This window comes from Geobacter sp. OR-1 (assembly GCF_000813145.1).
Lineage (GTDB): Bacteria > Desulfobacterota > Desulfuromonadia > Geobacterales > DSM-12255 > Geoanaerobacter.
In genome coordinates, this window is record NZ_BAZF01000025.1 from 1 (window position 1) to 53,788 (window position 53,788).

Sequence of the window (53,788 nt, forward strand, 5' to 3'; positions counted from 1 at the left end):
CAAGGTTGCCGGCACCTGCAACACCAGGTGTCACGGCACCGGCAACACGGTCAACTGGACCCAGACTGCCACCCTAAACTGCGGCAGCTGCCACGGCAACCCGCCGGCCACCTCGGATCATGACGGCAAGGCGGCCACGGTTTCATGTTACGAATGTCACAAGCATTTCAACAACGACGGTTCGCTCAATGACCCGTCGCAGCATATGAACGGAACCATTGATGCAACCGGCGGCAGCTGCCTCGGTTGCCACGCAACAGTAAAAGGCAACCGTGCCGACGTGGTCAACCACTTCAAAGGTAAATCGCACCATATCCAGGGTGTGGCCATCACCAACGCGCTCTGCTACCAGTGCCACTGGGAGGCCAACAGTGACGGCAGCATGAACGCCACCTATCACATGGGTATCCCGGGCGGGTCCGTCAGCCTCGTAGTCTATGGCGCCGGGACCGGCAGGCCGGCCAGTTATACAACCGGCACATACGTTTCCTACACCGCCAACGGCGCGAGAAGCTCCGTAGAAAAACTGAACAGCCACTGCCTCGGCTGCCACCGCAGCGCCAACGCCACTGCCAAACCGTTCAGCGACGGCAAGACCCCGCAGCAGTATGCCTGGGATTCCCGCAGCATCGAAGAGCGTTACGCCAACAGCGGCGCCACCAGGTGGAGCCAGTACTCCACCGCCAACACCAACAGGAAGAAGCATTTGACCAAGGCCTACTCCGCCCACGGCAATGCCGCCAACAACCAGATGGGCTGGAACACCGTGACCGGCGTCGATGGCGACATCACCGATATCTCCGGCAACCGGATCGTAGCCTGTTACGACTGTCACAACTCCCACGGCTCCTATGCCGCCGGCACTACCGTCAGCTACGCCACCATGTCCTCAGCCAAATACAACGGCGGCCTCTTCAAAAACACCACCTCCGGCAAAGGCGGCTACAGCATGAGCTACAAACCGCTGGCAGGCGGCAGTTCCGCCACCAGGAACGCCTACAACGCCGGCGCCGGCCTCTGCTTCGACTGCCACAACAACCGGACTTCCACCGCCGGCAAAATGCCGTGGGGCTACAACGACACCTTCAACGCCGGCCAGGCATTGAACGGCTACTGGGATACCCCGTACTTCGGCGCCTACACAACCCCGTCCGCAAAACGGTATCCGTACAAAGGGATGGTATCCAGCCGTTACGCCAAGTCCATGGCCAAGCCGGCCGGCGGCCACTTCGGTATCAGCGACACCATGGGGACAACGGTTAACGGCTCCATCAACGGCCTCTGCACCCCGTGCCACGATCCGCACGGCGTCTCGCAGAACAGTGCCAAGGTCGCCAACCCGGTCTACGGCGTACCATTGCTCAAAGGCACCTGGCTCACCTCGCCTTACTCCGAGGACGTAGCACCGGCCAACACCAACCGGAGCCGCGGGGGCGGTTCGCGTGAGAACTCCCTGCCCGGCGTCGGCGGCGGCAGCGACCCGCTGTATTACATCGACCAGAACACCTTCCAGGCCGACCGGACCCATCTGCCGGCAACAGTACCGAGCCGGACCTTCGGCCTGTTCGGAACCTCCGCAGTTACCCTGCAGACCCAGACAGCAGCAACCTCCGGCGGGCTCTGCCTGACCTGCCACAGCCAAAGCGCGATAGCACCGAACGCGGGCGGCACAGCACCGGCCTGGAAGACCAGGTCCAGGGTCCACAACTCCGTAACCGGGTGGGGCTCCTCCGGCACCGGCAATGCCGGCAACGTGGTCCATTCGTACACCTGCTCCAAGTGCCATGCGCCGCACATATCAAGGATGCCAAAACTACTCGTCACCAACTGCCTCGACGTCAAGCACCGCGGCCGGGTAGCTAGCGGCGGCACCATTGCCGCAACCGCTGGGAACAACCCGACCACCAACAACGGCAACATGATGACCGCAACTGCAGTCACCACCGGCAAGGGTGCGGGCCGGTTCCCGGCGGGCGGCGCCCGTTACAGCGGTACGCCGGGCACAGCAAGGTATCCGGGACCATGGGCCTTCGGTGCCACCACAACAACGGGCACTACGCCGTCAGCGGCCTACACCACCAACTGCCACAACAGTGCGACAGCCGGCGGCTCGGCCTGGGTACCGTCCAACCAGCTCTGGAACACCAGGTCCAACTGGTAAGCGAAAAAAAGGCGGGATACTGCTGAGGTATCCCGCCTTTGCCTGATGATCCTGTTATTTTTCAACAGATCCTCTGCCCTCATCGCTTTCCTTGATCTTCGCCGTATTCGGCGATCCGCTCCAGCATGAAATCGACAAATGCCCGGTTGGCGCGGGAGAGATACGCTCCCCGTTTCCAGGCGATGAGCAGATCGATATAAAGCGGCGGATCGAATGAAACCGCCACCAGGTCATTGTCTCCGGCCACCACCACCCGGAGAAAGGTGGAAATGCCTAGCCCGTTTTTCACCAGAGGCTTGACGAGCGAAAAGAGATTTGTCTCGAACACGATCCGGAGCTCTGCTCCCGCGCCCTTCACCATCTCCTGCATAAGCTCGCGCAGGTAATAGCCTTCCTTGAAGAAAAGCAGCGGCTGCTGTATGAACTCGCTGAACGGGACGCCGCTCCGTCCGGCAAAGGGGTGGCCGGGCGGAATGCAGATAACGACCTCCTCCCGCACGAACTGGCGCGTATCAAGGGCGTCCGGAACATTGCGTCCGGCGATGATCCCCATATCCAGCTCTCCCTGGACAATCATCTTCTGTATCCGCCACCCACCTTCGCCATAGACCGACAGGGTAAGCTGCGGATATCGCTGTTTGAAATCGCGGATAATGTCCGGGAAAAAATAGGCGCTCATGGGGGGAATGCCGATCCGCACCTCCCCTTTTTCCAGCCCCCGCAGGTCCGCCATCTCCTGCTCGGCCGTTTTTACGTCCCCTAACAGGCGCAGGGCATGCTCCAGAAAGATCTCCCCCTCTGCCGTCAGTGTGACCCGCTTGTCCTGACGGTTGAGAAGCGGGAGTTCCAATTCATCCTCCAGCCGCCTGACCGCCATGCTGATCGCCGGCTGGGCGATCCGGAGCTGTTCGGCGGCCCGGGTAAAACTCCCCAGCCTGGCCGTTGCCACGAAATACCTGATCTGACGCAGATCCATCCCCTGCCCTGCTCCTGAACCGGGGCAAACCAGTTCATAAATATTATTTATCACCACAATAAAAATTATATAGTTTTTTTATCTTCAAGCAACTGCTACGGTGATTACAACAGGAATGATCAGTGTGCAAGGAGACGGGATGAACATGAAAACGACGTTCAAAGACCATTTTTCCGGCCGAGCCGCCGACTACACCCGCTACCGCCCCGGTTATCCGCCGGCACTGTTTGCCTGGCTCGCCGGGCAGACGGAACACCACGACCTGGCCTGGGACTGCGGCTGCGGCAACGGCCAGGCCGCCATCGAGCTGGTCTCACTCTACAAGCGGGTAGTGGCGACCGATCCCAGTGCCAGCCAGATCGAGAACGCCTTCCCCCACGACCGGATCAGCTATAGCGTTGCCCCGGCCGAAGCGTCCGGTCTGGCCGCTGCCAGTATCGACCTGATAACGGTGGCCCAGGCGCTCCACTGGTTCGACTTCGACCGTTTCTACGCCGAGGTGCGGCGGGTGGCCAGGCCGGGCGGCGTCCTGGCCGCCATCTCCTACGGCGAGGTCAGGGTGGAAGGGGCTCCGGATCGGGTGGTCTCCGGTTTCTACCACGACCTGATCGGCCCGTACTGGCCGCCTGAGCGGCGCTACGTGGACGAACATTACACCACCATTCCGTTCCCCTTTGCCGAGATCGAGGCGCCGTTGTTTGCCATGGAATCGTCGTGGAACCTGGAGCAGCTGACCGGATACCTGAAAACCTGGTCGGCTGTGAAGGAGTACGAGCGTCACAATGGGCATGACCAGCTCGCGTTGATCGCCGAGGAACTGGTCAAGGCATGGGGCGATCCGTACCGGCCGCGCATTATCAGCTGGCCGCTTTCCCTGCGGGTCGGGCGCGTGGAGGGGTAATGCAGCTGGGCTCGGCCATAAGAGAGGGGATACCGGTCACAGAAGGGGTCCGGACCGGCACTGCCGCCTTCCGGCGGATCAATCTGGCCCTGTTCTGCGCCGGATTCGTGACCTTCGTGACCCTGTACGACGTCCAGCCGCTTCTGCCGCTGTTCGCGCAGGAGTTCGGCGTATCGCCGGCAACTGCCAGCCTGCCGCTGTCGATCGCCACCGCCAGCCTGGCGATCGGCATGCTGCTGGCCGGCAGCATCTCCGAGACGCTGGGCCGCCGTACGGTAATCGGGACCGCCCTGGTTCTTACCTCGCTGCTGGCGATGGCTACCTGGCTCTGCCACTCCTTCACCTCGCTGCTGGCGCTCCGTCTGTTCCAGGGGATGGCGCTGGCCGGCGTACCGTCGGTGGCCATGGCTTACCTGGGTGAGGAGATGGATTCCCGTGCCATCGGCAGCGCCATGGGGCTCTACATCAGCGGCAACGCCATGGGCGGCATGACCGGCAGGATCGGTTCGGCGCTGTTGTGCGATTATCTCCCCTGGCACGCGGCTGTCGCCCTGATCGGCGTCGTCAGCCTGGGGCTGAGCCTGGTCTTTATCCGGAGCCTCCCCCCTGCGACGAATTTCCAACGCCGCCCGTTCAGTATTGGATACCTGTTCAGCTCCCTTGCCGGACAGCTGCGCGATCCCGGGCTCCTCTGCCTGTACAGCCTTGCCTTTCTCTGCATGGGCGGGTTCGTATCCATCTATAACTATATCGGCTTTCGCCTGCTGGCCCCTCCCTACAACCTTAGCCAATCCGGCGTCAGCCTGATCTTCCTGGTCTACCTGCTCGGCTCCTTAAGCTCCGGAGTGGTCGGCAGCCTGCTCAACCGTTTCGGCAGACCGCTCATGATCCGCCTGACCCTGGCGACCATGCTGGCCGGAACCCTGATCACCCTGGCCGCGCCGCTACCGGTGATCGTAGCCGGAGTCGGCGTCTTCACCTGCGGCTTTTTCTGCGCCCATGCCATCGCCTCCAGCTGGGTCGGACGCCGGGCAAAGACCGGCAAGGCGCAGGCCTCGTCACTCTACCTGTTCTGTTACTACCTGGGATCGAGTATTTCCGGGACAATAGGCGGAATGTTCTGGCAGCGGCTCGGCTGGCCCGGGGTGGCGGCAATGATCGCCCTGCTGACCCTGGCCGCATTGGGCGTGGCAACCCTGCTGCTGAGGCTTACTGTAACGGATCGGGAGGGGTAGCGCCCCCGGCAGGCCGGGGGAGAGTTTGTTCAGAGATCAACCTGGGTTGGTTATCACGGTAGCGATAGCAATCCGCTATCCGGCCAGAAAGCGCTTCATGATGAAATCGGCCACAACCGCGGCATCGTTCAGGTCCAGTACCGGCACATCCAGCTCCAGCGGCGCATCGCTGGCAACGGCCAGCAGGGTCGGGTCATGCTGCTCCCCCCGGCAGAGGAGCGTGTCGCTCCGTTCGCTGCGATGCACCTCGATCTTAGGCAGGTCGCTCTGCTTGAACCCCTCGGTCAGCACGATATCCACATCCCGGAAATAGGTGGCGATCAGCTCCCTGATCGGCGGCGAGGCCTGGTGCCGCTTAACCAGGGCGAGTTTCTCCGGCGACGAGATCAGCATGGTGTCGGCCCCGGCAGCTGTCAGACGGTAGCTGTCCTTGCCCGGATGATCGATATCGAACCGGTGGGCATCGTGCTTGATGACGCCGACCCGCACCCCCTTCCCCTTCAGTTCGGAGATCACCTTTTCCAGCAAAGTGGTCTTGCCGGTCCCTGACTTGGCCACGAACGAGACCGCCTTCATCACTGCGACTGCTGTCCGGGGCTGGCCGCACTCCTCCGGGTCCCCCTGGATCTTGGCCACGCAGTGGGGCACTGCCTGCCAGACCGCCTCCAGGTTCTCGATCGCGCCTTTCGGGCTTCCGGGCAGGTTGATGATCAGGCTCCGGCCGCGAATTCCGGCCACGGCACGGGAGATCATGGCATGCGGAGTTTTTTGCAGGCTGCTGGCGCGCATCGCCTCGCCGAAGCCGGGAATCACACGCTCCAGCACCGGCAGGGTCGCGTCCGGCGTGACATCGCGGGGCGAGACCCCGGTGCCGCCGCAGGTGAGGATCAGATCAAATTCATCGCTGTCGGCCCAATCGGTCAGCCGGGCCGTGATCAGGGTTGCCTCGTCAGGAATCACCTCGCAACGGGCAGTCGCCACCCCCTGGAGCTTCAGCCATTGCTCCAGCGCCGGGCCACTGGCATCGGCCCGTTCGCCCCGCGCCCCCCGGTCGCTCAGAATCAGCAGTGCCGCTTTCATTATTCCCCCTCCCGGCGGTAGACGCCGCTCTTGCCGCCCTCTTTGTAGAGCAGCGCCACTTCGCCGATGGTTATCCCCTTGTCGCTCCCCTTGCACATGTCGTAGACGGTCAGGGCCGCTATTGACGCCGACACCATCGCCTCCATCTCCACCCCGGTCCGCTCGAAGGCCCGGACAGTGGCAGTCACGACCACCTCGCCGGTCTCCGGCTCGGGCATGAAATCGATGGCAGCATGATGGATCGCCAGAGGGTGTGAGAGCGGGATCAGGTCCGGGGTCTTCTTGGCCGCCGCGATCCCGGCCAGGCGGGCCACGCCAAGAACATCCCCCTTGGCCGTCCGGCCGGCCAGCACAGCCTGCAGGGTTTCCGGCCGCAGCCTGACCACGGCCCTGGCCTGCGCGGTACGCAGGGTCGGCACCTTGGCGCTGACATCGACCATGATCGCCTGCCCCTGTTCGTCAAAATGATTGAAAGACATTCGAACTCCTCTCTAAAAAACGCAATTTTTTCTCAAGGTCAAGGCAGACAAGGATTTGCGCAGAGGCGTACACGAAGTACGTCGCACAAGCAAAGCCGAAGGCTAACGCCGAGATTGGGACAAATCGCTTGCGATTTGGACAGCGGAGGCTGCCCAAAGGGCGAGGCCACCAGGCCGAGTCAAAAAGGTGCGTTATTTATCCTTCGAGCATGGCGGCGTCGCTGCGGAGCAGATGCACATCCACCTCTTCGCCGGCTGCCACCACGGTCCGGTCCTTGGGGAGCACGGCAATGGCGTTCGCCCTGACCATGGTCCGGAGGATGCCGGTGTTCTGGTCGCCGGAGGTGGTCGCCCAGTAACGGCCATCCTCAACCTCGATCCTGACCCGCAGGAAGTGAACCTTGCCCGGCTTTTTGCGCGCCTCTTCCCGCAAGAACGCCTTGACATAGGGCTTGATGACCCGTTGATGCCCCATCATTTTCAGGAGCGCGGGCCGGACAAACTCCTCGAAGGTGATCATGGTCGAGACCGGATTACCAGGGAGGGAAAAGACCGGCGTGCCGTCCTTCACCCCGAAGGCGGTCGGCCCGCCCGGCTTGATATCCACCTTCCAGAAGATCTGCCTTACCCCGAGTTCGGCCAGCACATCCCGGACAAAATCCTTGTCACCGGCAGAGACCCCGGCGGAGGTGATCAGAACGTCGGCCTTAAACCCTTCCAGCATCTTCTCCCGGTGACTCTCCCGGTTGTCGCGGGCAATGCCGATTATCACCGGCTCGGCGCCGGTCTCGCGGATGGCCGCAGCCAGCGACAGGGCATTGCTGTTGATGATCCGCCCCGGTGCCGGCGGCTCGCCCAGCTCGATCAGCTCGTCCCCGGTTGAAATGATGGCAACCCGCGCCTTGCGGTAGACCGGCACCACCGCCTTGCCGAAAGAGGCGAGCATGCTGATCTCCGGCGACTGGATCACTGTCCCGGCGAGCAGAAAGGTGTCGCCGCTGGCAACGTCCTCGCCATGGAACCGGATATGCTGCTGAGGGCGCACCTCCCCCCTGATCCGGACCATCCCGTCCGCCTCTTCGGTCTCCTCTACCGGCACCACGGCATCGCAGTTGAGTGGTATCGGCGCCCCGGTCATGATCCGGACGGCACAGCCGGCCAGGATCGGACCGGTAACGCTCCCCCCTGCCGGAATATAGCCGGTGATCCGGAGTAAGGGCTTCCCTTCCCCGCAATCGGCAACCCGAACAGCAAAACCGTCCATGGCCGAGTTGTCGTAGAGCGGCATGTCCCAGGGGGCAACCATATCCTCGGCCAGGACCCGGCCCAGGCTGGCCAGCAGTTCGACCCGTTCAACCCCCAACGGTGCGGCATGGTCAAGTATGGTTGTTCGCGCCTCTTCGTAACTTGGCATATCTCAAATCCTTGTCAAACAGTTTCAATGTTAGTATTTGCCCCCGTCCCGCCTGGCGGAACGGATCAGGTGAACTGCAGTGGCCTTGAACGAGGCATAGACCCCCTTACCCTCGGCGAGGTTCAGGTTGGCGATCGACTGGCCGGTCAAATATGCCACCAGCGGGAAGCCGCAATCAAGGTGAATCTTGTGAAACATGCCGTTAGGGATCACCCTGCGGATGCCTGCGGCAAAGACATTCCGGGCGCTGGTCTCGCCGGACGGATCGACAATGTCGATGGTAACATTTTCGGGGCGTATGCAGAACAGTGCCGTCTCCCCCGGATCGGCGCTGCCGGCAATCTCCACCTGACGCTCTCCCAGAGTCAGCCGGACCACCCCTCCCCCGCTGCTGATGACCGTACCGGTAAGTACGTTTTCCATGCCGACAAAGGAGGCGACGAATTCGTTGACCGGCCGGCTGATCACCTCTTCCGGCGGACCGCTCTGCACCATCTCGCCACGGTTCATCACCACCATCCGGCTCGACAGCCGGAGCGCCTCCAGCTGGTCGTGGGTAGCCAGCACCGCGGCAGTGCCGGTTTCCCGCAGAATCCGCTCCAGGTCGTCCATCAGGGTCTGGCGGGTGGGAGGGTCCAGGGCCACGAACGGCTCGTCGAGAAAAATCACCTCCGGCCGGATGGCAAATGCGCGCGCCAGGCTGGTCCGCTGCGCCTCGCCACCGGAGAGCTTGCGCGCCGACCGCTCGGCCAGCTGCGTCATGCCGAACAGCTCCAAGGTTGTCATCACCCGCTCTCTGATCTCTGTTTGCGCCATGCCCCGGATTTTCAGGCCGCTGGCCACGTTGCCGAACACCGTCCCGTCGAACAGGAGCGGCTCCTGAAAGACCATCCCCAAGCGCCGGCGATAGGAAAAAACGGCGCTGTCGCTGACGATCTCTTCCCCGCGGCACCGGAAGCTCCCCCTGGTTGCAGGGAGCAACCGGGCCAGGGCCAGCAGCAGCGTGGACTTGCCGGCGCCGTTCGGCCCGATCAGGGAGAGAACCTCCCGTTCCCGGAGGGAGAAAGAGGGGATGCTGAGCACCCTTGCTCCGCCGCGATGCAGTTCCAGGTCGCTGACTTCCAGGAAAACTTCGCCTCCGGTCATCGCGGCCGCTCCCGCTGCTGGATCCGGGTCAGCAGGTAGTTGATGGCAAAGCAGAGCAGCAGCAGGATCAGGCTGAGGGCAATGGCCAGATCGAAGTTCCCCCGCCCGGTCTCCATGACCGTGGCAGTGGTCAGCACCCGGGTGTACCCCTTGATGTTGCCACCCACCATGATCGAGGCCCCGACCTCGGAAATCACCCCGCCAAAGCCGGCCATCACGCCGGCCAAGAGCGGCAGGCGCGCTTCCCGGACCAGCAGCCGGACCATCTGGCCCCGGGTCGCACCCAGGGCCAGGATCTGCAGCCGGAGGTTAGGGGGAAGATTCTGGATCGAGGCGACCGTGATCCCCATGACGATCGGTGTGGCGATGATTGCCTGGGCAATGACCATGGCAGCAGGAGTGTAGAGAATCTCCGCAAACCCCAGCGGGCCGTTGCGCCAGAAAAAGATACTGACGAACAGGCCGACCACCACCGGCGGCAGAGCCATGCCGGTATTGACCAGGCTGACCAGCAGCCGTTTGCCGGGGAAATCGCTCAACGCCAGGGCTGTGCCGCCGGAGATCCCCAACAGCAGGCTGATCAGGGTGGCGCTCCCCGAGACCTTGAGCGACAGCCAGGTAATCGCCATGACCTCCCGGTCGAGGGAGGCCAGCAGGCTAGCCGCTTTGGCAATGCCTTCAAGGATCAGTTCCATCAGAGCCCCAGCGACTCGGGCTTTTTACCCGCATCAGGGAAAAAGAGCGGCGCGCCGAACTTGTCCACCCCGAATCGGCCAATGATCTCCTGAACCTTCTTCCCTACCATGAAATCGCCAAACGCCTTGGCACCGGCAGCGTTCACCTTGGGCCACTTGGCCCGGTTCACCTCGATCACGTGATAGATATTCAGGAGCTTGGCGTCCCCTTCCACCAGGATCTCCAGGCCGAGCGTCTTTTTCAACGCCAGGTAGGTGGCGCGGTCGGTCAGGGTATACCCCTTCTTCTCGGCAGCCACGTTCAGGGTCTGGCCCATGCCGAGGCCGGTCTGCTGATACCATTTCTGACCGTCAGCAGCTATCCCGGCCCCTTTCCAGAGCCCCTTCTCCTTGGCGTGGGTGCCGGAATTATCGCCGCGCGACAGGAACAGGGAACCGGCCTTGGCAATCTTTTTGAACGCCTCTGCCGAGGATTTGGTACCGCGGATTTTGGCCGGATCAGCAGCAGGGCCGACAATTACGAAGTCGTTATGCATTACCAGCCGGCGGTTGACCCCGGCCCCCTTGTCCATGAACTTCTTCTCCGCGTCAGGGGAGTGGACCAGCAGCACGTCGGCCTCGCCCTTCTCCCCCATGGCCATTGCCTGGCCCGAGCCGACGGCAATGGTCTTGACAAAGTAGCCGCTCTCCTTCTCGAACACCGGGATCAGGACGTCCAGCAGACCGGAGTCCTGGGTGCTGGTGGTAGTGGCGAGGATCAGGGTCTTCGATGCCGCTGCGGCAGAGTCGCAGATACCGGTGACGGCCAGCGTCGCCGCAATCAAGAGAGAGAAAAACAGCCGTTGCCATTGATTCATAATCTGCCTTTCTACGGATAAGATTTATTGAAATCGGTACTCCCCTGAGTAATAAAAAAAGGCCCTTTCCGATGGAAAGGACCCTGGGTACACGGATAAACTCCGGGACAGCAGGTTCTCCTTTCCAAAAGGGAGGCATTGCCGTTTCCGGCAATACCCGTTGGCCAAAACGCCATGAGGTTATTACCTTTTAGGCGAGTAGACTCGGAGAGACATTTCTTTATTAGCAAGTTTCATGCACACAATGCAACAAAAACGTAAAACAGCTCCCCCTAAGGTGCAAGAGGGGTTTGACCTCCTGAAACGCCAACAGTATTTCCCGTAGCGTTTCTCAACACTACCAAATCTCATGTAGATTTTATCTACACTTTTGGCCGTATGAACTTAAATCAATAAAGGCATCAGATTTTCTAGCATGTCCAATCCGGCAACAGTCCGTCATCAGCACATAGTCAGACCGAATCAGCTCTCCGTCAATGTCGTTTCGTGCAACTGCATCAGCCTGAGGTCGATTGACAGCAGCCGGCGGCGAAGCGTTTCCCCCTTGCCGAGCAGCACCTTGCAGGCCTCGGCCACCTCCAGCCCGGCAATCACGGCCGGGGTGAAGGATGGGTTCCCAAGCTGCTGCTCCACCCCTTTTACCGGCTGCCGGCCCTGATACAGGGTCTGCAGAGTCCGGTCACCCGGGAATTGGGTCGTTACCTGGCCATACCACCCGGCGATGGCGCCGTGCACCAGCGGAATATTGAGCGCCTCGCAGACCTCGGCCAGTTCCAGCCGGACCGGGATGCTGTCAAGGCAATCGACTGCCAGCTGCACCCCGGCAAGCAGCTCCGGGCCGTTATCGCTGTTAAACGTTTCCTGCAGCGGCAACAGCGTTACCGCCGGATTTAGGGCAGCCACCCGCTTCTGCGCCGCCGCCACCTTGGCCTGGCCGAGGTTGGCCGGGAGCGAGAACAGCTGCCGGTTGAGATTGTGTTCTTCAAAACAGTCGGGATCGATCACCACCAGCTGACCCACCCCCAGCCGCGCCAGCTCCTCGACGACATACCCGCCCAGGCCGCCGCAGCCGATCACCGCGACCCTGCTCCGCAGCAGGGTCAGTTGATCCTCAATCGAAACGGTCTCGCGATTGCGCTGGTAACGGGCCGGAAGTATTCCCAGACCAAGGGCGGCCTCCTCCACCTGATAACAGGTACAGCCAAACCGTACCATGGCCCGCCGCTGGCGCGTCCAGGGGAGAATCCCTTCCGTTGCCTGCTCGCGCAGGTAGTCGTGCAGCGTTGTCATCTCAGCCGCCGCCGAGAAGGGGAAACAGTGCCAGGGTATCGCCATCGGCCAGCTCCTGATCGAGTTTCACATGCCTGCTGTTGACCATCATTATCCCCAGTTCCTGCTCCGGAATCGCCAGCCCGGTGACAACCTCCCTAACCGTGGTCGCGGCCGGATACGCGCGCTGCTCGATGGTGAATCGCCCCTTCTGAAAACTGGCAAACAGTTTGACGGTTACATTCATATGAAATCCCTGCATTCGACAGTGAGCCGGATCGATTCGATCCGGGCAAGATCCGCATCCTCTCCGAGCGTCTCCGGATCGATCGCCAGGCCATTCAACCGGGCAGAACGGCAACCGCGTCGGAACTCCGGGCCCTGATCCCGGAAGAAGTCGAACAGTTCGGTTCCGGTAAGCAGTATACCACGCTCCAGAAATCCTGGTCCAAGCTCCCCCAGCAACAGGTTGAACAGCTTGACCCGGACTACGGCCTCGGTGCAACCGCCAGTGCCTGTCTCTTCATGATGGGTCATGGCACCGCGCATCGCGGCATAGTAGCCGCCGCGCCGCATGGTTGCCCCGACCAGACCCGGCATTGCCCCGGACAGGGCAATGACCGCATCCGGGCCGACCAGCGCCGTATGAACGTCATCGATGGCCCGGGAATTGAGAAAGATCGTCGTGACCCGCTGGGCGACATACTCCGGGCTGATCCCCCACTGATCGCTCAGGAGCTCGCCGAGCCGGCAACCGACCCGGCAGCCGACCCGCACCCCCTGCTGCAGCAACGGATAGAATGCCGACAGATGGCCGGAAGCCAGCTCCAACTTCAAGTTGCTATAGGAGAGCGCGACCATCTATGTTCTCCGGAATCCATATTTGCGAAAACCGCTTTTGTCCAGAGTTATGCGACGGCCGGATTTATGCCAGGTTGGCCCACCCGCATGGCCCCCCGCGGAGGCGTAGCAGCGCTACGTCGCACAATTTCGCTTGCGAAATTGGACCGCGAAGGCGCCCGAAGGGTGAGGCCTGCGGCCGAAGTCACAAGGAGGGGCCAGAGGACGGGGTCAAAATGGCGTAAAGCCGGCCGTCGCCCTCTGCTACCAGTTGAACAGCTGGTCGATCTCTTCATCCGGCACCGAAAACACCTGATTGTGCGGCGCAATCGGATCGGTGTAGAAGAAGCGCGGCAACCGGTCGTGGTGCTTGGTGAATCCGGCCCGGGTATTGAAATCCCGCTCGGCGGAAAGCACTTTCTTGCCGAGCGCCACCACGTCGTCACCGGTCATCTCGATGCCGTAGAAGGAGCCGAGCATGTCGAGCAGCGCCTGGAAGGTCTCCGGCTGGTCCATGATGGCAAAAGCGATGAACAGGCACATACCGGTGGAGTCGATGGCCGCGGTGGCGATCTGCAGGTTCCGCGACAGTTCCACCTGCCCCTCGGTCTTCAACGGATCGACATCGCCGCCGACCTTGAGGATGTTGGTGGCAATGGCGTAGCCGGCGGTGTGGTCTGCCCCCATGGTGGTGGTGGCATAGGTGACGCCGATCCCCTGGATCGGGCGCGGATCGTAGGCGGGCAACGCCTGTCCCTTGACCACCGGCACCTTCTCGACCCCGAACACCTTGCCGGTGATCTCGGCGCCGCAGCCGAGCACGCGGCCGAGCGGTGTACCCTTGCCAACCTCCTCCATCAGACGGATCGCGCCTTCGCTGTCACCGAACTCGGCCAGACCGGCATCCATGGCCACCCCGATGGTGACCCCCATCTCGATGGTATCGACACCGATGTTATCGTCCATGTAGTCAAGCTTGGCCACGGTATCCAGGTTGTCGATGCCGCAGTGGCCGCCATGGGACCAGACAGTCTCGTACTCGGGCTGCTTGGTGACGTAGTTGCCGTCCTTGTCGTTGAAGATCCCGGAGCACTGGATCACGCAGCCGCGGTGGCAGCCGTGGGTTGCGCTGCCCCCCCGCTTGATCTCCAGCTCTGCCTGCGCCTCGCCGGAAAGCTTGGCGCCACCCTCGAATACCCCCCCCTTGAAGTTGCGGGTCGGATAGCCGCCCGCCTCGTTCAGGACGTTGGTGAGCACATTGGTGCCGTATGCCGGTAGACCTTCGCCGGTGACCGGATGCTTGCGCAGCCCTTCGACAAACTTCCGGTTGGCATCCCGGAATTTTTCCGGATCCTTGGGCGCCCGCATCTTCATGCCGGCGTCATCAAGGATGATCGCCTTGACCCGCTTGGACCCCATGACCGCGCCGACGCCGCCGCGACCGCAGTGCCGGGTCGGGCGCAGTTCCGGGTCGGTGCAGGCGATGGATGCGGCCAGCAACTGGCGCTCGCCGGCCGAGCCGATGGTGATGTACGCCACCTTGTCGCCGTACTGACCGCGAAGCTTTGCCACCAGCGGGTAGTTGTCCATCAGCTTCAGGCTGTTGTCCTTCTCGATCGTGATCCCGTCCTTGTTGACGATGATCTTGTAGAGATCGTCGCCGGCCGGCTTGCCTTCGAGCACGATGGCGGCATAACCGATCCGGGCCAGCACCTGGGCGGCCTGGCCGCCGGCATTGGACTCCTTGATGGTGCCGGTCAGCGGGCTTTTGCACCCTACCGACAACCGGCCGGTCATGGAACCGGTGGTGCCGGAAAGCATCCCCGGCGCAAAGACCAGCTTGTTTTCGGCACCAAGCGGATGAGCCAGCGGATTCACCTCCTTGGCTACAAACAGCGACGTAAGCGCCCTGCCGCCAAGGCCGGTGTACTCACCGACCTCTTCAAAACTGATTTTCGGCCCCCCTTCGGCCCCCAAGTCGATTCTTGCAATCTTGTCCATTACGTTCTCCTCCCCTTTCCCTGAATGATGTGGTTGCTGACCACGTTATTCCTCCTTTCCAAAAGGGAGGCTCTGCCGTTTCCGGCAAAACCCATTGGCCTGCCGCCATGGGATGGTTCCGTTAGGCGATTCAGGCTCGGAGTAAGTTGGATTGTCATGATCCTGCAGGGGCAGGCCCCAGTGCCTGCCCAACGCGCGTTGGCCGCAGCGGCGACCCTAAGCCGAGGCTTCCATCTGCCTGAGCAGTACCACCCGGTACGAGGCGAAGGTCTTCCTGCTCAGGCATCCCCAGAACACCCCGCTGCCATAGGCAAGATGCTCCAGGGCATAGATCGCGATAAAGGCTGGAAACGGCTGGTCCGGCTGCCGCACCGAGTAATCGACCCGGCCCGCGCACGCCAACGCCGCAGCAAACAGCAGCCAGAGCATCGGGAAAAATAAGGCAGCGGCAATGATCATCAGCGAGTAGTAACGAACCAGGTGAAAGCAGAGGTAATAAACCAGGCTCCCCAGCGCCCGCAGCCGGCCGGCAAACAGTTCCGTCAGGCCGACCGGAACATTGCGTCTAACCAGCCGCGCCTTGACAACGGTTACATCAAGCGCCAGCACGCAAAAGGCAAGGAGCAGGCTCCACCCGCCGGTGAACGGCGTTGCCAGGCCGAGTGCCAGCAACAGTGCCAGCAGCGGCGGTATGACCATCCGCTTGCGCCGTTGCGGATGAAGGCGCTGCAGGGTTCCTTCCGAGGTGCCATAGTCAAACCGGCGCGACATGAAAGAGCGCACCGAGCTGCGGTGTTCATGGTAAATCCGGCCGGCCGGGAGATAACCGATAGTCCACCCCTGGTCGCGCAGCCGCCAGGTCAGATCAACATCCTCGCCGACATGCATCTCGTCCCGGAAACCGCCGACAGCGTTGAACAGCCCCCGCCGGACCAGGAGATTGCAGCTCGGCAGATAGAAGGTGTCGTCGCCGCTGCTGCCGGTCCTCTCCCTGCTCCCAAGTGAGAGGCTGGACATAACGCTTTCGTACCTGTCCACGGCCGATTCACGGCACATGCCGTCAACATAACCGCCAACCGCGGCCAGCCGCGGATCGCTGAATGCCGGAATAAGCTCGCTGAGCCACCCCGGCGATGCCGTACAGTCTGAATCTATGAATGCCAGGATCTCACCGGTGGCCGCCCGGGCGCCGACATTGCGTGCCGCTGCCGGCCCTCTGCCGGTCCCGCCCGACGGGACAACCTTTGCTCCGTATAACTGTGCCAATACCGGGCTGAGATCCGTGCTGCCATCATCCACCACGATGACCTGGAGCCGTTCCTTCGGGTATTTGATCCGGTTCAGGGAGGCAAGGCAGCGGGCAAGCTCATCTTCGCGATCCTTTACCGGGATCACGATGCTGACCGCCGGCTGATCCGTCGGTTGTTCACTGCTCTCCCTGAGCCGCTCGACAAACCCTTTCCCGGCCAACTGTTCCAGCACTTCCTGCTCAGCCAGAGAAACCGGCGTTATCGGTCCGTCCAGGCCGCGGGCAACCAGCTCCCGCAGGGAGCGGTTCAGCCGGAGAACACAGAGCGGTGTCCTGCTGACAAGCAGATGCTCGCCACCCCGCTCCGCCAACTCCACATGCGGCGCCAGACTGTACATCATGGGGCTATCCCCTCTTCCTGCAGGACCTGCCAGATTCCTGCGCTAAGCTCATCGGCTGACCCGGTCCGCAGTTTCCCCTCCCTGGCCTTGATCCCGCCGGAAAGCAGCGACAGTATCCGCTCGAAGGTCGGCAGCTGCGCATCCGGGGTAACCACCCGCACCGGATCGAGCCGAGGTACGCCGAATTCGGCCAGCGTCAGATAGGCCCCGGTTGCCCCCACTTCCCAGAACGGCAGCCCCAGGTCGGCCAGGCGCCATTTCTCCACCGGCGCCCTGACTGCGGCGGCAACGGCATCCACGGTCGGATAGCGGGACACTGCAACCTCTTCGAACAGCACGGCGCAGGGAAACGGCGCCGTTACTTCCTGTCGTCCGCCACGGTCTACCTTGCGCAGGGCCGCGACACTGTTTTTATTTAACCGCAGATCCGTGACCGCTGCCAGGCAGGGGATCGCTTCCATTGCCGCAGCCAGGGCCGGTGCCGGGTCGTCGCCGCGGTCCAGAAGGCGGCTGCCGGTAAAGAGCAGTTTCGGAGCCAGGATATGGACAATACGGGCCAGAACCCTGGCATCGGCCACTGCATCGCTCCCGTCGAGCCCGTGGTCCCAGAACCTGATGCAGCGGTCAGCGCCCATGGAGGCAGCAAGGCGCAGCAGGTCGTCAAGTCGTTCCGGCCCGATGGCAAGGGCGGTTACGCTGGCGCCGAGGCTCTCTTTCAGCCGGATCGCCTCTTCCAGGGCCGAAAGATCAGCCGGATTGGCAATCTGCCGCAACCCGCGGTCGCTGATCCCGGCCCCGCGGGTAATGGCCTTGGCAGGCGGGCGCGGGTCGGAGCATTCGCGGAGGAGAACCAGAATATTCAGGTCTTGATATGGCATGGATATATCTCCAGAAAATTATTTACGTCATCCGGAAGGCTACGCCGAAGCCGCCGCGTGGATAACGCCAGCGGGTAAAGGCATTGCGCCGGCAGACCACGTAACAGGTGCCGCATTCCAGGCAGCCGTCGTACACAAAGGTCATCTTCTGCTCTGCCTCGGACCAGGTGTAGCACCGCGCCGGGCAGCAGTTGGTGCAGCCGCGCACGTCGCAGCCGGCACAGACCTTGTCGTCCAGGACGATGTGCGGCTCACGGTCGATGGTAAAGCTGGTAAAATCGAAAATCTCGTCTATGTTCACAGTGCCCTCCAGGCGGTCAGGAGGTCGGAAAAGACATTCTTCAACCCGACCTTTGCCTTTGCCTCCCGCAGTATCAGCTTTGGGATGCTTGTTTTCGGGGTGCCGTCGATCCGGTAGATATGCTCCATCATGCTGCAGACCAGCTCCGGGTATTCGTTGTAGATCCGGTCGATATGGAGCATCTTCGGCGCATTCCTGAACCCTTTCAGGTCCTTCATCACCCAGCTCAGATCGAGCCGATCCTTGTACTGTTTCAACGACTGCCGGGAAAAATCGTTGCGCTCATGGGCTTCGATCGCGGTCTTGGCGGCGAGGATCCCGGAATGCGAGGCGAGGTTGATCCCCTCCAGGTTGACGCCGGTGGCGTTGCATAGCGCCGCTGCGTCGCCGGCCACCATGATGCCGTCGCCGTACAGTTCGGGGATCATGGCGTAGCCGCCTTCGGGGATGACATGGGCCGAATACTCCATCAGCCGCCCGCCATTGAGAAGCTTGGTGAACTGCGGCTGCTCCAGGAAGGCGTTCAGCAGGTCGTATGGGGTCTTGCCGCTGGCGCGCAGACTGCTGATATGGACCACGATCCCCACCGACACCGTGTCGTAGTTGGTGTACAGGAAGCCGCCCCCCCGGACGCCGCCGGTGCAGCCGACATATTCATTGGCAAACCCCTGGTCCCGAACCAGTCCGAACCGGTCGTCGATGACCTCTTTCGGCATGTCGAACAGCGCCTTCACACCGACCGCCATCTGGTCCGGGTTGAAACCGGGGCGACGCAGTCCGGCCTTGAGCGCGGTAAAGGAGAGCACGCCGTCTGCTGCCACCACTATCGGCGCGGACAGCTTACCCTGACGGCCGACAATGGTGACACCGTTGACCCGGCCGTTCTTCAGCACCACATCTTCCACCGTGGAGCGGTTGATGAGTGTTGCGCCCGCGTTGACCGCTTCTTCGGCCAGCCAGCGGTCGAACTTGGGACGAAAGACCGTGTAACCGTTGTACGGGGTCCGATCGAAGCTTGCGGTTTCATGCTGCACATGGAAACTCGCCGCATCGGTCATGAAGGTGGTACCCTTCTTGGCGATATGCCGCTCCAGCGGCGCCCGCTCCCAGAAGTCGGGGAACACCTCCTCGATGGAGGTCATCCGGTGCAGCAGGCCGCCGAACATGTTTTTCTCGCCGGGGAAATTGCCCCGTTCCACCAGCGCCACATCCAGGCCGGCACGGGCCATGGTCAGGGCCGCGGACGAACCTGCCGGACCGGCGCCGACGACTATTGCCTGAAATTCCTTGCTCATGCCGCACCTCCGCAGGCTTGCCGGGCTTTGTCCAGCAGGCGCGGTATTACTTCACGCAGGTCTGCCACGAACCCTTCGTCAGAATTGGGAAAAATCGGGGCCTTGGGATCGCTGTTGACCGCCACTATCCTTTTGGCGTCCTTGATACCACCCACATGGTGCATGGAGCCGGAAATGCCGAGCGCCAGGTAGAGCCGCGGGGTGACGGTGCGGCCGGTCTGACCGACCATCCGCTCGAAACCGGTCCACCCCAAGTCGAAGACCGGCCTGGTAACGCCGAACGAGACATTCAGCAGCTTGCACAACTCCATAAGCTTGCCGAAGGTGGCCGGATCGCACCCCTTGCCGGCGCTGAAGATCACCTCCGCGTCGGTCAGGTCTACGGTTTGGGGATCGGGCGGTATCCGGGAAACGACGGTGGCAACGCTATCGTCCGCCTTCGGAGCAGGTTGCCAGGCAGTCACCTGCGGCGTGCTCGGCTTGATTGACGGGAGCAGCACCTGGCTCAACAAGCGCACCGGCACGGTGATGATCAACGGCCGGCTACCATCCCATACCCGGCTTTCCGCAAGCCGGCCACCCAAGGCCGACCGGGAGAGCTGCAGATTGCCGTTCACCCTGCGGGCCGTGGTCACCTCGGTCAGGAGCGCCGCATCGAGCGCCGCGGCCAGCACCGGCGCCAAAGTAGTGCCCAGATCGTTATGGGGGAGCAACACCAGGGTGGCGCTCCCGGAGGTAATCTGCTGCGCCAGCACCCGCCCGAGACGGGCCGGGGTGTCGAGCAACTTAGTCCCGTTTTCCAGGTGGCTGATTGTCGGTGTACCGTAAGATGCAAAGCCGGCCAGGGTTTCCCCCTCGGGTGGAAGCAGGGTCGCGCCCCCCAGGCCATTTCCGTAAAGACCGCCAGTCGCGAGGCATAGGAGAGAAGCCCCCGGCCGGTCTCTTCCAGCTGACCTTCAGGCAGATCGACAAAAGCGAGGATTTGTCCGCTCGTCCCCATCAGATCTCCCTCCCGATCTTGTGCCCTTCCCAGATTGCCATATCGACCTTGCGCGGGGCCACTGCGTCGCCAACCCGGTACAGCTCCTGCACCTTGCCTTTCAGGCTCTGGTACAGGGCGTCGTCAACCCGCTGGCCCATGGCCAGGACCACGGAATCAAACGGCCCCCACTCGTCCCAGGCATTGGAATAGACGTTGAATCCCTTGATGGTCTTGGCACCTGCTTCGCCCCCTACCTCCATCACCGCGATATCCGGGGTGAAGGTGACCCCTTTCTGCAGCAACCGCTGCCGAGTCAGATAGAGGTCCTGGGTCGGACCGAGCTCGGCGCCGATGAACAGGCTGGCGGTGATCATGTGCACCTTTTTCCCATGTATTGCCAGGTACTCGGCAGTGGCTGTGGCCCGCTGGTGGCCGTCGTAATCGATGAGGCAGACGTTCTGTCCTAGCTCCGCCTGATTGTTCAGCACCTGCCAGACATTGAAGATCGCCGGCCCCTCGGCGCCGGGCACCGGCTGTTCCTTGGGGATACTGCCGGTGGCCACGATCACCACGTCCGGCTTTTCCGCCAGCAGCTGCTCGGCAGTCACCTCGACCCCCAGTTTCACCTTGGCGCCCGCCTTGTCCACCTGGTCTTTTTCGTTCCGGATGATGACGCCGAACTCGTCGCGCCCCGAACCTTTCATGGCGGTCAGCACCTGGCCGCCGAGCGTTTCGTTCCGGTCGAAGAGGGTCACGTCGTGACCCCGCCGGCCGGCCATCTTGGCGGCCCACATGCCGCCCGGCCCGCCGCCGACAACTGCGACCTTTTTCCGTACTGCGGCTTTGGTCAGTGTCCCTTCGCCCCACTCCTTCTCGCGCCCCACTGCCGGGTTCTGCACGCAGCCGAGCAGCTTGTTCATGCCGATCCGGCCGATGCACCCCTGATTGCAGGCGATGCAGTAACGGATATCGTCCATCCGCCCCTCGAACGCCTTCTTGGGCAGGAACGGGTCGCAGATCAGCCCCCGGCACATGCCGATCATGTCGGCCTGGCCGTTGGCCAGCACCTTCTCGGCCATGACCGGGTCGTTGATCCGGCCGGTACAGAAGACCGGCAGCTTGATCTTCTCGCGAATACCCGCAGCAAGCGGGATGGTGTAGCCGAGCGGAGTATGCATCGAGCCTTCCACCAGGTAAAGGTTGTAGAAGGTCGCAATGGAGAGGTCCATGAAATCGATCAGGCCGGAAGCCTCGAAACGGGCGCAGATCTCCTGGACCTGGCCGAGGTCGAGGCCGCCCGGAATCATTTCGTCGGCGCACATCCGGATGCCGATGGTGCAGTCGTTCCCCACCGCTTTGCGCACTGCTGCGATGAACTTGAGCGGCGCCCGCATCCGGTTTTCCAGGCTTCCGCCGTACTCGTCGGTCCGGAAGTTGGTGAGCGGCGACAGGAACTGGCGGGCCAGGCTGGAGTGGCCGAACTGGAGTTCGATACCGTCAAAGCCCCCTTCGCGCACATGGATGGCGCTCTTGGCAAAGTAGCGGGCCACTTCCTCGATATCCTCCGGCTCCATCGCCTTCGGCGTCTCGCGGAACAGGACGTCAGGCATCGGGCTCGGCGCCCAGACCGGCAGCCTCGATATGGAGCCGTCACCCTGCTGACCGTTGTGATTCAGCTGGGCAAAGATCTTGGCGTCGTACTGATGCACATAGTCGGTGATCTTCTTGAAACCGGGGATCACCTCCGGATGGTAGACGTCGATCAGCTTCTCGTAGGACATGTCGGTCGGGTGAACGCTCATCTCTTCGGTAATGATCAGACCGGCCCCGCCTTTGGCGCGCTCGCCCCAGTAGTACATCTGCCGCTCGCTGGGGAGATTGCCGACCGCCAGGTTGGTCAGATGCGGCTGGAAGGAGATCCGGTTCTTCACTTCGACCGTCCCCAGCTTTAGGGGGGAGAACAGATACGGGAACATCATGGTTGTGACTCCTTGAGGATGTTGATGATGCATCGTGTAAGGGCGGTTCGCGAACCGCCCTTACAAAATCACGCGGCCTTGGCCGTCTTATTACTGTCGGCGATCGAGGTCACGCAGCGCTCCAGGCACTCCGGGTCTCCGCCGTTGATGTCGTTTTTCAGATGCCAGGCCACTGCCGGGCAACCGCCGTGGCACTGGTCGAAGCGATTGCACGCTTCGCAGGAATGGATGCGAAGGGAACGAAACGATTCGTAGATCTCAGAATTGTCCCAAATCTCCCGGAAACTCTGTTCGCGCAGCGATCCGGCCTTGAACCGGTCGGTCTGCAGGAATGCGCATGGGTACATGTTGCCGGTGGGGCCGACGCAGCAGGTAAGCTTGGCCGCGCCGCACAGATTCAGGCCCAGCCCCTGTCGCTCCTGGCTGGTCAGGGAGAAGAAGCTGTCGCCGGTACGGACATCGCCGCTCTTGGCGAGCCAGTCGGAAAAGGCCAGCAACTGAGCAGGTGTCGGCCGCAACGTCTCCCAGTTGTCCGCGCCCCGGCCCGAGGGACGGAAGCGGCTGACACGGAGCGATACGCCGAGCGATTGCGCCAGTTCGTGCATGGCCGGTATTTCGTCGGCATTCTGGCCGGTAAGCACGGTATTGATACTGGTCGGGATAATTGAGGCAGCCAGCAGCTTGACCGCAGCGATCGCCTTGTCAAAGACGCCGTGGCCGCGAATGGCGTCGCAGGTCTCTCGCCTGGCGCCGTCCATGCTCACCTGGATCGCCACCAGCCGGCTCGCGGCCAGCCTGGCAACCCGCTCCGCATCGAGCATGGTGCCGTTGGTCGAGATGCAGGTCATGATGCCGCGGCTGTGGCAGGCGGCCAGGATCTCTTCGAAATCGGGGCGCATGAACGGCTCGCCGCCGCCGAAGTTGATCTGGAACACCCGCGACTGATGGAGCTGTTCCACCAGGTCGAGCGCCTCGGCCGTGGTCATCTCCCCCTTGGCCGGTTCCCCGGAGGATGAGAGACAATGGCTGCAGCGAAGGTTACAGGCCAGCGACACTTCCCAGGTCAGGTTTACCGGGGCCGAGAGCCCCTGCTCGACGTATTTATTGCTCACGGAGAAACCCCTTTTCCAGCAGTTGGTTGATAAATTTGCCCAGAGCCTGTTGCTGTCCGGTAGTCAGGCCAGCGGGAAACTCGTCCCGGCCGCGCCGGACCGAGTAGAAATCGGACGGCAGCAGGTTGCCGGTTTCGGCAAAGAGAAGTCTCGGCCCCCTGGAATCGTAAAACAGGAGACCGAACCCCTCTTGCCGGACACGGCAGGCAGGGTGCATCTGAATTCCGGCACCTGCCGCCGCCATCTTAGTAAACCCCGCAGATGCCGTCGATGGCGAGCTCTTCGACCTGAATCTCTTCCAGAATGCGCGGCTCCTCGGTGCAGGTTTCGACTACGTTGTTTTCAGTTTCCATGTTCTTCTCCTTTTCGATAGTTGTGCAGCTCTCTGCCGCACTGTTTGTTTACACGGTATTTTGCAACCCAAGTGCCAAATAATAAAACGCTGATTTATCGTTTAATTACATCACCTTGGCAAATGCATAACGTCCGGGTAATATTTCGACTGTGGCGTTTTTGGACATATTTCCTGAATGGCTAACCTCAACACCAAGGCTCGTTTGAGGAATTTCTCCCCAACGGGTAATTTCACCACATAACAATAAACCCCTGTTCTGCAATTTTGCATACAATGTCCACAACGGAACGAAAGCTGCATTACCATCACATTACGATTGAGATTGAGAACCCCTGAAAGGACTGGCCATGTACGAATCTGACTCCCACTGTTCCTGGTGCGGCGCACCGTTCCAGCAGGCAGCGGCATGGCCGCGCCACTGCCTTGAGTGCGGCAACACGACCTACCGCAACCCGATTCCGGTGGTGGTCGTACTGGTCCCGGTACCGGCAGGGATCGTGGTGATCAGGAGAAACATCGAACCGCGGAAAGGGACATTGACCCTTCCGGGGGGCTACCTGGACTGCGGGGAAACATGGCAGGAGGGTGCACAGCGCGAACTGCTGGAAGAAACCGGGATTGAGGTGAAACCGGAGGAGATAAGACTGTATGATGTCTGCAACGGGCTGGACGATACGCTGGTGATATTCGGACTGGCAACACCGCAACCGGCCGGAACGGTGCAGCCGTTTTCATCGGAAGAAACGACTGAGGTGGCGGTAATAGAGGGGCCGATAGAGCTGGGGTTTACGATGCATACGCAGGTGGTGGCGCGGTATTTCATGGAGCTGGGGAAATATGGCAGGAAGTAATGTGATGTGATGGGTCAACCATCCAGCATCTCGCGCACCTTGCGCAGCAGTTCCAGGGGCTGCACCGGTTTCATGACCAGCTCGGTCCGCTCGTCCAGCAGATCGGAATTAAGGACAAAATCCATGGTGTAGCCGCTGATGAAGAGCACCCTGGCAGCCGGGTCCTGTTGCTGGATCCGCACGCAGGCATCCTTGCCGCTCAGCCGCGGCATGATCATATCCATCAGAACCAGTTTGATGTCACCCCGATGGGCGGCGTACTTCTCCACCGCATCCAGACCGTTGATCGCAGTAAGCACCCGGTAACCGTGGCCGGTCAGGATCTCCTCGACAAGCGCCCGGACATCGGCCTCATCTTCGGCCACCAGAATGGTCTCGGTCCCACCGCGCGGCATTGGCTGGATTGCGACCGGCAGCTCAACATCGGTCGCCAGAGTCGCCAGCGGCAGGTAAAGCTTGAAGGTGGTGCCGATCCCGGGCTCGCTGTAGATGTTGACGAATCCCTTGTGCTGCTTGAGTATTCCGTAAACGATCGCCATGCCGAGCCCGGTCCCCTTCCCCGGCTCCTTGGTGGTAAAAAACGGTTCGAAGATCTTTTGCCGGGTCTTTTCGTCCATACCAACACCGGTGTCAGATACGGCAATGCAGGCGTAACGGCCGGGAGCGGCCCAATTGATTGAGCGCAGCAGCGCTGCATCAACCTCCTGCATCCCGGTCTCGATGGTGAGCACGCCCCCTTTGGGCATGGCGTCGCGGGCATTGGTGGCCAGGTTTAGCAGCACCTGCTCGATCTGGCCGCTGTCAACGTCGACCAGCAGGTCATGCGGTGTAAAGATTGTTCTGAGCTGGATATCCTCGCCGATGATCCGGCCGACGAACTCCTGGATATGCTGCACGATCTCCTTGACGTTGGCGATCCGGGTCTTCATCACCTGCTTGCGGCTGAACGTGAGCAGGTTGCCGGTCAGCTGGGCCGCCTTCTCAGACGCACTCGCAATCTTGCGCACGCTTTCCAGTTGCGGCGGCGCAAGCCCCTCCCCCCGTTGCAGCACATCGGCATACCCCATGATCACCATCAGGATATTGTTGAAGTCATGGGCAATACCCCCGGCGAGCCGGCCGATCGCCTCCATTTTCTGCGATTGCAGCAGTTGCCCTTCCAGCTGCTTCCGCTCGGTAATGTCTTCGGATATCCCGAGCAGGTACTGGGCCACTCCGGAATCGTCGAACAGCGGGATCTTCTTGGTGTACAGGATCAGGTCGTTGCCACGGCTGGTTTTTACGGTTTCTTCCCGGATTTCGACGAGTTTCCCCCGGGCCAGCACCTCGCGGTCCCGTTGCACGAAGGCTGCGGCCTGCTCGGCAGGAAAGATATCGAAATCGTTACGACCGAGCACCCCGTCACGCTTATAACCGAGCAACTCCTCGGCCGCCTTGTTGAAGATCACATACCTCAGCTCCTTCGCCTCCTTGGCGAACACTATGGCGGGGATATTGTCGACGATGTTCTTGAGAAAGCGCTCGCTCTGGTCCAGCTCGGCTAAGCGCTCTTGCAGTTCGGGGTAGTAGGTCTTGCGGAGGGAATATTCGCCGAGACCGGCCAGTTTCTGCTGCAGGGCATCCTGCTCGTCCGCTGCATCAGAGCGATTCTTCATAGACAACCTCAATGTCTCGGCGCGACGCCTTGCGCGGATTGGTCGCCATGCACGGGTCTTTCAGCGCATGATCGCTGAAGAATATGACATCGTCGCGCCCGACCCCCAAACCCTTCAGGGTCCTGACAATGCCGGCCGCGGCCTTGAGCTTCCGGACATGCAGCAACAGGGCGCGCTTCCGCTCAGCTGACACCATGCCGCGCAGATCCAGCCCCATCGCCTCGGCGATATGGTCGAAACGTTCCGGAACCGCAGAGAAATTGAACTCAATCACATGGTCGAGCAGGATCGCGTTGCATTCGCCGTGGGCAATGTCCAGAGCCCCACCCAGGCTGTGGGCCATGGCGTGGTTCGCACCGAGAATGGCGTTGGAAAAGGCCAGGCCGGCCTGCAGGCTCCCCTGCATCACCTTGGTGCGCAGGCCGAGGTCGTCAGCGGCAGTAATGGACGGCAGCAGGCTGGCGGAAAGGAGGCGGAGGGCTTCGAGGGCATGCAGATCGGTCATGGTGGACCGGGCGGTCGAGACATACGCCTCGATGGCGTGGGTCATGGCATCGAGGCCGGTGCAAGCCGCAAGATAGGGGTTCATGGAGGTCAGGGTCTCGGGGTCGATCAACGCCAGGTCCGGCACCACCGATTTGCTGATGATCGCGAACTTGAGCCGTTCCTGCGGGCTGCTGATGATGGCGAACTGGGAAACGTCCGCAGACGTGCCGCCGGTGGTCGGCACGCAGATCAGCGGCGGCATCGCGGCCCGCACCAGATCCACACCCTCGAACTCCCGGATATGCCGGTGATTCGAGCTGACGATACCGATCCCCTTGGCGCAGTCGATCGGACTGCCGCCGCCCACGGCGATCAGGGCGTTGCACCGCTCCGCCTGGAAAAACGCCACCCCGGCCATCACCTCTTCGACCTTGGGATTGGGGGTCACCCCGGTATAGAGCGCATACCCCACCCCGGCCTCTTCCAGGCTGGCAATTACTTCTGCGGTCCACCCGGCGGCCACCACACCCGGATCGGATACCACCAGCACCTTCCGGCCCCCGAGGTTCTTGGCATAGCGGCCGGCAAGGTGCCGCGAGCCGACGCCGAAGATGAATTCGGGAGCAACGAATTTCCGCAGTTCAAATACTTGGGCCATGTTGTCATCACCTTCCGTTACCGTGCCGGCCATACATCGGCAAAACAGAGTTTATTAATCTGTATTCACCGTAATTTTAAAACCTTCGTTGATCTTGATCAGCAACAGCAATAACACCATTTTAGTATACCGGATATTTGCTTTCATGACAACGTTACCAAGCAATTTACTCGGCAAATATTCATTCCCTCCTTCCCGGCGGAGCGCACGTCCATGCGGCCATGCTGGACAAAACAGGCATAGAGCGCTTATCATGGCCCCATGCCGCCAACCGTCGAATCGACCCGGAAAATCGGGCTCAACAGCAACATCGCCAAGCTGTACGCCTTCTCCTTCCTGCAGATGACCCTCTTCCCGATGGCGATCATCACCCTGTTCTGGAAGGACCGGATCGGCCTGTCGCTCACGCAGATCCTGCTGCTGCAGGGCATCCTTTCCGTGGTCATGGCGGTAATGGAATACCCATCCGGCTATGTCAGCGACCGGATCGGCTACCGGGCCGCCCTTACCATCGCCACGGTTACCGGAGTGATCGGCTGGGGGGTCTATGCCGTTGCCGGCAGCTTTTCCCATGTGCTGGCCGCCGAAATGCTGCTCGGCATCTCCCTCTCCTTTATCAGCGGCTCGGACAGCGCGCTCCTCTACGAGACCCTCAAATCCTCCGGCCGCGAGCAGGAATACGCCCGCCTCCAGGGAGGAATGAGCGGCTTCGGCCAGGCCGGCGAAGCCCTGGGAGCACTCTTTGCCGGAGCGCTCTACGCAGCAGCGCCGCTCCTGCCGTTCATCCTGCAGGTGGGTGTCTGGCTGCTCGCCTTGCTGCTCACTCGCACCCTGGTCGAACCGGCCCGCGAACCGCACCGGCCGGCCAGCCATCTGGCCGAGGCCTGGCACACGGCGCGTTACGCCTTTCTCGACAACCCGCGGCTGCGGGCCACCATCCTGCTCAACACCGTGCTCGGCATTGCCTCGTTTTATCCGGTCTGGCTGATCCAGCCCTACATGCAGCATGCCGGGGTGCCGCTCGGCTGGTTCGGCCCGATCTGGACCGGCGCCAACCTGACCGTGGCAGTCTGCGCCCTGGCGAGCCACCGGGTGCGAAGCTGGCTGGGGGAACGGGCAATGGTGCTGCTCTTTCTAGCGCTCATCTGGCTGGGGTACTGCGGATTGGGACTCAGCGGGGGGATCTGGGGGTTCCTCTGCTATTACCTGCTCACCTGCATGCGGGGGCTGCGGGGACCGATGCTGCTCGACCATGCGCAGCAGGAGAGCCCGTCAACCCACCGGGCCGGGCTGCTGTCGCTGCAGTCGCTCTGCTTCCGGCTGCTCTTCGTCTGCACCGGCCCGCTCATCGGCCGGTTGGCCGACAGTGTCGGCGTGCAACAGACCTTCCAGCTTCTCGGTTATGCTTTCCTGGTGGTGCTGCCGCCGCTCGCCTGGCTGTTCCTGCGGCAGCAGCGGCCTAAAACTGCGGGGTAATTATTTGGCGTGGCATTCAAAACAAAGCATGCTGCCATTCATGGATGCTGACAGTTGGTTCTTTTCTTTGTTTTGAAGATCGTGGCAGGAGAGGCATCCAAGTCTGCCATCAACAAACTTTATGGACGCCCTGATGTTATGGATGTTGCGATAACCGTTTTTAGTATAGGAGATGTTGTTATAATCCGCGCCGATCGGGTGACTGCCGCTGATGGTGGAATTTTCTCCGTGGGAGCGTTTCACGTCCCCACCAGGGCCCAGAGTACCATCGTGGCACGCCATGCACCCAGCCGAAATTTCATCAGGCAAGTTATCCCGCTTCTCAAAACTGATCCCCATAACCTTTTGCGTCAGGCTATTCACTTTCATCGAAAAGTTGATTCTCTCGTCGTCATCGGCATCGAGAATCTTGCTGTATTCACAAACTGCCATGGCGTTAGCCGCGCTGGCAAGGACGATTATAAAGGTTATTAGTGTTTTCATGGGTTGCACCTCTTGCCGGTATAAAGAGCACGAGTCATACCATTTTCAACCGGTTGAAATTACTAGTTGGCACCGGGCCGACTGTTCAATAAAAGAACAATATCGCCGGCAATTGATGTTTAACTTTCGTGTTTGGATTTATTCATGTGCTGCTGACGGGATATAGACACTTCAGCGCGCAGGATGACTCAAGGCAGGGAACTGTGCGATATACCGGGATTAAGGGTTACCCATGTTAATCATTTCAATCGTTGTCAGCACTGACTTATTCGAGACGCGCGGGGCGTTCACCATATTCCAGGCCACGTACTGCTCAGCATAGGTACTCTCAGCAGACATGCCATCCACGGGAACGATTACCTGCATTCCTTAAGGATCTTCTCCAGATCTGTCCCGAGGAATTTATCCGGTCCCGATGTCACAACTGGCTCATTCCCGACAGGCGCCAACTCCTTGGCAATGTCGCCAACAGTCGCACCGGCAGAGATGCTGTACACCACGAAAAGCCCCTTGGCGCGTCCCTTTGTAAGAACTGTTTGCATCTTGGGAATGGAAGCAATGCAACGGGGACGTTTATCGGCATTACAGGTCTGTTTGTTAAAATCGAGCAGCAGGAGCGCCGTCACTTTCGGGTCTATTGTCACAGATTTTAATTCCGGCGCCGGCGGCGCCTTCACTGCGTTCCATTCTTCAACAATATTCTGTGCTGACGCAGGATAGCAACACAGAACCCACGCACAACAGCAGCAGATAAAAAGTGCGCCGTGCCGGCAAACAGTATTTTGTATCCTCTTCATTATCCGCTCCTTCTGCCGTCTCGCATCATCTCCACTATCGATCCAACTGTATTTTCCCTAATATTTTCACATTTGACAATTTTCCGGGAAAAATAAGTTATTTCAAGAGCATAACTCTTTCATGGCGCTTTCAGTACGGACTCCGTACCGGCTAACCCTATTAACGCGCTTTATTTCAGGTTGTTAATGGTTTTCTTAGCGTCATGGGCCGGCACTACGGCAAAGAAGGGGAGTGTTTTGTCTGCTGAAGCGATTTGTGCCGAAGCCTTATCGATATTAATGCCCACGGATACCGGGGCATTGCCGGAATTGGATGCCGTTATGTCATAAGCCGAGCTACCCGTGTCCAGTAGCAGGCTTGCAGCAGACGCAGACTTTTTCTCACTCACCGTAAAGTCGTAACCATTTTTCTTATTGCTATCGGCCTTCTCTGTCCTCTGTTGACTCACAGCAGGTGGTTCGGTTTTCGCCCCCAACGCCTCCACTGTCTGCGCCGATTCCCGGACCCGTTCGGCAATGAGGTTCATGACCGTGACGGTCTGCTGAACCACTGCCGATCCGGTCAGGGCCGAGACATTCGCCTGTTCCGAGCTCTGCGCCGCCATGGTGCAGTTATTGGCGACCTCGTTTGAGGTGACGGCCATCTGCTCGCTCGCCACGGCAATGGTCCCGGCCTGGTTCGCCACGTCGCCGGCATTGCCGGCCATCATCTCGTAGGCGGAACTGAGCATCCCGGAGGTAGACGAGACCTGGGTGGTGGTCTGGACCAGGCGGAGAACTATGTTGTGGAATTTCTCCATAAAGGCGTTGAACGCCCGGCACATGTCGCCGACCTCATTTTTGTCCGCATAGCCGATCCGTTGGGTCAGATCGCCGGTGGCTTCGGAGGAGACCAGGATATCGTGCATCAGGTTCAGGGGGACAAAGAGCCGACGGATCAAAAACCAGGTGATGCCTGCCGCGGTTGCCAGAAAGAGGAGCGCCAGGGAAGGGATCAGGATCAGCAGGCGGTGGTAGGAGTCGAGATACTCGCTTTTCTTCACGGCCACGGCAAAGGCGCCGACCGTCTCGCCGCGCGAGTTTTTCAGCGGATCGTAAGCGGCGTAATACGGGACCCCGAGCACCTCGACCTCGCCGCGATACGGCTTGCCGTTGACAATCACCGCCTCATAGGCCGGCCCCTTAAGCTTGGTACCGAGGGCGCGGCTGCCGTCCTCTTTTACCACCGAGGTGGCGATCCGCGTCTCTTCCATGAAGATCGAGGAGACGCCGCCGCACAGCTCTTTCAGCCGGTCCGGCAGGTAATTGTCGCCATTGACCGTGTAGCTGCCGACCATGAGCCGTCCACCCTCGATCCGGACATCCATCCCCTTCTGATACAGCAGTTCCCAGAATGTCTTGAGCCTCGCCTCCTGGGAGGCGACCGCCTTTTCCTCAAGGCTCCGCTTGAAGGTGTACAGGCACAACCCGGTGATACTCGCCAGCGTTACCGCAATAATGATCACATTCACCGCGATCAGTTTGGTCCTGATATTCATCTGCTACCCCCTGACATCGTTGTCTGTAACTGCTGACGGCTGTTGTTGGGCGGATTCACACACCCTTAATGAATCGAACGCCGTTTTCATTAGTTTCGGTGGGGGCCAGCGTCTCTACATGCGTAATTTACTCGGATTCATGCGTAAATTACGGTGTCATGACCAGCCGGAACCGGGGCGCAACAATTTCTGCAAAGGTGAAGCGATGCGGGATTGGCAAGGGAGTTTTCAGGAGTGAAGCAGGGGGAAAGGTTCTAAAGAGTGGCCAGCCCGGTGCGCAGGGCGAACCTGATCAGGTCGGCGCTGCTCTTCAGCCGGAGTTTTTTCAGGCATTGCCGGCGAAAGGTATCGACGGTCTTGTTGGAGATGCCGAGCTGGAAGGCGATACCCTTGGAGCTGAGCCCTTCGGCCAGGAGTTGCAGAACCTCCCGCTCGCGCAGGGTGAGCTGCGGAAGGGGCTCAGGAGCTGCGGGACGGATGCCGGAGCTGACCAGGAGATCCGATACCCTGGGGCCGAGATAGGTGCCGCGGCCGTTGACGGTGCGTATCCCCTCGGCCAGGCAGTGACAGTCCGCCTCCTTCAGGAGATACCCCCGGGCGCCGGAGTCAAAGGCGGCCATGATCGTTTCCCGGTCGGAGTTGTCGGTCAGGACCAGCACCCTGCAGGGGAGCCCTTCGGCAACCGCCCGCCTGGTCGCGTCCAGACCGCTGAGCAGGATGAGCCTGATCTCGGTGACAATGACGTCCGGGGCCTGCTGCCGGGCCTGATCGAGCAGCGCTTCACCGTCGGCCGTATCGGCAACCACCTCGATATCCTGCTCCCGTTCGAGGAGCGACCGCACCCCCTGGCGGACTATTGTCTGGCGATCCGCGATCAGGACCTTGATCCGCGGGACTGTCCCAATATGTCTTGCTGTCATGACTGCCGCAACCATTCGTCCGTTCCGGGGTCTCTATCGGTCCGGCGCTGCCGATACCCGGTCCCCAGGGCATCGGCGGCCAGGATCGCGGCCTCGACCATGTCCGCAGTGACCGGGAACCAGGTGGAGTGAATAGTCTCTCCTTCGGCAACACTGGCTTTCGCCACCTGCCGGATATCTTCTATTGTCGGCGCCGTCAGCTCCAGGTCCGCCAGGCAGATCGGCAGGCCGACTGAATGACAGAACCCCAGCAGTTCGGCAATGGCCTCCGGCGGCCGTCCTTCCAGCACCAGCTGCACCAGCACCCCGAAAGCCACCTTTTCGCCATGAAGCTTTGCCCTGGTCGCGGCCAGGGTCGTCAGACCGTTGTGAATCGAGTGCCCGCCGGCATGGCCGCCGTTTTCCGAACTTAGCCCGCTCAGCAGCGTATTTGCCTCCACGATCGCCTCCAGCGCCGGGGTGACTGACTGTTGCTCCACTGCCAGCTTGGCGGCCACACCCCACTCCAGCAACGTTTCGTAGCAGATCCGCGCAAGGGCGCGGGTTGCCAGGGTCTGGCTGCCGCCGCCGGTCAGCTGATTGGGGGCATTGCTGCGGGCACAGCTGTCCGACTCCCAGTACGTGGCAAGGGCATCCCCCATACCGGCCACCAGGAACCGTACCGGCGCCCTGGCGATCAGTTCGGTATCCACCAGGATGCAGTCCGGGTTGCGGCGCAGCAGCAGGTAGCGCTCGAAAGAGCCGTCGTCGCAATAGATCACTGCCAGCGCCGAACAAGGGGCATCGGTGGCAACCGTTGTGGGCACCACGATGACCGGCGCCTGCAGTTCATGGGCAACGGCCTTGCCGGCATCGATGGCCGCACCGCCACCCACTGCTATGATCAGGTCGGCCCCGTGGGTCTTGGCAACTGCCACCAGCCGGTCGATTTCCGGCCGGGAAGAGGTGCCGCCGAAATATTCCTGGTGGCTGGGGATGGCTTCCACTGCCAGGCTCGGCTGAATCGCCCCGGCGCAGAGCGACAGGGCGGTCTTTCCGCCGACCAGCAATGCGCACCGCCCCAGGCGGCCCGCGTGGCCGCCGATTTCGCGCACTGCCCCGGCCCCTTGCACGTAACGTCCCGGCGAACAGAACAATCGGCTCATAAGTTACCTCCTCACCCCCCGGAAGGTCTTACCCGACGTGAGGCTTGCCGACCTCACCAAGGTCGAGTGCTCCGTGACCACCTTCAACATTGGGGGCATCGCTGCCAAGATGGGCGGCGCAGACATATTGGACGCTGTTTGCCTGTGCGCCGCAGTGGCGGCAGGTAACGGTCGGATTGTCGGAGACGCTTTTCAGACACTCTTCCTCTCCGTGCGTTTTGAGATAACAGATATGCATGTTATGTGATTCGCAAGTACAGTTCATTATTCCTCCAGAGATTGGGTTGATGCCCGGTCAGGACGCGGCAGAGTCAGAGATTGCTTATTCGTGGCGGACCGGCAGCGTTACCGTGAACTGCGACCCCTCGCCAAGCCGGCTTTCCACTTCGATCTCGCCGCCATGGCGCTTGACGATGTCGTAGGAAAGGGCCAGGCCGAGTCCGACCCCCTTCCCCACCTCCTTGGTGGTGAAAAACGGGTCCCAGATCCGGTCGATCATATCCTGGCCGATGCCGCAACCGGTGTCGCTGATCTTGATGACGATCATGGCTCCGTCATGCAACCCGGTCTGGATAGTTACCCGCCCTTTACCGGTAATCGCCTGATGGGCATTGACCAGCAGGTTCATGCAGACCTGGCGCAGGCCGGACGGATCACCCATGACCCGCGGCAACCCCTCATGCAGCTCCCTGACCACCTCGATCTGGCGGTAGGCCGACTGGTGCCGCAGCAGCTCCAGGATCTCCAGGAGGATCACGTTCACCTCCACCTGGGCAAAAGAGCCGTCCGACTTTCTGCCGAAGCTGAGCAGGTTCTCGATGATCCCTTTGCAGCGGTACGACTCCCGGACAATGACCTCCAGGTAATGGGGAAAAACATCCAGCCGGCAGTCGGTCTTCAGGGCCGGTTCATCCCGGAAGCGGCGCAATAGCGCCTCGGCGCATCCGGCAACCGAGGTGAGCGGGTTGTTGATCTCGTGGGCAATGCCGGTGGCGAGCACCCCGATGCTGGACATCTTCTCGGTCTGGATCAGGTGCATCTCCTGGAGCCTTTTCCTGGAAACGTCCCGGAAAAAGACCAGGGCACGGTTTCTTTCCCCCAATGCGTCCCGGATCGGGGTGGCGGTGATATCCACGTACTGGGTCCGCTGGCCGTCCCGCACCGAGACATGGGAGGTCTCCACCCGCTCTCCTCGCAACGCCCTTTCCACCGGGCAATCGCCCGGAAGAATAGCTGTTTCGGGATGGAACAGCTCCTGGCAGGAGCTCCCCGGTCTGATCTCCTGCGGATAGAGTTGCGGGCCGGTCAGGTTATGGTGCTGCACCCGGCCGTCTTGGTCATAGACCGTGATGCCGTCGCTGATGGAGTCGAAGATCGCCTGCAGCTCGTTGGTCTTGTTGCTCAGCTCGACCTCGGCCTGCTTGCGATCGGAAATGTCCTGGGTTGTGCCATAGAGCTTGACCACCCTGCCGGCGGAGTTCACCTGCGGCTCGACAATGGTATAGACCCAGCGCGAGCTGCCGTCGCTGAACTGGAGGCGATGCTCGATCTCGTAGCTCTTGCCGTGCTCGGTACCCAACCGGAGCTGTTCCATGACCAGATCATGGTCATCCGGATGCACCACCCCGGCAAACGCCTCCTGGGTGGTCTCTTCCCGTGTGAGCCGCATGATCCGCAGCAGTTCATCCGAGGCTTTGACATTGCCGGTGACCGGGTCGAAACTCCACGATCCCACATGGGTCATGGACTGGGCCTTGGCCAGGTTGTATTCGCTCTCGGACAGGGCGCTCTCGGCCATCTTCTTCTCGGTGATGTCCACCAGGACCGCCAGGCACTCCTCGCCCGAGGCGGTGACCATCGCCTCGATCCTTACATAGAGCGGGGCCGATTCATCGGACGATAACCGCAACCGGCAGGTCTCCTTACCGCCTCCGGAAAAGACCTTCTGCAGGAACTTGCCGAACAGGAACAGGTCCTCGTCGGCAACATACTGCTCGAACCGCCGGTTGATCAACTGCTCCGGCTCCACGCCGAGCAGCCTGACACCGAACAGGTTGACCGACTGGATCACTCCCTTCATGTCAAAGGTGAAATACCCCACCGGCGCAAAATCGTACAGCAACGCATACTTGTTGCGCGACGCCTCCAGCTCTTCGCGGGAGCGGCGCAGTTCTTCGATCTTGGTCTCAAGTTCGGCCTGGTATGCCTTGAATTCATGCAGCTGGTTCAACGTCATTTCCTCGCTTGCTGTCCGGTGCGGCGAACTAACCGCACGGAACACTACCGCCTTTTATGGTAAGGAGTCCCGTACCGGTCGCGCCATTCCTTGCTGCTCGGGCTGAACTGGGTGCAGTTGGGGCTGTCGACAGCCTTTGGCCGGTTGTAGTAGTTCAGCTCCTTGGCGGGTTCCTCGACCCTCGGTTCATGGCGATCTCTTTTCCAGGCCCGGCTGTCGTTATGGTCGAACAGGGTATGGAAAAGGTCTTCCACCAGCCGGCTCAATTCGTCCACGTCCCGGGCCGTTTCCACCCGGTCGCAGTACGATCCGTACAGATCGAGCAGGCAGTCACCGCGCTGCCAGATGTCGCGCTCCTCCGGAGTGAGCCAGAGCATGTAGCCGGCCTTCTCGCGGATCTCCTCCAGCGCCCAGTCATTGGCCTCGTTGTAATTGTTGCGGCCGTCACCGATGATGATGATAGCCGGCTTTCCCCGCATGTTCTCCAGATGCCTCTCCTTGAAACTCGCAAAGACAGCGCCGTAATCGCTGTTGTCATCTAGGTTGATGATGTCGCCCTTATCAATGGTCTCCAGCAGGCAGTTCACCGGCATGTTCCGGAGCATCGGCGTGATCTCTGCCAGCTCCTTGTTGAAGATGAAACTCCGGACATGCATCAGCCGGTTCTGCAGCGTGTGGAGCAGGAGGAGCATGAAGCGGGTGGCGTGGCTCACCGAATAGCTGACATCGCACAGAACCACGAGCCGCGGCTTCTCCTTCCGCTTGCGCCGCAGCGAGAGCAGGAACGGGACCATGCCGTGCCGGTAGTTTTTCTGGATCGTCTTGATGACATGGAGCTTGCCGCGGTTCTCCATCTCTTTCATCCGCTGCACATCCTTGCGGATCCGCACCAGCATACGGGAGACAACCTCCTGCATGTCCGCCAGCTCTTCCGGGGTAAATGGGACCACCCTGCTTTTGTTCACACCCTGATGGAAGGCAACGGTCGGAGGGCTCTGCATGTAGTAGTCGGCCGGCTCCGGGGCATTCATCTTCCCCCGATAGCCGTCCAGCTGCACCATGATCTCGGCGCCGGCAGCATCGTCGTCGCTCTCTTCCAGCCCCAGCAGGTTTTCCAGATCCTCAGCAGTGAGATCCTCATCGATGATCTGCAGCGGGTCGTCCTTTTCCCTGGTCCGATGCTCGTCGGCCTTCAACTGCTCACCTTCAACGATATGGATCATGGCGCTCAGGAACTCCGCGGGATCGAGGTCCCCCGGGTTGCTCTGGTTGCTGCTGAAGAACCAGTCAAAGACCTCTTCGAATGCCGGGATATCATTGACGTTCTTCACCAGGGTCAGCCGCAGGAGCGCTTTTACCGAACTCCGCCCCGACAGCCCGCCGATGGCCAGGGCCTGCACGGCATCCAGGCTTTCGCCCGGCGACACCCTGACCCCGCGCTCCCGCAGGGCGGTGACAAATCTGGTGATGATCCGTTCCATGGTTATCCCATCATCTGCACTGCCAGCTCCGTTACCTGCTTGAGGTCTGCCTGGTGTTTGGCGATCACTCCAACCGTGTTGGCCACCACTGCCGGGGTCAGCTGCTTGGTATGCAGGATGGAAAGCACCTGGGCCCAGTCCAGGGTCTCGGAAACGCTGGGGGGCTTGCGCAGGTTGAGCTCGCGCACCCGGCGGAGGAATTCGACCATCTGCCGGCTAAGACCTTCGCACAGCTCCGGGAACTTGGTCCGGACAATGGCCACCTCCCGGTCAAACTCGGGATAGCCGATATAGAGGTAGAGACAACGCCGCCTCAGGGCGTCGGATATCATCCTGGTGCCGTTGCTGGTAAGGATTGCCAGCGGTTTGTGCTGCGCCGCAATAACACCCAGCTCCGGAACCGAAACCTGGAAATCGCTCAGACACTCCAGCAGCAGCGCCTCGAACTCGTCTCCGGAACGGTCGATCTCGTCTATCAGCAGCAGCGACCTTTTTGGCGACAGAAAACTGCGCAGGATCGGTCGCTGTACCAGAAAATTTTGGGAAAAGAAGAGGCTTTCCTCTGCCGAGAGCCTCTCGACCGCGGCTCGGAGATCGGTCGATTCGGAGAGGTAGCTGTCGAGCTGGGTCCGGAGCAGCTGGGTGTAGAGCAGCTGCTTGCCGTATTCCCAGTCGTAGAGCGCCTTCCCCTCGTCGATCCCTTCGTAGCACTGCAGCCGGACCATGGGAAAATCGAGCACTGTTGACAAGGTCTTGGCCAGGCCGGTTTTGCCAACCCCCGGCGGTCCTTCGATCAGGATCGGCTTCTCCATCCGGAGAGCCAGGAAGACCGCGGTGGCAATGGTCTCATCCGCAATGTAGCCGCCGCTCCGGAGAAGTTCCTTTACCTGCTGTTCAGTAATCATGGTCGGCCCCTGAATTTTGTGGCTGTTATAAAAAAAATGCCGCTGGAGTCCTGGAGTTCGCTCCGGCTGCCAGCGGCCCAATGAAGGAGTATATGGCTGAACGGCAAGGTCGTCACCTGCCGGAAATGCCAGGTGCTCGCACGGTTTGGAATCAGTTGCCGATTCAATGGTTGCCCGGGAACTGGAAATCGTTTGCACCTGACCGGGAAATACGCGGGGTTCGGGAACCGAACCCCGCGCATGGGATTTACATGCAGCCTTTGAATACCGCACGCATTTCGTTGAAACCGACATCCTTCGGGTTCCCTTCGGAGCAGATATCGGCGGCGGCGAATTTGGACAGGCCGTCGAGGTCTTTTTCCTGCAGACCGAGGTCAGCAAAGCGCTGGGTGATGAACAGTTCGTCTTTGAGTTCCTGGATAGCGTCGATGAACTTCTCACCGGCTTTGTAGTCGGACAGCCCGGCAACATCGATATCGGCTGCTTTAGCCATCATCTTGAAGCGCTCGGGGCAGGCCGGCAGGTTGAAGCGACATACGTCTACGAGGGCGATGGCGTTGCAGAGACCGTGCGGCGCATCGTAGAGACCGCCCATGGCGTGAGCCATGGAGTGAACGATACCGAGGCCGGCGCTGTTGAAGCTGTAGGCAGCGGCCATTTCAGCCCAGACCATCTGCTCGACTGCCCGGTCGTTGTTACGGTTGGCAGCGGACTGACGCAGGTTCTGGAAGATTTCGGTAATTGCCCAGAGGCCCGGGCCGTAAGCGGACTGCACGCAGAGACGGGAAGCGATCGCTTCAACGGCGTGGGTCAGAGCGTCCATGCCGGTGTAGGCAACCAGTTCCTGGGTCATGCACTGGTGAATCAACGGGTCGTTGACCGACTTGCTCGGGGTGCAGTTCGGATCGAACAAAGCCATCTTGTACATCTTCTCGGTGTGGTTGATGATCGAGAAGCAGGAAACTTCCGAACCGGTACCCGAGGTGGTGTTGATGGCGAGATGCGGGATCTTGTTCTTCTTGGTTGCCTTGAAGGCGCCTTCGAAGGTGCGGACGTCCTGACCGTCGTGGCTGTAGACCAGTTTGATGGCCTTGCCGCAGTCATGCGAGCTGCCGCCGCCCAGGGTGATGATGCCGTCGAATTTGCCGGAGGCCAATACCTTGGCGCCTTCCATTACTTCATGATCTTTGGGGTTCGGGGTTGCCTTGTCGAAAACTTCGGAGGCCACGCCGGCGTGCTTGAGGACGCCCTGGATAGCTTCGACGATACCGGTGCCGCGCAGACCAGTGGTAACGATCAGGGCATTATTGATACCGAGGGCCTTGGCGTCATTGCCGACCATGGTATGGGCGCCCCAGCCGATATTTACGGAAGGATATGCGTGCTGCATCTTGATCGGGTACTCGGTTCTCTGCTGGCTGAGGGTCCGTTTTACATCTCTGAAATGTGGCATCTGTACTTCCTCCTTTTGGTGTTGTTTATAATCTGTAGTTTGAAATCACTACCTACTGCCTGTAAACGATCCAACGCCGGGCCAACATCCTAATCTCCTCTCATCACCTCCTATAACTTTGTTATAACAAGTTGTTACCCATTGCATATAACCGGTATTTTTCAGGTTCTGGCGTGTGTGCCGCGCCGATGTTCTCACCAAAAGCAAACAGAGTGCCAACGCGATTTATTCTTTAAATCAAGCTATTTACGTGCATTTTATCCAAATTTCCGCCGGCATGCCAAAACGGTGCAGGGGAATTTTGAAACATCTTTTTACTTTTTTTCGCTGTTTATCCCAATATGCCGCTATGGAGATAATCCACACTGAGGAATTTCGCCACGAGCAAGACAAACCGGCAGCCGGCTGAAATTGCGACTTCAGAGATTCAAACGATTATTTTTTTATAATATTTTGTATCCGGACAATGGGGAGGGGGAAAATCCGGGATAAGGGGCTGCAGATCAGGAAGGGTTAAAAGGACAGAGGATCGGAATATATGGCCCTGCGGACAGGACAACGATCATCGACGGCGCCGCATTTGCCGGCGACCATTGCCACACGGCGGCTCCATCGACTGCGGCAGAAATGGACACCGTTTATTGCAAGCTCACCCTTCTGTGGGAATTTGCCTCGCCAGAACATTGCCAATCGTAGATATTTTCCACATTGTTGCGATTTTACCCATTAAGAGTATCGCTGTTGCGAAGAAGGCGGCAATAACTCTATAACTAGTTGGAATAATTAAACCTGAAGAGAGGACCTGCCGCGCTGCCGCAGGGCAAAGCGCTGCTATTCGCCACGGCAAACTGTAGCATTACTCCACAGCTAATTCGATTGGCTTTCATCGGGAGTTCAGGCGAGGATTTCTATCTTGCAGCCTGGGGCAACAAAACCACCCTGCAGGACCCGGGCGAAAATCCCTTCTTTGGGCATGACGCAGTCACCGGCCTGATAGAAAATGGCGCAGCGCGTATGGCACTCTTTGCCGATCTGGGTTACTTCAAGAAGGGTTTCCCCCACTGTCAGCCGCGTCCCGACAGGGAGCGACGGCAGGTCGATACCCTGTGTAGTGATGTTTTCGGCAAAGTCGCCGGTGGTGACATCGAGCCCCAGAGCTTGCATCTTGGCGATGCTCTCCAGGGCCAGAAGACTTACCTGACGATGCCACTCCCCGGCATGGGCATCACCCGCAATGCCGTGATTCTCCCGCAGTTCGACCCGATCGACCGGGGTTTTCCGCTCCCCTTTGTTCTGACTGATACAGACCGCGACCACCTTGGCCGACATATTTCCTCCAGTCCTGCTCATCCGCCGATCGCCGCCATGGCGAACGGGGTATAATTATGCTCTTCCTCGACCAGCGCATGCTGCTTCGGTTTGCAGGCAACCACCGAACGGAGCGCAAGCTTGAGCTCCTCATGATCGCCCCGCTCCAGGTACGGTTTCAGATCAAGCCCGTCGTCGGCAAAGAGACAACCACGCACCCTTCCCGAGGCCGTGACCCGGATCCGGTTGCACTCCTCGCAGAAATGGCCGGTCACCGGGGTGATGATGCCGAAATTGCCCGTTGCGCCGTCGATCCGGAAGGTCCGGGCCGGGCCGGCCAGTCCGTCACGATCCTGGCTGGTGAAAGAATAGCGGCGGCCGACCTGTTCGAGTATCTCCCCCCCTGGGACCACCCGCGCTTCCCAGTTTTCGGAGCGTATTGCCGGCATGTATTCGATGAAACGGACTGTAAGCGGGCGGTTCAGGGTCAGGGCGACGAAATCGAGGATCTCGGCATCATTGATGCCGGCCATGACCACCATATTGATCTTGATCGGAAAACCGGCTCGTTCTGCCGCCTCGATACCGGCCAGGACCCTGTTTACGTCGGCGCCCCTGGTGATGCTTGCCAGGGTCCCGGGCTGCAGGGAATCCAGGCTGATGTTGAGCCGTTGGACGCCGGCCCGGCGCAACGGCTCGGCCATCTCGGCCAGGGCCAGGCCGTTGGTGGTCAGGACCAGCTGCCGCAGGCCGGGAATGGCCGCCAGCTGCTCCAGGAACTGGATAATCCCCTTGCGGACCAGCGGTTCGCCGCCGGTCACCCTGATCTTCTCGATACCGTTGGCCACGGCAGCCCTGGCAACCTGCAGCAGCTCCTCGTAGCTGAGTATTTCGTTGTGCCCCAGCAGCCGGATCCCATCGCTCGGCATGCAATAGATGCAGCGCATGTTGCAGCGGTCGGTCACGGATAACCGAAGGTAATTGATTTTCCTGCCGTATCCGTCAGTCAGATCCATAACAGCCCCCGGGGATGACAGTCATACCTCAAGCCCGTACCTTTCCAGCTTGGTATAAAGGGTCTTGCGGTCAATTTCCAGCGCCTTGGCAGCCCTGCTCTTGTTCCGGTCCACCTTTTCCAGCACCCGCTGGATATGATCGCGTTCCACAACCCAGAGCGGCATGATCTGCACCTCGTTCACTGTCGTGGCTACCGGTGCAGGGATATTCTTGGGGGGCGCAAACGGGAGCAGATCCGAGGAGATCAGCGGTTCGGACGCCAGGATGCTGGCACGGCGGATGGTGTTGCGCAGTTCGCGGACATTTCCGGGCCAGGAATAGGCGCAGAGTGATGCCATGGCTTCATCGGTAATTTCCCAGTTGTCCGAGCCGCTTTCATTGGCCGATTTAAGAAAATAGTAGGAAAGCGGGATGATATCCTCAGGCCGCTCCCGCAGCGGGGGTATGAAGATCGACAGCAGGTTGATCCGGTGGAACAGGTCTTCCCGGAACTCCCCTTTGGCCACGCACTCTTCGAGCTTTTTATTGGAGGCAAAGACAAAGCGCACGTTGACGCTGATGTCGTGGTTCCCCCCCAAGCGTCGGAAGGTGCCGGTCTCAAGGATCCGTAGCAGCTTTACCTGAACATCCAGCGGCATCTCCGAGATCTCGTCCATGAACAGGGTGCCGTTGTCGGCCAGCTCGAACAGCCCGGCCCGCCCTTTATTGGCGCCGGTAAAGGCACCCTGGACATGGCCGAACAGCTCGCTTTCGGCGGTATTCACATTAAGACGGCCGCAGTTGACCGTGACAAAGGCCTTGCTGGCCCTGCGGCTGGCATCGTGCACGGCACGGGCAAACAGCTCCTTGCCGGCGCCGCTCTCGCCGCAGATCAACACATGTTCGTCGGTCGGGCCATAGCGCCTGACGTTTTCCAGCACCTTCTGAATCGCCGGGCTCTTGCCGACGATCCGATGCTGGTCGAGCTTGCTGATCTCCAGCTTGAGGTTGATGTTTTCGTAACGAAGCCGGTTTTTTTCGTACGCCTTTTCGATCACCATCTCCAGCTCATCCAGTTTGACCGGCTTGGTGAGGTAATCGTAGGCCCCCTGCTTGATGCATTCAACCGCAGTTTCGATGGTGCCGTGGCCGGTAAAGACCACGATCTCCGGGAGAGTCGACTCGGCCCGCATGAGCTTGAGCACCTCCACGCCATCCATGCCCGGCATTTTCATGTCGAGCAGGACCAGGTTGTAGGCCTCCTGGCGGTATTTCTCCAGGCCGCTTTCGCCATCCGCGGCAGACTCGACCTTGTAGCCGCTCCGCACCAGCTCGATCTCCAAAAGCTCCCGCAGCGGCTTCTCATCTTCGACGATAAGTATCTTTGCCTCTTTACGCCCGGTTACGGCTGACATATGGGAAGCCTCACTGTGAATTTAGATCCTTCTCCGTGCCTGCTCTCAACAAACACCTTGCCGCCATGCATCTTGATAATATTGTACGTTACGGACAACCCCAATCCAATCCCCTTTCCCGGTTCTTTGGTCGTGAAAAACGGGTCCCAGATCTGTTCCATCATGGCGGGCGAAATCCCGCAACCATTGTCGCTGATGGTGGCGGACACGGTCCGGTCCTCGTGCTCGGCCGTGGCGATCTCGATCATCCCCGGCCCTTCGATGGACTGAAGGGCATTCATGGTGAGATTGAGAAACACCTGGCGCAACCCAGAGGCATCCCCCTTGACCATCGGCAGGTTCAGCTGCAGCAATTCCCGGATCTCGATCCTCTCGTTGCGCGCCCGGTGCCGGACCAGTTCCAGCACTTCACCCAGTATTTCATTGATATCCACCAGGCCGACCGCCCCTTCGGACTTGCGGCTGAAACTGAGCAGGCTATCGATTATCCCCTTGCAGCGGTACGACTCGCGGATGATGACGCCGAGATAATTCTTGAAATCCCGCAGCCTGGGGTCGTCGGCAAGCGCCTTATCGTCGCGGAAGCGGCGCAGCAGCGCCTCGGAATACCCGGCAACCGACGTGAGCGGGTTGTTGATCTCGTGCGCCACACCCGCGGCCAGCAGGCCGATGCTCGACAGTTTCTCCGCCTGCAGCAGTTGCAGTTCGTTAAGCCGTTTGTCGGTGACGTTGCGGATGAACACCAGCGCCCGGGTCTCTTCGTTGGCGTCCTCGATCGGGGTCGCAGTGACGTCGAAATAGCGATCATTCCCCATCCGGTCGGCAAGGCAAAATGATACCTGGGCATTCTGCCCGCTCAGCGCCAGCTCCACCGGGCAATCCGGTGACCGGTCGCGGTCGGGGTGAAAGAGCGTCTTGCAGCAACGGCCAATGGTAGTCTCCGTAGGAAACAGCTGGGGCGAAACCCGGTTGCGGTGCTGGACACATCCGCGATGATCGTAGATCACAACACTGTCGCTGATGGCGTCAAATACTGCCTGCAACTCCCCGGTCTTGATCCGCAGCTCGAGGTTGGCAGCCTCCAGTTCCTGGATCTTCTGCTTGACCTCGGAATAAAAGCCGATCTTCGAGCTTTCCAGGCCCAAAAGCCGTTCCAGATTGGGCTCATCGACCAGTGTCCGTTTGGCTTCGGCCATTTCAGTAAGCCCTCTTCAGGATGGCCAGGAGGTCCTGGGCATCTGCCTGACGCGGCGAGGTAACGATACAGACATCATTGAGCGCCTTGTTGGCAAGCTCTGGGAGATCCTCATGCCTGACGCCGATACTGCGCAGGCTGCGCGGCGCCCCGGCGGCATCGAGCATTGCCGCCACAATCTCCTGGACAATGTCGGACGCGGCGTCGGCATCCCCGTCGGTGCGGCGTCCGAGCCCCCAGGCGAGTTCCGGCAATTTTTCAGTAACCACCGGGATATCGTACTTGATGACTTCCGGCAGCAGAACGGCATTGATGCTGCCGTGATTGGCATCGTACAGGCCGCCGATCGGATGCGCCAGGGCATGAACGATCCCGAGCAGTGAGTTGGAAAAAGCCATTCCTGCATGCAGGCTGGCTCGCGCCAGATTTTCCAGATCCTGGGGCCGCCGCTCCTTGACCGCCTCAACCATGCTTTGCGAAACCAGCCGTAACGCCTTGATGGCGTGAACATCGGTGAGCGAGGTGGAAGCCACGGAAAAGAACGCCTCCAGCGCATGGCTCAGGGCATCGGTGGCGGTAGTGCAGACGAATTCGTCCGGCAGAGTTTCCAGGGTATCCGGATCGGTCAGGCTGATGTCCGGTGCAACGCAGCGGCTCATGATGGTCAGCTTGCACCGTTGTTCGGTGTCGTTGATGATGGCAAACTGGGAAACGTCCGACCCGGTTCCGCAGGTCGTCGGACAGAGCACGAGCGGCGGCAGCGGCCGGATAATCTTGTCCGGGCCGACATAATCCCGGATGCGGCCACCGTTCGACACCAGGATGGCAATCCCCTTGGCGGCATCCATGGCGCTCCCGCCACCCAGGCCGACAATGACATCGGCGCCGTGCCGGACAAATTCGAGCGCTCCGGCTTCCACTTCCAGGTCCTTTGGATTGGATGTGATGTTGTCATACAGCACCACTTCCAGACCCGCTTCCACAATGAATTTAAGCGCCCTATCCACCCACCCGGCGTTGAACAGCCCCTGATCGCTGACCAGCAGAACCTTGTGGCCGCCAAGCCTTCGGGCGCACGAACCGATCTGGTTCAAAAGCCCCCGCCCGAAAATGATTTCCGGGACTTCAAACTTGCAGTGCTGCAGATTGCTTTGCATGTTACCCATTGTGAACTGGCCTCGCTGTTGCGGGCGATATTAAATCTCGACGAGCACTGATGGCTTACAGGCGGTCGGTTCAATCAAATAAACATATCAGCAATTGTTATGCCGACACCTAACACAGTTCTATTAATTTCTACCGCAAAAAACCGTTCGACAAAACCATTCTGCTTTTCATTAGGATACTACCCCAATTTATGAAGTGTGGTGAGAAAAATATCCACATTGTAGCCATATGCTACACAATCTCACTACCCGCAAAATCCGGCTCGTAATACCGTAAACGCCTTATGGGACCGGCTTCAGCCTAATTTTAATTAGCGCCACCCCTGCAGTTTTATCCAGGAAAATATCGTTTTATTTGTGGCACCACAGTTGCAAAAGTCGGTTCTCCATAACGATCGGCGCGCCGGGCGACGAGAGTAATGCCAACTGAATAAAACGCACAAGTGGACTTGCTCGCAGCAACAGAGATGCTGACCTGTAAACACCCCACAACACCTGCAATGAACTGCATCAACTTAGCAGTTGTTCGCCGGTTGCCGGTTGCCGGCAGATCGGAGTGACAGAAAACAGGCGCCGGGGAACGCATTGCAGGGAATGCATTAAATTGATGCACCAATTTAGATAGGAGGTAGAACATGAAGAAACTCGTTTCAGGAATCACAGCGCTGCTTCTGGCACTGAGCGCAATCCCCTCTGCACATGCAGCTTTTGTCATTGGTGGCGAAAACGGCTGGCAGCTCAGCACCGACGGCATCGTCGACATATTCAGCCACTACCGGTCAACCACCCAGGCCCCCGCAGGCCACCCTCTTGCACTTCTCGGCGACAATGATCAGAGATTCGGAGTAACAGTCGGACTTTTGCCGTCGGTGGTCGCACTCAACGTCAAGGCCCCTACCGTAAACGGCATTGAGTCGAACGTGCGGGTCGGCATCTACCCCAGCCTGCAGAACAATACCAATGATGGCACGGGCAAGCGCACCCGGCTTGACACCGATTCCAACATCGACTTCCGTGAGTTCTTCTACACTGCCAAGGGGAGCTTCGGCGAGGTCCTGGCCGGCCGCGCCCTCAACCTCTACCAGGGTAAAAACATCCTGACCGACATGACCCTTCTCGGGGTTGGTGTCGTTCCGGGCAGTGTCGGCAGCACGACCCTGGGCCACATTGCCTACGGTTATCTCTACACCAACTTCGGACCCCAGTTCCGCTACACCACTCCTGACATGGGAGGGGTAAAGGTGGCCCTGAGCGTCGCCGAACCGTACAAGATCAGCGCTGACTCCGCCAAGACAAACGTACCGCGTATCGAAAGCGAAATATCCTACGCCACTAAGCTCGGCAATGGCGCCACCGTCCAGGGATGGCTCTCCGGCCTCTTTCAGACCGATACCCGCAGCACCGCGGCAGGCATAGCGAGGGCTGGCGGCCACAACAAATCCCTTGGCGGAGCAGCCGGGATCGGAGTCGGTTTCAAAGGGATCGACCTCCTGACATCCGGCTACTATGGCGAGGGGCTCGGCATGGTCAGCGTACAGGATGGCGACTTGGGCGCCCGTGGCCTCACATCAGTGGATGCCAGCGGGAAAGAGAGAACCCATTGGGGATTCCTCGCCCAGGCGACCTACATGCTGACACCCGATGTCAAGCTCGGAGTGAACTACGGCCAAACCCGCCAGGAGAAGAACGATGGCGACAACGGGCTTTTGAAGAAGAAGCAAGAGGCAGCGGTAGCCATGGTTTCCTACAACTTCAACAAGTTCACCCAGCTCGTCGCCGAGTACACTTATGCCCAGGACACATGGCATGACGACACCACGAACCATTCCAACATTGTGTCCATCGGCACGATGTTCTACTGGTAACCGGTCAACCTGGGGGCATAGAGTGCTTCCCACGCAAAGAAAGGAGATATAGCCATGCCGAAGTACGTTATCGAACGCGAACTCCCGGGCGCTGGAAAGATTCCGCCCCAGGATCTGCAGGCCATTTCCCAGAAATCCTGCGGGGTGCTCAAAGGCCTTGGCCCCCAAATCCAGTGGGTGCAGAGTTATGTCACCGATGACAAGATCTACTGCATCTACATCGCTCCCAACAAGGAGATGGTCCTTGAACACGCCAGGCAGGGAGGGTTCCCTGCCAACAGAGTAGAAAAAATAAAAGGCATGATCGATCCGACTACTGCCGAATAAGCCGTGGTCTCAACCCTCTCCCGGTACCGCCGAAGAAGCCGGACCGGGAGAGGATACAAAAGAGGCGAGGATAAATATATGACGTTAGCTCTACTAGTTTTGATCAGCATTATGTGGATCCCGGTAGGAATGTTCTTCCTAGGATACGGGGAAGCAAAGAGTACCGGTTTTGTCAGTGCAGTTGTCGGTATTCTCGTTGTCATCGGCGCAACCCTTCAGGCTGCTGTTTTTACCGACCCCTTCACCGCCGGACTGCTGTTCGTGTTCGGGGTCTTGTACCTGCAGACCGGCCATGCCCTTCTGACCGGCGTTGAAGATCTTCGCACTGTCGGCAACGGCGCTCTGCTTGTTGGCATCGTCTGTGCCATTTACGCGTTTTTCTTTGCCACCGGCGGCGGCCTGAAACCCGATGGCAAGACGATCATCGGCGCAGCCCCCTATCTGGCGTTCATGAACCTCACGTTCGTCGTTATCTGCTTTACCGTTACCGGCGTGACGTATGGCAAGATCAATCCCAAGATTGCCGCAGTGATGTTCATTGTCCTGACCTTCACCTGCCTCCTGACCCCGGCGTTCTCTCTTATGGGTTATGGCAAGCTTCCGTTTTAGAACGGCAGCACAGGGGAATTTTACAATCTATACGAAATGCTGCGCCGGAGGATAACCCGGCGAATGATGGTGCAACCTTTGCATCGTTTACCAGGGTCAGGTCGCAACCGTTCAGAGGTTCGGCCTGACCCTTTGTCACTTTGGTTTGGGGCACAGCAGCCCCCGCCCAAAAAAATCTGTAGCAAATGGAGGTCTGCCATGATGCGATCATTCCTTAGACGGCACACAAGCTCAGCCTGCGCAACAACGCTGCTCATGCTAAGCGCCATCCTGACACTAAACGGCTGTGCCGGGCTCTCCTCTTCGACGATGCCGCCGAAAACAGTATGGCACCTCGGCGACCAGTATGTAGCCGTTACACCGAAAGAGCAGACCCCGACTGCGCCTCCCAATGCCCATCCGGCCGATCTCAGCACAGACCGGCTGCAATGGGCCCTGGCATCGCTCAAGCTCATTCCCAAAGATAACGATGCGCCAACCCCACTTTTTACCGACTACGAACTATCAGTGCTGAGCACAAATGCCAGCAACGCTCTTAGCCGGGCCACTGCCGGCGAAGAGGTAATCTTCGCCACCATCGGCAATCACGTCTCGCTATACGGCCTGGTCAAACGACCGATGGTGACCACCGGCCGTCTGTTTGTAGCAGGGGGGATGCTTAACCTGATTCTGGGTAAAATCCATGAAGATGTCTCGGACAAGGACGACCGGCGGCTAAACCCCTTTATCGCAGGCACCCGGTCCGGTTCCCTGAACACAAACTCCGGACGGATCAGCTCGGTCATCAAGGGGGCGGAGTTGAAAAGCAGCCGGCAAGACTGGATCCTCATACCGCTCACCGGCATGATCGACGCACCCCCACCAGCAAGGGAGCCTGTCGGAAGCATTGACCGGTCCCCGGAATCTCCCAAAACAGTCCCTGCTGTAAAAAGTAACGAGAAACCTGCCAATAGCGCCTCCGTGCCAAGTGGAAAGAGCCCTGAAGAGAGATTGCGTACGCTCAACAGCCTGCGGGAACAAGGGCTGATCACCGAAGATGAGTATCGCAGCAAAAGGGCGCAGATCCTCAACGACCTCTAATAACTGGCTTGACTTCCTGCGCTGAATTGCTATTATTATTAAACGATCGTTTGAATAATAGAGCGAGGGATGGATGGCCGACACAGACTGCCGTGCAAACCTGATCAGGACGGCAACTCTTCTTTTCGCCGAGAGCGGCTATAATGGTGTAAGCGTTCGCCAGATAGCCAGGGCTGCCGGCGTCAACCTTGCCATGATTTCCTACTATTTCAGCGGCAAGGAGGGGTTGTATGGCGCGGTGCTGAATGAACAGTTTGCGGTGCTGCGACGAATTCCCGAGATCAAGACCGTTGAAAACGACCCCCTCAAGAAATTTGAATTATATGTACGGGCCACCGTTGCCCGCTACCGAAAGAACCCCTTCCTGCTTCGCTTTTATACCAGCGAACTGACCAACCCCACTCCCTGCTTCGAATCGATCGTCAAACCGGCAATCAAAGGGGTTGTGCAGCTCCTGATCGATACTTTCACCGACGGGCTTTCCCATGATCAGTTCCGCAAGGATCTCGATCCTACCGATACGGTGCTGGCGCTGGCCGGAATGATCAACTTTTATTTTCTCCTGGAACCGGTCACGACCGAACTGCTTGACCACTCGGCCGAAAGGGATGAAGCGCTGATTCAACATATCATGGATATTTTCGCCAAAGGGGTTTTGAAATAGCATCAATATTTTTTTTGACCATGCATTGTTCAAACGTTTGTTTGGCGCATTTGACTGCAAATCTGCAACGGACGATGGCCTGATTGGCAGCTACCTAACAACCAAAGGAGAAACCCATGGAATCGAACAGTCTCTATGAATGTGGAATCTGTTACTATCAGAGCAGAGCCAAGGATTTTACGCCAATAACCGTCAGTGCCGACTTTTCTGCCCTGGAGTGCCCCAAATGCCTCAACAACGATAAAGACCAGTTCACCGAAATCACAATTGCCGTTGAACAGGCCGCTTAACCGTTCTTCAGCACCGTCCGCACTGCAGAATTATCTGCCAGGGCCGCTTCCCCGAGGAAGCGGCCTTTTTCTTTGACAAATCGCCGCTATCGTCTTGCGTGGCTGGACAATTGCGGCATGATTTATGATAAAGCATCGGTGTTCGGCGATCTGATAATGGACTCAAATGGAGGGACTATGCACGAGCGCAACAATCTTTATCTGAACGGCCAGTGGACGCCCCCTTCAGGGGATCGCTTCATCAAGGTCACCAATCCTGCCACGGAAGAAGTAATAGCCAGGATTCCTGCCGCCACCCCTGCTGATGCGGAGAGTGCCGTTGCTGCCGCCAGGGCTGCGGCTGATGCCTGGGGAGAAACTCCGGTTACCGAACGGGCTGCTCTTCTTGGCCGGATACATCAGGGCATGACCGCCCGGATGGAAGAACTTGCCCAGACCATCACCGCCGAGGTCGGGATGCCGATCAAGCTTTCGCGGCGGATCCAGGCCGGGCTTCCGGCAGCGGTCGTTGAGAGTTACATTAAACTGATCGGCGAATATCAGTTTGAAGAGCGGCTCGGAAACTCCCTGGTGGTCAGAGAACCGGCCGGAGTCGCCGCGTGCATCACCCCCTGGAACTATCCCCTCCACCAGGTCATTGCCAAGGTGGCACCGGCGCTGGCCGCCGGTTGCACCGTAGTACTCAAACCGAGCGAAGTGGCACCTCTTTCGGCCTTTATCCTGGCGGAAATCATCCACGAAGCCGGCTTACCGGAAGGGGTTTTCAACCTGGTGAGCGGCACCGGCGAAACGGTCGGCGAGCTCCTGGCCGGCCATCCCGACGTTGACATGATCTCCTTCACCGGCTCGGTTCGGGCCGGGTGCCGGGTAGCCACGCTGGCTGCGCCGACGGTCAAACGGGTCGCACTGGAACTGGGGGGGAAATCGGCGGCCGTGATCCTCGACGATGCCGATCTGCCCGCTGCTGTCAAGGGGACTGTCGGCGCCTGCTTCATCAATTCCGGCCAGACCTGCACTGCCCATACCCGCATGCTGGTGCCTGAACGCATTTATGCCCAGGTTGTCGACCTTGCAGTTGAGATTGCCCAGACCTACCAGCCCGGCGACCCGTTCAACGAATCGACCCGGCTCGGACCGCTGGTGTCCGCGACCCAGCTGGAGCGGGTGCGCAGCTATATCCAGGCCGGGATCAGAGAGAGGGCATTACTGCTTACCGGCGGCGCAGCCCCGCCGAAGGGGCTGGAGCAAGGGTATTATGTCCAGCCGACTGTCTTTGGCCGCGTTACCCCGGACATGACCATTGCCAGGGAAGAGATCTTCGGCCCGGTACTCTCCATAATGACGTACCGGAATGAGGACGAAGCAGTCGCCATCGCCAACGGCACCAATTACGGACTTGCTGCCGCAGTCTGGTCAAGCGACCCGGCACGGGCCGAACGAATGGCGCGGCGGCTCAAGGCCGGCCAGGTGGATATCAACGGCGGCTCCTTCAACCTGCTCGCCCCCTTTGGCGGTTACAAACAGTCGGGAATCGGCCGGGAACTCGGCAAATACGGTCTGGAAGAGTTTCTGGAAGTCAAGGCGATGCAGTTTAAATAAATGCTCAAGCCGGCAAAGCCGTCCGGCGTGATGATTTCTTTATTCTTCGAGCATTAAAAGAGCCGGGCTCTTTCTTGAGAGGGCCCGGTTCATTCTATTATCTGATAACTGGGGAGTTTTCGGGCAGAACCAATGACAATCCACCCTCCTGAAGCGATAGCGTGTTGCTAAACGCCACACTGCAGCATTTCACCACGCTACTGTTCCTCAAGACGTTCCCGGCAAAGAAAAACCAGTGACAACAAAATAACATCGCAGTTACGGTAGGTTTGCCCCACAGGGTCAATTTATCCCGGTATTGCGGCCCCCAATATTACCGTGGAGTATCCGACCGGGCCGATTGCAGCTACCATCCGTAATTTCAAGCTATTAACGCGTAAAACAAGGCGTTATGAATGATTGGCGTGTCTTTTGCTGTATACTTTTCCGTTCTCATTAACACGACTGGATAGCTCTATATATGACAAAAAGCGGGAGCGCAATGAAACACTCCAAGATGACGTTATCGCAGGAGACGATGAACCTGGACTTTGTGAAGAAGGTCGAGCAGCTGTCGGGTAGTTCGGTACGGCGGTGCTTTCAGTGCGGGAAATGCTCGGCCGGGTGCCCGATGCGCTCGTTCATGGAACACCCTCCTAACCGGATCGTCCGGTTGTTGCAGCTGGGACAGTTCGAGCGGGTCCTGGCGGGCCGGAGCATCTGGTACTGCGCCTCGTGCGAGACCTGCACCACCCGTTGTCCGAACAAAGTCGATCTGGCGGCGATCATGGACGCCCTGCGCAAATGTTCCTGGGATGCCCAGGGAGCGTCCAAGGAATCACTGGTACAGCTGGCGAACAGCCTGTTCCTCGACAACATCCGGAGCTACGGCCGGCAGTACGAAATGCGACTGGCCGCGGCGTTCAACCTAAGGAGCGGCAAACTCCTGAAAGACTTCATGCTCGGCCCCAAGCTGATCACCAAAGGAAAGCTCAAGATGTTCCACCAGAAGAACAAGAACCTCGCCGATATCGAGAAGATCTTTAATAGAATAGAAGAGCTGCGCAAAAAAGGCGAGGCCCTGTAGGGGCAATTCGCGAATTGCCCCTACGATCACCATCGGAGAAACCATAGTGCCGACAAAAAATGTTCTCAATTATTCTTATTATCCTGGCTGCTCCCTGCACGCCTCGGCCAAGGAATACGACGAATCGACCCGGGCGCTGTTCAAGGCGTTGAACATCGGGCTCAAAGAAGTACCGGACTGGTGCTGCTGCGGGGCCACACCGGCGCACAACGTCGACGAGCTGTTATCGCTGTCCCTGTGCGCCAAGAACTTGGAGCTCTCCGAACAGGTTGACGGCGACCTGGCCGTAGCCTGCGCCGCCTGCTTCTCCCGGCTCAAAGTAGCCCAGCATCGGCTGGCCGACCATCCCGAGGTGCGCCAACAGGTCGAATACGCCCTCGATGCCCCGCTGGCGGTAGGCAAGCCGGTCAAGCACCTCCTCGAAATCCTGGCCAGCGACTACGGCCTCGACCAGCTGGCGAGCGCAGTCAAGAAACCGCTCTCCGGGCTCAAGGTCGCCTGCTACTACGGCTGCCTGC

51 protein-coding genes, 2 pseudogenes and 2 riboswitches are annotated in these 53,788 nt (G+C 59.7%); of the genes and pseudogenes, 14 read left to right on the plus strand and 39 right to left on the minus strand.

All coding sequences use genetic code 11. The features are described 5' to 3' along the window. Window positions 1-2,161: pseudogene (locus OR1_RS22365) on the plus strand (CxxxxCH/CxxCH domain-containing protein); the annotation flags it as partial. 79 nt (window positions 2,162-2,240) lie between these two features. Here OR1_RS22365 and OR1_RS18300 read toward each other — a convergent pair. Beyond that, window positions 2,241-3,137 carry a LysR family transcriptional regulator gene (locus tag OR1_RS18300; RefSeq protein ID WP_041974079.1) on the minus strand — a complete coding sequence of 299 codons (897 nt, stop codon included), beginning with the start codon at window positions 3,135-3,137 and terminating at the stop codon, window positions 2,241-2,243. Window positions 3,138-3,282: 145 nt separating this feature from the next. On the opposite strand from OR1_RS18300, the gene OR1_RS18305 reads away from it, so the two are divergent. Together OR1_RS18305 and OR1_RS18310 are read left to right on the plus strand one after the other, a co-directional pair. Next, window positions 3,283-4,038: a class I SAM-dependent methyltransferase gene (locus OR1_RS18305; protein WP_041974160.1), complete on the plus strand. Its 756-nt coding sequence runs from the start codon at window positions 3,283-3,285 to the stop codon at window positions 4,036-4,038. Then, entirely contained in the window at window positions 4,038-5,273 is a 1,236-nt protein-coding gene (locus tag OR1_RS18310) for an MFS transporter (protein WP_041974082.1), read from the plus strand. Before OR1_RS18305 ends, OR1_RS18310 begins: the two co-directional genes overlap by 1 nt. A gap of 75 nt (window positions 5,274-5,348) precedes the next feature. Here OR1_RS18310 and mobB read toward each other — a convergent pair whose 3' ends face one another. From mobB to mftA, 20 genes and pseudogenes are all read right to left on the minus strand, one after another. Further along, window positions 5,349-5,849, minus strand: a complete 501-nt coding sequence (gene mobB, locus OR1_RS18315; RefSeq protein WP_193377114.1) for a molybdopterin-guanine dinucleotide biosynthesis protein B — start codon at window positions 5,847-5,849, stop codon at window positions 5,349-5,351. A gap of 21 nt (window positions 5,850-5,870) precedes the next feature. Then, a pseudogene (locus tag OR1_RS18320) lies at window positions 5,871-6,353 on the minus strand (molybdenum cofactor biosynthesis protein B); the annotation flags it as partial. Beyond that, window positions 6,353-6,832 carry a cyclic pyranopterin monophosphate synthase MoaC gene (gene moaC, locus OR1_RS18325; RefSeq protein ID WP_041974084.1) on the minus strand — a complete coding sequence of 160 codons (480 nt, stop codon included), beginning with the start codon at window positions 6,830-6,832 and terminating at the stop codon, window positions 6,353-6,355. The pseudogene OR1_RS18320 and the gene moaC, both read right to left, overlap by 1 nt. Window positions 6,833-7,028: 196 nt before the next feature. Further along, window positions 7,029-8,246 (minus strand): gephyrin-like molybdotransferase Glp, encoded by a 1,218-nt coding sequence (gene glp / locus OR1_RS18330; RefSeq protein ID WP_041974088.1) that lies wholly within the window; start codon window positions 8,244-8,246, stop codon window positions 7,029-7,031. Between the two features lie 30 nt (window positions 8,247-8,276). Then, entirely contained in the window at window positions 8,277-9,392 is a 1,116-nt protein-coding gene (locus tag OR1_RS18335; RefSeq protein WP_041974090.1) for an ABC transporter ATP-binding protein, read from the minus strand. Beyond that, window positions 9,389-10,087 (minus strand): ABC transporter permease, encoded by a 699-nt coding sequence (locus OR1_RS18340; RefSeq protein ID WP_041974092.1) that lies wholly within the window; start codon window positions 10,085-10,087, stop codon window positions 9,389-9,391. Before OR1_RS18340 ends, OR1_RS18335 begins: the two co-directional genes overlap by 4 nt. Next, window positions 10,087-10,944, minus strand: a complete 858-nt coding sequence (locus OR1_RS18345) for a substrate-binding domain-containing protein (protein WP_041974094.1) — start codon at window positions 10,942-10,944, stop codon at window positions 10,087-10,089. The genes OR1_RS18340 and OR1_RS18345 overlap by 1 nt, the downstream gene beginning before the upstream one ends. 101 nt (window positions 10,945-11,045) lie before the next feature. Next, window positions 11,046-11,166: riboswitch (molybdenum cofactor riboswitch) on the minus strand. 240 nt (window positions 11,167-11,406) lie between these two features. Then, window positions 11,407-12,234, minus strand: coding sequence for a HesA/MoeB/ThiF family protein (locus OR1_RS18350; protein WP_041974096.1), 828 nt, complete (start codon window positions 12,232-12,234; stop codon window positions 11,407-11,409). 1 nt (window position 12,235) lies between these two features. Then, window positions 12,236-12,460 carry a MoaD/ThiS family protein gene (locus tag OR1_RS18355; RefSeq protein ID WP_041974098.1) on the minus strand — a complete coding sequence of 75 codons (225 nt, stop codon included), beginning with the start codon at window positions 12,458-12,460 and terminating at the stop codon, window positions 12,236-12,238. Then, window positions 12,457-13,074: a hypothetical protein gene (locus tag OR1_RS18360; protein ID WP_052440648.1), complete on the minus strand. Its 618-nt coding sequence runs from the start codon at window positions 13,072-13,074 to the stop codon at window positions 12,457-12,459. The genes OR1_RS18355 and OR1_RS18360 overlap by 4 nt, the downstream gene beginning before the upstream one ends. Window positions 13,075-13,317: 243 nt before the next feature. Next, the gene (locus OR1_RS18365) at window positions 13,318-15,054 is read right to left on the minus strand and encodes an aldehyde ferredoxin oxidoreductase C-terminal domain-containing protein (RefSeq protein ID WP_041974100.1); all 1,737 of its coding nucleotides are present in this window, start codon (window positions 15,052-15,054) and stop codon (window positions 13,318-13,320) included. A gap of 34 nt (window positions 15,055-15,088) precedes the next feature. Continuing rightward, window positions 15,089-15,208, minus strand: a riboswitch (molybdenum cofactor riboswitch). Window positions 15,209-15,270: 62 nt separating this feature from the next. Beyond that, on the minus strand, window positions 15,271-16,704 hold the full coding sequence (gene mftF, locus OR1_RS18370) for a mycofactocin biosynthesis glycosyltransferase MftF (RefSeq protein WP_041974102.1): 1,434 nt from the start codon (window positions 16,702-16,704) through the stop codon (window positions 15,271-15,273). Beyond that, on the minus strand, window positions 16,701-17,582 hold the full coding sequence (locus OR1_RS18375; RefSeq protein WP_041974104.1) for an electron transfer flavoprotein subunit beta: 882 nt from the start codon (window positions 17,580-17,582) through the stop codon (window positions 16,701-16,703). Before OR1_RS18375 ends, mftF begins: the two co-directional genes overlap by 4 nt. Window positions 17,583-17,604: 22 nt before the next feature. Further along, window positions 17,605-17,883: a ferredoxin family protein gene (locus OR1_RS18380; RefSeq protein WP_041974106.1), complete on the minus strand. Its 279-nt coding sequence runs from the start codon at window positions 17,881-17,883 to the stop codon at window positions 17,605-17,607. Continuing rightward, window positions 17,880-19,178 carry an FAD-dependent oxidoreductase gene (locus OR1_RS18385; RefSeq protein WP_041974108.1) on the minus strand — a complete coding sequence of 433 codons (1,299 nt, stop codon included), beginning with the start codon at window positions 19,176-19,178 and terminating at the stop codon, window positions 17,880-17,882. The genes OR1_RS18380 and OR1_RS18385 overlap by 4 nt, the downstream gene beginning before the upstream one ends. After that, window positions 19,175-19,963: an electron transfer flavoprotein subunit alpha/FixB family protein gene (locus tag OR1_RS18390; RefSeq protein WP_237754352.1), complete on the minus strand. Its 789-nt coding sequence runs from the start codon at window positions 19,961-19,963 to the stop codon at window positions 19,175-19,177. Before OR1_RS18390 ends, OR1_RS18385 begins: the two co-directional genes overlap by 4 nt. Before the next feature lie 214 nt (window positions 19,964-20,177). Further along, window positions 20,178-22,139: a mycofactocin system FadH/OYE family oxidoreductase 2 gene (locus OR1_RS18395; protein WP_041974110.1), complete on the minus strand. Its 1,962-nt coding sequence runs from the start codon at window positions 22,137-22,139 to the stop codon at window positions 20,178-20,180. A gap of 68 nt (window positions 22,140-22,207) precedes the next feature. Next, complete coding sequence (gene mftC / locus OR1_RS18400; protein WP_041974112.1) at window positions 22,208-23,251, minus strand: mycofactocin radical SAM maturase; 1,044 nt, start codon at window positions 23,249-23,251, stop codon at window positions 22,208-22,210. Continuing rightward, window positions 23,241-23,495 carry a mycofactocin biosynthesis chaperone MftB gene (mftB, locus tag OR1_RS18405; protein WP_041974114.1) on the minus strand — a complete coding sequence of 85 codons (255 nt, stop codon included), beginning with the start codon at window positions 23,493-23,495 and terminating at the stop codon, window positions 23,241-23,243. The genes mftC and mftB overlap by 11 nt, the downstream gene beginning before the upstream one ends. Window position 23,496: 1 nt before the next feature. Further along, a complete protein-coding gene (mftA, locus tag OR1_RS21810) occupies window positions 23,497-23,604 on the minus strand; it encodes a variant-type mycofactocin precursor (protein ID WP_082003034.1) in 108 nt (35 codons plus the stop codon). 349 nt (window positions 23,605-23,953) lie between these two features. Here mftA and OR1_RS18410 point away from each other — a divergent pair, with 349 nt between their 5' ends. Continuing rightward, window positions 23,954-24,457 carry an NUDIX domain-containing protein gene (locus OR1_RS18410; RefSeq protein ID WP_041974116.1) on the plus strand — a complete coding sequence of 168 codons (504 nt, stop codon included), beginning with the start codon at window positions 23,954-23,956 and terminating at the stop codon, window positions 24,455-24,457. A 14-nt stretch (window positions 24,458-24,471) separates the two neighbouring features. Here the strand turns inward: OR1_RS18410 and OR1_RS18415 are convergent, their stop codons facing one another. Beyond that, window positions 24,472-26,112: an ATP-binding protein gene (locus OR1_RS18415; RefSeq protein ID WP_041974118.1), complete on the minus strand. Its 1,641-nt coding sequence runs from the start codon at window positions 26,110-26,112 to the stop codon at window positions 24,472-24,474. Next, window positions 26,096-27,256: an alcohol dehydrogenase-like regulatory protein ErcA gene (ercA, locus tag OR1_RS18420; protein WP_041974171.1), complete on the minus strand. Its 1,161-nt coding sequence runs from the start codon at window positions 27,254-27,256 to the stop codon at window positions 26,096-26,098. The genes OR1_RS18415 and ercA overlap by 17 nt, the downstream gene beginning before the upstream one ends. A 261-nt stretch (window positions 27,257-27,517) precedes the next feature. On the opposite strand from ercA, the gene OR1_RS18425 reads away from it, so the two are divergent. Beyond that, the gene (locus OR1_RS18425) at window positions 27,518-28,732 is read left to right on the plus strand and encodes an MFS transporter (protein ID WP_041974119.1); all 1,215 of its coding nucleotides are present in this window, start codon (window positions 27,518-27,520) and stop codon (window positions 28,730-28,732) included. On the opposite strand, the gene OR1_RS21160 is transcribed toward OR1_RS18425, so the two are convergent. The 16 genes from OR1_RS21160 to OR1_RS22195 form a co-directional block, all read right to left on the minus strand. Further along, window positions 28,733-29,215 (minus strand): cytochrome c3 family protein, encoded by a 483-nt coding sequence (locus OR1_RS21160; RefSeq protein WP_052440650.1) that lies wholly within the window; start codon window positions 29,213-29,215, stop codon window positions 28,733-28,735. Window positions 29,216-29,571: 356 nt separating this feature from the next. Beyond that, window positions 29,572-30,012, minus strand: coding sequence for an isochorismatase family protein (locus OR1_RS18435; RefSeq protein ID WP_052440652.1), 441 nt, complete (start codon window positions 30,010-30,012; stop codon window positions 29,572-29,574). Window positions 30,013-30,182: 170 nt separating this feature from the next. Beyond that, window positions 30,183-31,550 carry a methyl-accepting chemotaxis protein gene (locus tag OR1_RS18440; protein WP_052440655.1) on the minus strand — a complete coding sequence of 456 codons (1,368 nt, stop codon included), beginning with the start codon at window positions 31,548-31,550 and terminating at the stop codon, window positions 30,183-30,185. Between the two features lie 254 nt (window positions 31,551-31,804). Further along, window positions 31,805-32,470: a response regulator transcription factor gene (locus OR1_RS18445; protein ID WP_041974177.1), complete on the minus strand. Its 666-nt coding sequence runs from the start codon at window positions 32,468-32,470 to the stop codon at window positions 31,805-31,807. Beyond that, window positions 32,467-33,615, minus strand: a complete 1,149-nt coding sequence (locus OR1_RS18450; RefSeq protein WP_041974121.1) for a glycerol dehydrogenase — start codon at window positions 33,613-33,615, stop codon at window positions 32,467-32,469. Before OR1_RS18450 ends, OR1_RS18445 begins: the two co-directional genes overlap by 4 nt. Window positions 33,616-33,643: 28 nt before the next feature. Next, the gene (locus tag OR1_RS21815) at window positions 33,644-33,880 is read right to left on the minus strand and encodes a hypothetical protein (protein WP_082003036.1); all 237 of its coding nucleotides are present in this window, start codon (window positions 33,878-33,880) and stop codon (window positions 33,644-33,646) included. Window positions 33,881-33,937: 57 nt separating this feature from the next. Further along, on the minus strand, window positions 33,938-35,851 hold the full coding sequence (locus OR1_RS18460) for a PAS domain S-box protein (protein ID WP_041974125.1): 1,914 nt from the start codon (window positions 35,849-35,851) through the stop codon (window positions 33,938-33,940). A gap of 44 nt (window positions 35,852-35,895) precedes the next feature. Beyond that, window positions 35,896-37,332 (minus strand): VWA domain-containing protein, encoded by a 1,437-nt coding sequence (locus tag OR1_RS18465; RefSeq protein WP_041974127.1) that lies wholly within the window; start codon window positions 37,330-37,332, stop codon window positions 35,896-35,898. 2 nt (window positions 37,333-37,334) lie between these two features. Next, window positions 37,335-38,237 carry a MoxR family ATPase gene (locus tag OR1_RS18470; protein ID WP_041974179.1) on the minus strand — a complete coding sequence of 301 codons (903 nt, stop codon included), beginning with the start codon at window positions 38,235-38,237 and terminating at the stop codon, window positions 37,335-37,337. Window positions 38,238-38,484: 247 nt separating this feature from the next. After that, window positions 38,485-39,690, minus strand: coding sequence for an iron-containing alcohol dehydrogenase family protein (locus tag OR1_RS18475; RefSeq protein WP_041974129.1), 1,206 nt, complete (start codon window positions 39,688-39,690; stop codon window positions 38,485-38,487). A gap of 894 nt (window positions 39,691-40,584) precedes the next feature. Next, the gene (locus OR1_RS18480) at window positions 40,585-41,019 is read right to left on the minus strand and encodes an MOSC domain-containing protein (RefSeq protein ID WP_041974131.1); all 435 of its coding nucleotides are present in this window, start codon (window positions 41,017-41,019) and stop codon (window positions 40,585-40,587) included. 17 nt (window positions 41,020-41,036) lie between these two features. Further along, entirely contained in the window at window positions 41,037-42,014 is a 978-nt protein-coding gene (gene moaA / locus OR1_RS18485; RefSeq protein WP_041974133.1) for a GTP 3',8-cyclase MoaA, read from the minus strand. 21 nt (window positions 42,015-42,035) lie between these two features. Next, complete coding sequence (locus OR1_RS18490) at window positions 42,036-43,409, minus strand: sigma-54 dependent transcriptional regulator (protein WP_041974135.1); 1,374 nt, start codon at window positions 43,407-43,409, stop codon at window positions 42,036-42,038. Beyond that, window positions 43,397-44,605 carry a nitrogen regulation protein NR(II) gene (locus OR1_RS18495; protein WP_041974138.1) on the minus strand — a complete coding sequence of 403 codons (1,209 nt, stop codon included), beginning with the start codon at window positions 44,603-44,605 and terminating at the stop codon, window positions 43,397-43,399. The genes OR1_RS18490 and OR1_RS18495 overlap by 13 nt, the downstream gene beginning before the upstream one ends. Window position 44,606: 1 nt before the next feature. Then, complete coding sequence (locus tag OR1_RS18500; protein WP_041974141.1) at window positions 44,607-45,770, minus strand: iron-containing alcohol dehydrogenase; 1,164 nt, start codon at window positions 45,768-45,770, stop codon at window positions 44,607-44,609. A 331-nt stretch (window positions 45,771-46,101) separates the two neighbouring features. Then, window positions 46,102-46,407 carry a hypothetical protein gene (locus OR1_RS22195; RefSeq protein ID WP_152609972.1) on the minus strand — a complete coding sequence of 102 codons (306 nt, stop codon included), beginning with the start codon at window positions 46,405-46,407 and terminating at the stop codon, window positions 46,102-46,104. On the opposite strand from OR1_RS22195, the gene OR1_RS18505 reads away from it, so the two are divergent. The 9 genes from OR1_RS18505 to OR1_RS18540 all read left to right on the plus strand — a co-directional run. Next, window positions 46,406-47,635: a hypothetical protein gene (locus OR1_RS18505; RefSeq protein ID WP_041974143.1), complete on the plus strand. Its 1,230-nt coding sequence runs from the start codon at window positions 46,406-46,408 to the stop codon at window positions 47,633-47,635. The genes OR1_RS22195 and OR1_RS18505 overlap by 2 nt on opposite strands. Before the next feature lie 54 nt (window positions 47,636-47,689). Next, the gene (locus OR1_RS18510) at window positions 47,690-47,962 is read left to right on the plus strand and encodes a DUF4242 domain-containing protein (RefSeq protein ID WP_041974145.1); all 273 of its coding nucleotides are present in this window, start codon (window positions 47,690-47,692) and stop codon (window positions 47,960-47,962) included. Window positions 47,963-48,040: 78 nt separating this feature from the next. Continuing rightward, window positions 48,041-48,571, plus strand: coding sequence for an AmiS/UreI family transporter (locus OR1_RS18515; RefSeq protein ID WP_041974147.1), 531 nt, complete (start codon window positions 48,041-48,043; stop codon window positions 48,569-48,571). A 198-nt stretch (window positions 48,572-48,769) separates the two neighbouring features. Then, a complete protein-coding gene (locus tag OR1_RS21165; RefSeq protein ID WP_052440657.1) occupies window positions 48,770-49,651 on the plus strand; it encodes an SHOCT domain-containing protein in 882 nt (293 codons plus the stop codon). A 73-nt stretch (window positions 49,652-49,724) separates the two neighbouring features. Next, on the plus strand, window positions 49,725-50,315 hold the full coding sequence (locus tag OR1_RS18525; RefSeq protein ID WP_041974150.1) for a TetR/AcrR family transcriptional regulator: 591 nt from the start codon (window positions 49,725-49,727) through the stop codon (window positions 50,313-50,315). Between the two features lie 116 nt (window positions 50,316-50,431). After that, window positions 50,432-50,605, plus strand: a complete 174-nt coding sequence (locus OR1_RS22370; protein WP_160295281.1) for a hypothetical protein — start codon at window positions 50,432-50,434, stop codon at window positions 50,603-50,605. A 177-nt stretch (window positions 50,606-50,782) separates the two neighbouring features. Then, window positions 50,783-52,204: an aldehyde dehydrogenase family protein gene (locus tag OR1_RS18530; RefSeq protein WP_041974153.1), complete on the plus strand. Its 1,422-nt coding sequence runs from the start codon at window positions 50,783-50,785 to the stop codon at window positions 52,202-52,204. Between the two features lie 481 nt (window positions 52,205-52,685). Beyond that, window positions 52,686-53,270 carry a 4Fe-4S dicluster domain-containing protein gene (locus tag OR1_RS18535; RefSeq protein WP_041974155.1) on the plus strand — a complete coding sequence of 195 codons (585 nt, stop codon included), beginning with the start codon at window positions 52,686-52,688 and terminating at the stop codon, window positions 53,268-53,270. A gap of 43 nt (window positions 53,271-53,313) precedes the next feature. Further along, a partial coding sequence (locus OR1_RS18540; RefSeq protein WP_041974183.1) for a heterodisulfide reductase-related iron-sulfur binding cluster occupies window positions 53,314-53,788 on the plus strand: 475 nt, incomplete at its 3' end.

What these genes read in the sequence shown, in the direction of transcription:
- OR1_RS18300 (WP_041974079.1), bottom strand. Translation starts at nt 3,137, where the DNA reads ATGGATCTGCGTCAGATCAGGTATTTCGTGGCAACGGCCAGGCTGGGG.
- OR1_RS18305 (WP_041974160.1), top strand. Translation starts at nt 3,283, where the DNA reads ATGAAAACGACGTTCAAAGACCATTTTTCCGGCCGAGCCGCCGACTAC.
- OR1_RS18310 (WP_041974082.1), top strand. Translation starts at nt 4,038, where the DNA reads ATGCAGCTGGGCTCGGCCATAAGAGAGGGGATACCGGTCACAGAAGGG.
- mobB (WP_193377114.1), bottom strand. Translation starts at nt 5,849, where the DNA reads ATGAAGGCGGTCTCGTTCGTGGCCAAGTCAGGGACCGGCAAGACCACT.
- moaC (WP_041974084.1), bottom strand. Translation starts at nt 6,832, where the DNA reads ATGTCTTTCAATCATTTTGACGAACAGGGGCAGGCGATCATGGTCGAT.
- glp (WP_041974088.1), bottom strand. Translation starts at nt 8,246, where the DNA reads ATGCCAAGTTACGAAGAGGCGCGAACAACCATACTTGACCATGCCGCA.
- OR1_RS18335 (WP_041974090.1), bottom strand. Translation starts at nt 9,392, where the DNA reads ATGACCGGAGGCGAAGTTTTCCTGGAAGTCAGCGACCTGGAACTGCAT.
- OR1_RS18340 (WP_041974092.1), bottom strand. Translation starts at nt 10,087, where the DNA reads ATGGAACTGATCCTTGAAGGCATTGCCAAAGCGGCTAGCCTGCTGGCC.
- OR1_RS18345 (WP_041974094.1), bottom strand. Translation starts at nt 10,944, where the DNA reads ATGAATCAATGGCAACGGCTGTTTTTCTCTCTCTTGATTGCGGCGACG.
- OR1_RS18350 (WP_041974096.1), bottom strand. Translation starts at nt 12,234, where the DNA reads ATGACAACGCTGCACGACTACCTGCGCGAGCAGGCAACGGAAGGGATT.
- OR1_RS18355 (WP_041974098.1), bottom strand. Translation starts at nt 12,460, where the DNA reads ATGAATGTAACCGTCAAACTGTTTGCCAGTTTTCAGAAGGGGCGATTC.
- OR1_RS18360 (WP_052440648.1), bottom strand. Translation starts at nt 13,074, where the DNA reads ATGGTCGCGCTCTCCTATAGCAACTTGAAGTTGGAGCTGGCTTCCGGC.
- OR1_RS18365 (WP_041974100.1), bottom strand. Translation starts at nt 15,054, where the DNA reads ATGGACAAGATTGCAAGAATCGACTTGGGGGCCGAAGGGGGGCCGAAA.
- mftF (WP_041974102.1), bottom strand. Translation starts at nt 16,704, where the DNA reads ATGATGTACAGTCTGGCGCCGCATGTGGAGTTGGCGGAGCGGGGTGGC.
- OR1_RS18375 (WP_041974104.1), bottom strand. Translation starts at nt 17,582, where the DNA reads ATGCCATATCAAGACCTGAATATTCTGGTTCTCCTCCGCGAATGCTCC.
- OR1_RS18385 (WP_041974108.1), bottom strand. Translation starts at nt 19,178, where the DNA reads ATGAGCAAGGAATTTCAGGCAATAGTCGTCGGCGCCGGTCCGGCAGGT.
- OR1_RS18395 (WP_041974110.1), bottom strand. Translation starts at nt 22,139, where the DNA reads ATGATGTTCCCGTATCTGTTCTCCCCCCTAAAGCTGGGGACGGTCGAA.
- mftB (WP_041974114.1), bottom strand. Translation starts at nt 23,495, where the DNA reads ATGGCGGCGGCAGGTGCCGGAATTCAGATGCACCCTGCCTGCCGTGTC.
- mftA (WP_082003034.1), bottom strand. Translation starts at nt 23,604, where the DNA reads ATGGAAACTGAAAACAACGTAGTCGAAACCTGCACCGAGGAGCCGCGC.
- OR1_RS18410 (WP_041974116.1), top strand. Translation starts at nt 23,954, where the DNA reads ATGTACGAATCTGACTCCCACTGTTCCTGGTGCGGCGCACCGTTCCAG.
- OR1_RS18415 (WP_041974118.1), bottom strand. Translation starts at nt 26,112, where the DNA reads ATGAAGAATCGCTCTGATGCAGCGGACGAGCAGGATGCCCTGCAGCAG.
- ercA (WP_041974171.1), bottom strand. Translation starts at nt 27,256, where the DNA reads ATGGCCCAAGTATTTGAACTGCGGAAATTCGTTGCTCCCGAATTCATC.
- OR1_RS18425 (WP_041974119.1), top strand. Translation starts at nt 27,518, where the DNA reads ATGCCGCCAACCGTCGAATCGACCCGGAAAATCGGGCTCAACAGCAAC.
- OR1_RS21160 (WP_052440650.1), bottom strand. Translation starts at nt 29,215, where the DNA reads ATGAAAACACTAATAACCTTTATAATCGTCCTTGCCAGCGCGGCTAAC.
- OR1_RS18435 (WP_052440652.1), bottom strand. Translation starts at nt 30,012, where the DNA reads ATGAAGAGGATACAAAATACTGTTTGCCGGCACGGCGCACTTTTTATC.
- OR1_RS18440 (WP_052440655.1), bottom strand. Translation starts at nt 31,550, where the DNA reads ATGAATATCAGGACCAAACTGATCGCGGTGAATGTGATCATTATTGCG.
- OR1_RS18445 (WP_041974177.1), bottom strand. Translation starts at nt 32,470, where the DNA reads ATGACAGCAAGACATATTGGGACAGTCCCGCGGATCAAGGTCCTGATC.
- OR1_RS18450 (WP_041974121.1), bottom strand. Translation starts at nt 33,615, where the DNA reads ATGAGCCGATTGTTCTGTTCGCCGGGACGTTACGTGCAAGGGGCCGGG.
- OR1_RS21815 (WP_082003036.1), bottom strand. Translation starts at nt 33,880, where the DNA reads ATGAACTGTACTTGCGAATCACATAACATGCATATCTGTTATCTCAAA.
- OR1_RS18460 (WP_041974125.1), bottom strand. Translation starts at nt 35,851, where the DNA reads ATGACGTTGAACCAGCTGCATGAATTCAAGGCATACCAGGCCGAACTT.
- OR1_RS18465 (WP_041974127.1), bottom strand. Translation starts at nt 37,332, where the DNA reads ATGGAACGGATCATCACCAGATTTGTCACCGCCCTGCGGGAGCGCGGG.
- OR1_RS18470 (WP_041974179.1), bottom strand. Translation starts at nt 38,237, where the DNA reads ATGATTACTGAACAGCAGGTAAAGGAACTTCTCCGGAGCGGCGGCTAC.
- OR1_RS18475 (WP_041974129.1), bottom strand. Translation starts at nt 39,690, where the DNA reads ATGCCACATTTCAGAGATGTAAAACGGACCCTCAGCCAGCAGAGAACC.
- OR1_RS18480 (WP_041974131.1), bottom strand. Translation starts at nt 41,019, where the DNA reads ATGTCGGCCAAGGTGGTCGCGGTCTGTATCAGTCAGAACAAAGGGGAG.
- moaA (WP_041974133.1), bottom strand. Translation starts at nt 42,014, where the DNA reads ATGGATCTGACTGACGGATACGGCAGGAAAATCAATTACCTTCGGTTA.
- OR1_RS18490 (WP_041974135.1), bottom strand. Translation starts at nt 43,409, where the DNA reads ATGTCAGCCGTAACCGGGCGTAAAGAGGCAAAGATACTTATCGTCGAA.
- OR1_RS18495 (WP_041974138.1), bottom strand. Translation starts at nt 44,605, where the DNA reads ATGGCCGAAGCCAAACGGACACTGGTCGATGAGCCCAATCTGGAACGG.
- OR1_RS18500 (WP_041974141.1), bottom strand. Translation starts at nt 45,770, where the DNA reads ATGGGTAACATGCAAAGCAATCTGCAGCACTGCAAGTTTGAAGTCCCG.
- OR1_RS18505 (WP_041974143.1), top strand. Translation starts at nt 46,406, where the DNA reads ATGAAGAAACTCGTTTCAGGAATCACAGCGCTGCTTCTGGCACTGAGC.
- OR1_RS22195 (WP_152609972.1), bottom strand. Translation starts at nt 46,407, where the DNA reads ATGTTCTACCTCCTATCTAAATTGGTGCATCAATTTAATGCATTCCCT.
- OR1_RS18510 (WP_041974145.1), top strand. Translation starts at nt 47,690, where the DNA reads ATGCCGAAGTACGTTATCGAACGCGAACTCCCGGGCGCTGGAAAGATT.
- OR1_RS18515 (WP_041974147.1), top strand. Translation starts at nt 48,041, where the DNA reads ATGACGTTAGCTCTACTAGTTTTGATCAGCATTATGTGGATCCCGGTA.
- OR1_RS21165 (WP_052440657.1), top strand. Translation starts at nt 48,770, where the DNA reads ATGATGCGATCATTCCTTAGACGGCACACAAGCTCAGCCTGCGCAACA.
- OR1_RS18525 (WP_041974150.1), top strand. Translation starts at nt 49,725, where the DNA reads ATGGCCGACACAGACTGCCGTGCAAACCTGATCAGGACGGCAACTCTT.
- OR1_RS22370 (WP_160295281.1), top strand. Translation starts at nt 50,432, where the DNA reads ATGGAATCGAACAGTCTCTATGAATGTGGAATCTGTTACTATCAGAGC.
- OR1_RS18530 (WP_041974153.1), top strand. Translation starts at nt 50,783, where the DNA reads ATGCACGAGCGCAACAATCTTTATCTGAACGGCCAGTGGACGCCCCCT.
- OR1_RS18535 (WP_041974155.1), top strand. Translation starts at nt 52,686, where the DNA reads ATGAAACACTCCAAGATGACGTTATCGCAGGAGACGATGAACCTGGAC.